Source organism: Bacteroidota bacterium (assembly GCA_018816945.1).
Taxonomy (GTDB): domain Bacteria; phylum Bacteroidota; class Bacteroidia; order Bacteroidales.
Window position 1 is genome coordinate 1 of sequence record JAHIVC010000096.1, and the last position, 46,693, is coordinate 46,693.

36 protein-coding genes are annotated in these 46,693 nt (G+C 37.3%); 18 read left to right on the top strand and 18 right to left on the bottom strand.

What is annotated here, in order from left to right:
• The first annotated feature begins 220 nt into the window (after positions 1-220).
• Positions 221-2,134, top strand: a complete 1,914-nt coding sequence (locus KKG99_13800; GenBank protein ID MBU1014068.1) for a DEAD/DEAH box helicase — start codon at positions 221-223, stop codon at positions 2,132-2,134.
• Positions 2,135-2,547: 413 nt separating this feature from the next.
• Here KKG99_13800 and KKG99_13805 read toward each other — a convergent pair whose 3' ends face one another.
• On the bottom strand, positions 2,548-3,126 hold the full coding sequence (locus KKG99_13805; GenBank protein MBU1014069.1) for a VTT domain-containing protein: 579 nt from the start codon (positions 3,124-3,126) through the stop codon (positions 2,548-2,550).
• A gap of 139 nt (positions 3,127-3,265) precedes the next feature.
• The gene (locus tag KKG99_13810) at positions 3,266-3,562 is read right to left on the bottom strand and encodes a hypothetical protein (protein MBU1014070.1); all 297 of its coding nucleotides are present in this window, start codon (positions 3,560-3,562) and stop codon (positions 3,266-3,268) included.
• Between the two features lie 607 nt (positions 3,563-4,169).
• Between KKG99_13810 and KKG99_13815 the strand changes: the two genes are divergently transcribed.
• The 9 genes from KKG99_13815 (at position 4,170) to KKG99_13855 (ending at position 15,270) form a co-directional block, all read left to right on the top strand.
• On the top strand, positions 4,170-4,847 hold the full coding sequence (locus tag KKG99_13815; protein ID MBU1014071.1) for a 4Fe-4S dicluster domain-containing protein: 678 nt from the start codon (positions 4,170-4,172) through the stop codon (positions 4,845-4,847).
• Positions 4,840-6,654 (top strand): aldehyde ferredoxin oxidoreductase family protein, encoded by a 1,815-nt coding sequence (locus KKG99_13820; GenBank protein ID MBU1014072.1) that lies wholly within the window; start codon positions 4,840-4,842, stop codon positions 6,652-6,654. Before KKG99_13815 ends, KKG99_13820 begins: the two co-directional genes overlap by 8 nt.
• Before the next feature lie 251 nt (positions 6,655-6,905).
• Positions 6,906-8,561, top strand: a complete 1,656-nt coding sequence (locus KKG99_13825) for a M28 family peptidase (protein ID MBU1014073.1) — start codon at positions 6,906-6,908, stop codon at positions 8,559-8,561.
• Between the two features lie 239 nt (positions 8,562-8,800).
• Positions 8,801-10,123 (top strand): MFS transporter, encoded by a 1,323-nt coding sequence (locus tag KKG99_13830; protein ID MBU1014074.1) that lies wholly within the window; start codon positions 8,801-8,803, stop codon positions 10,121-10,123.
• 180 nt (positions 10,124-10,303) lie between these two features.
• Entirely contained in the window at positions 10,304-11,299 is a 996-nt protein-coding gene (locus tag KKG99_13835; GenBank protein ID MBU1014075.1) for a DUF1028 domain-containing protein, read from the top strand.
• Positions 11,300-11,345: 46 nt separating this feature from the next.
• The gene (locus KKG99_13840) at positions 11,346-12,734 is read left to right on the top strand and encodes a Gfo/Idh/MocA family oxidoreductase (protein MBU1014076.1); all 1,389 of its coding nucleotides are present in this window, start codon (positions 11,346-11,348) and stop codon (positions 12,732-12,734) included.
• Positions 12,735-12,743: 9 nt separating this feature from the next.
• Positions 12,744-13,115, top strand: coding sequence for a VOC family protein (locus tag KKG99_13845; GenBank protein MBU1014077.1), 372 nt, complete (start codon positions 12,744-12,746; stop codon positions 13,113-13,115).
• Positions 13,116-13,157: 42 nt separating this feature from the next.
• The gene (locus KKG99_13850; GenBank protein MBU1014078.1) at positions 13,158-14,750 is read left to right on the top strand and encodes a C69 family dipeptidase; all 1,593 of its coding nucleotides are present in this window, start codon (positions 13,158-13,160) and stop codon (positions 14,748-14,750) included.
• A gap of 19 nt (positions 14,751-14,769) precedes the next feature.
• Positions 14,770-15,270, top strand: a complete 501-nt coding sequence (locus tag KKG99_13855) for a hypothetical protein (GenBank protein MBU1014079.1) — start codon at positions 14,770-14,772, stop codon at positions 15,268-15,270.
• Positions 15,271-15,309: 39 nt separating this feature from the next.
• On the opposite strand, the gene KKG99_13860 is transcribed toward KKG99_13855, so the two are convergent.
• The 16 genes from KKG99_13860 to KKG99_13935 form a co-directional block, all read right to left on the bottom strand.
• Positions 15,310-15,654: a TfoX/Sxy family protein gene (locus KKG99_13860; protein ID MBU1014080.1), complete on the bottom strand. Its 345-nt coding sequence runs from the start codon at positions 15,652-15,654 to the stop codon at positions 15,310-15,312.
• 53 nt (positions 15,655-15,707) lie between these two features.
• The gene (locus KKG99_13865) at positions 15,708-16,040 is read right to left on the bottom strand and encodes a hypothetical protein (protein MBU1014081.1); all 333 of its coding nucleotides are present in this window, start codon (positions 16,038-16,040) and stop codon (positions 15,708-15,710) included.
• A 58-nt stretch (positions 16,041-16,098) separates the two neighbouring features.
• Positions 16,099-18,981: a glycoside hydrolase family 2 gene (locus KKG99_13870; protein MBU1014082.1), complete on the bottom strand. Its 2,883-nt coding sequence runs from the start codon at positions 18,979-18,981 to the stop codon at positions 16,099-16,101.
• A gap of 26 nt (positions 18,982-19,007) precedes the next feature.
• Positions 19,008-20,495, bottom strand: coding sequence for a glycoside hydrolase (locus KKG99_13875; protein MBU1014083.1), 1,488 nt, complete (start codon positions 20,493-20,495; stop codon positions 19,008-19,010).
• 573 nt (positions 20,496-21,068) lie between these two features.
• Positions 21,069-21,620 carry a hypothetical protein gene (locus KKG99_13880; protein ID MBU1014084.1) on the bottom strand — a complete coding sequence of 184 codons (552 nt, stop codon included), beginning with the start codon at positions 21,618-21,620 and terminating at the stop codon, positions 21,069-21,071.
• A 512-nt stretch (positions 21,621-22,132) separates the two neighbouring features.
• Positions 22,133-23,179: a hypothetical protein gene (locus KKG99_13885; GenBank protein MBU1014085.1), complete on the bottom strand. Its 1,047-nt coding sequence runs from the start codon at positions 23,177-23,179 to the stop codon at positions 22,133-22,135.
• A 289-nt stretch (positions 23,180-23,468) separates the two neighbouring features.
• Positions 23,469-23,888, bottom strand: a complete 420-nt coding sequence (locus KKG99_13890; GenBank protein MBU1014086.1) for a hypothetical protein — start codon at positions 23,886-23,888, stop codon at positions 23,469-23,471.
• A gap of 34 nt (positions 23,889-23,922) precedes the next feature.
• The gene (locus KKG99_13895; protein MBU1014087.1) at positions 23,923-24,285 is read right to left on the bottom strand and encodes a hypothetical protein; all 363 of its coding nucleotides are present in this window, start codon (positions 24,283-24,285) and stop codon (positions 23,923-23,925) included.
• 345 nt (positions 24,286-24,630) lie between these two features.
• Complete coding sequence (locus KKG99_13900) at positions 24,631-27,804, bottom strand: UvrD-helicase domain-containing protein (GenBank protein ID MBU1014088.1); 3,174 nt, start codon at positions 27,802-27,804, stop codon at positions 24,631-24,633.
• A gap of 599 nt (positions 27,805-28,403) precedes the next feature.
• Positions 28,404-29,702 carry a hypothetical protein gene (locus KKG99_13905; protein ID MBU1014089.1) on the bottom strand — a complete coding sequence of 433 codons (1,299 nt, stop codon included), beginning with the start codon at positions 29,700-29,702 and terminating at the stop codon, positions 28,404-28,406.
• 270 nt (positions 29,703-29,972) lie between these two features.
• Complete coding sequence (locus KKG99_13910; protein ID MBU1014090.1) at positions 29,973-30,596, bottom strand: fibrobacter succinogenes major paralogous domain-containing protein; 624 nt, start codon at positions 30,594-30,596, stop codon at positions 29,973-29,975.
• A gap of 345 nt (positions 30,597-30,941) precedes the next feature.
• Positions 30,942-32,096 carry an adenylyltransferase/cytidyltransferase family protein gene (locus tag KKG99_13915; GenBank protein ID MBU1014091.1) on the bottom strand — a complete coding sequence of 385 codons (1,155 nt, stop codon included), beginning with the start codon at positions 32,094-32,096 and terminating at the stop codon, positions 30,942-30,944.
• A gap of 297 nt (positions 32,097-32,393) precedes the next feature.
• A complete protein-coding gene (fucP, locus tag KKG99_13920) occupies positions 32,394-33,686 on the bottom strand; it encodes an L-fucose:H+ symporter permease (GenBank protein MBU1014092.1) in 1,293 nt (430 codons plus the stop codon).
• 23 nt (positions 33,687-33,709) lie between these two features.
• Positions 33,710-34,138, bottom strand: coding sequence for an L-fucose mutarotase (gene fucU, locus KKG99_13925; GenBank protein MBU1014093.1), 429 nt, complete (start codon positions 34,136-34,138; stop codon positions 33,710-33,712).
• A gap of 344 nt (positions 34,139-34,482) precedes the next feature.
• Positions 34,483-37,740, bottom strand: a complete 3,258-nt coding sequence (locus tag KKG99_13930) for a peptidase S41 (GenBank protein ID MBU1014094.1) — start codon at positions 37,738-37,740, stop codon at positions 34,483-34,485.
• A 196-nt stretch (positions 37,741-37,936) separates the two neighbouring features.
• The gene (locus KKG99_13935) at positions 37,937-38,818 is read right to left on the bottom strand and encodes a MerR family transcriptional regulator (GenBank protein MBU1014095.1); all 882 of its coding nucleotides are present in this window, start codon (positions 38,816-38,818) and stop codon (positions 37,937-37,939) included.
• A gap of 173 nt (positions 38,819-38,991) precedes the next feature.
• On the opposite strand from KKG99_13935, the gene KKG99_13940 reads away from it, so the two are divergent.
• The 8 genes from KKG99_13940 to KKG99_13975 form a co-directional block, all read left to right on the top strand.
• Positions 38,992-39,894: a fasciclin domain-containing protein gene (locus KKG99_13940; protein MBU1014096.1), complete on the top strand. Its 903-nt coding sequence runs from the start codon at positions 38,992-38,994 to the stop codon at positions 39,892-39,894.
• Positions 39,895-40,000: 106 nt separating this feature from the next.
• Positions 40,001-41,416, top strand: coding sequence for an SDR family oxidoreductase (locus KKG99_13945; protein ID MBU1014097.1), 1,416 nt, complete (start codon positions 40,001-40,003; stop codon positions 41,414-41,416).
• A 7-nt stretch (positions 41,417-41,423) separates the two neighbouring features.
• Positions 41,424-41,888 (top strand): SRPBCC family protein, encoded by a 465-nt coding sequence (locus KKG99_13950; protein MBU1014098.1) that lies wholly within the window; start codon positions 41,424-41,426, stop codon positions 41,886-41,888.
• Between the two features lie 323 nt (positions 41,889-42,211).
• On the top strand, positions 42,212-42,670 hold the full coding sequence (locus tag KKG99_13955) for a peroxiredoxin (GenBank protein MBU1014099.1): 459 nt from the start codon (positions 42,212-42,214) through the stop codon (positions 42,668-42,670).
• A complete protein-coding gene (locus tag KKG99_13960; protein MBU1014100.1) occupies positions 42,670-43,215 on the top strand; it encodes a CIA30 family protein in 546 nt (181 codons plus the stop codon). Before KKG99_13955 ends, KKG99_13960 begins: the two co-directional genes overlap by 1 nt.
• A gap of 12 nt (positions 43,216-43,227) precedes the next feature.
• Positions 43,228-44,442: a DUF1295 domain-containing protein gene (locus KKG99_13965; GenBank protein ID MBU1014101.1), complete on the top strand. Its 1,215-nt coding sequence runs from the start codon at positions 43,228-43,230 to the stop codon at positions 44,440-44,442.
• 10 nt (positions 44,443-44,452) lie between these two features.
• Positions 44,453-44,788 carry a pyrimidine dimer DNA glycosylase/endonuclease V gene (locus KKG99_13970; protein ID MBU1014102.1) on the top strand — a complete coding sequence of 112 codons (336 nt, stop codon included), beginning with the start codon at positions 44,453-44,455 and terminating at the stop codon, positions 44,786-44,788.
• A gap of 36 nt (positions 44,789-44,824) precedes the next feature.
• Positions 44,825-46,693 (top strand): TonB-dependent receptor (locus tag KKG99_13975; protein ID MBU1014103.1); only part of this gene is annotated, 1,869 nt, incomplete at its 3' end.

Consider the following 46,693-nt stretch of genomic DNA (forward strand, 5'->3'; position numbering starts at 1 on the left):
CAGATAATACTTCTCGTACAACTCTTAATTTAAAACTTTCTTCATACATTATAAATCCTGTCATAAGTTTACTTTTTGTGTAAACCTATTTTAGGACAAGACAGGGTGACACCCTGAAGGGTGTCACCCTGTAATCACATCCATTTGACCATTATTAATTTATCCTCTCCCAAGTCATTAATTTTGTGTACTTTTGCAGCTCAAAATTTAAAATAATAATATGCTGACATTTAACGAATTGGGATTGTCGCCCAATTTACTCAAGGGCATCGACGCCCTCGGATTTACGAATCCAACCCCAATTCAGGAAAAAATAATACCTATCGTTTTCGAAACCGATAACGATATAGTAGGACTTGCTCAAACCGGCACGGGGAAAACTGCCGCATTCGGACTGCCTATCATCGAAGAGATTGACTTAAAAAACAAATCGGTGCAGTCCTTAATTTTAGCTCCTACACGCGAGCTTTGTATCCAAATTTCAAAAGATCTGGAAAATTATTCAAAATTCTTACCCGAAATAGAAATTGTACCTGTTTATGGCGGTGCAAGTATTGATCTGCAGGTTAGGGCACTTAAAAGAGGTGCTCAGATAGTTGTTGCTACTCCGGGTCGTATGCTTGATTTAATTAATCGTAAAGCTGCTAATCTCACCAATATAAAAATTGTTGTGCTCGACGAAGCCGACGAAATGCTGAACATGGGTTTTCGTGACGAATTAGATGGAATTCTGGAAAATACACCTAAAACAAAAAGAACCTTGCTGTTTTCGGCAACCATGCCCAATGAAGTTGCCCGTATCGCTAAAAACTACATGAACGAACCAATACAGATAACCGTTGGAAAACAAAATGCAGGCGCCGATAATGTACGTCACGTATATTACCAGGTACACGCGCGTAATCGTTATCTGGCCCTAAAACGTATTGCAGATATCAATCCTGATATTTATGGATTGGTTTTTTGCCGAACCCGAATGGAAACCAAGGAAGTTGCCGAAAAATTGATTAAAGACGGTTATAATGCCGATGCGCTGCATGGTGATCTTTCTCAAGCTCAGCGCGATCAGGTCATGGGACGTTTCAGGGAACGAACCTTACAAATGCTGGTTGCAACCGATGTTGCTGCCCGTGGAATAGATGTTAATGATATTACCCATGTATTGAATTATAATTTACCCGAAGAAAACGAAATATACACTCACAGAAGTGGACGAACAGGACGTGCAGGTAAATCAGGAGTCTCAATTGCCATTGTCAATTACCGTGAAATACATAAAATTCCTCACATCGAAAAACTAATTCAAAAGAAATTTGAAAGATTGCCGGTACCCAGCGGCCCTGAAATTTGCAACAAGCAACTCTTTAAATTAATTGACAAGATGGAAAATGTGGAAGTGGACGAGGTACAAATTGCCCCATTCATGGAAACCATTAATAAAAAACTGGAATGGTTAAGTAAAGAGCAGATTGTTCAACGATTTGTTTCACTTGAATTTACCCGTTTCCTCGAATACTATAAAAATGCACCCGATTTGAACGAGAAAGAAAATAGCAGAAGTGAGAGCCGAGGCAGCAGGGATGGTGGTGAGAGAAGATCAGGTGGAGAGCGAAGAGACAGGGGCGAACGTAGATCAGGCAGTGAAAGAAGAGAAGGAGGAGAAAGAAGATCAACCGGTGAGAGAAGAGAAGGTGGAGAAAGAAGGTCATTTCGTGAGCGGAAAGAAGGTACTGAAAGAAGATCAAGCATTGAAAGAAGAAAAGGTGCAGAAAGAAGAATTGGTAGTGATCGAAGAGACAGTCGAGATAAAAGGGATGAAGGTGGAAGTCGCGATCGATTCAAAAGCAAAAGCAAAGGTGGCTATTCCCGATTCTTCATTAATATCGGACGAAAAGATGGGATAGATCCTAAAAATATCATCGGCTTAATTAATGAGAATACTAAGGATCGTGATATTAAAGTAGGTGCCATCGACATCAAAGATAGCTTTTCATTTTTTGAAGTAGAAGAAAAGGCAAAAACAAAAATATTAAATTCTTTTCAAAACAGCAGATATAATGGCCGTCCTGTAAATGTTGAAGAAGCTGAAGAACTCGATCCAAGCAAACGTAAAAGAAAACGCAGTGAAGAATAAATGGTATTAACCCTCAGGGCAGAACCCTGAACCCTTGCTTTCGGAGTAGAACCCCGAGGAATTCAACCAAACTTCTCTTCCGCCGTAGCGAACGCGAAGGAGGATTAAAATTCGAAAATAAAACGTCGAATCCGTTTTTTTTCGAAGAATGATAGGTTTTTAAAATAGGCTAAACTTTAAAAAAGTTTAGCCTATTTTTGTTTTTTACATTATATTTGGGTTATACATGAATATCAAACATGAAAACAAACATTTTCTTCAATTCTCAAAAAAATAAGATCACCGGAATTACCATGTCAATTATCCTATTCATTTTATTATTGCTAAAGATAATTTTTTAGAGTTGCAATCAACTTTTGACAGATCCCTTTCTTTTTATGAATATTTATCTCTGATTTAGATCTTTTTTGCCCTTACAGGATTTTAAAAATAATTAAGGCATAAGCTATAAAACGAATAAATCTGAATAATGCCCATCCCAAATAACTCTTAAAACTGTAGTTTATCAGACCACTTGCCATGCTCACCAATGAATGTGGAATAGGCGTAATTGCTCCGATTACAATAAAAAAGCCACCCCATTTTCTAATTTTAATAATATGTTTCTCGATCTTCTGCTCGGTATAATTTTTAACCGAAGGAATTAGATATAGATATTTTCCTATAAAATAAGAGATGATTCCGGATAGATATGAAATAGTTGCCAAAATGAATATAAACAACCATGGTGTAGCCGACTTAGAACTCCAAGCAATAAAAATTTCAGGAGGCAACAATCCTAAAAGACTCTCAGAAAATAGAAAAACCGTAAAAATTATTTGAGGGGTATAGTTTGATACCAATGTATTTAGTAATACCTGAATATCGATAAAAAAATATTCAAGTGCTATGATAACCCCAACAAATATGAGAACAATCAAACCCGACTTATACGCAGTATCTTTTAAAAATTTATAAAATAGTGTTATTCGGTAATATCGATGCAAGGCCATCGCTTTTTGATATTTAGTCATTTTATAATAAGCTGTTAAAAATAATATTGATTAAATAGAATAATAGATAAGAATTTAAACTTGTTAAGTAATGCATGGATTTAAATCTGTGCAGATAACACTAAAAAAGTACAGAATTTTAACTAAATTTTGGCGGTTGCCAAACTATGCCTGAAGAATGATGAATTATTATAAATCTCTTTGTGATATATGACTGATACATTAATTCTGTAAAAGGGCAAATTCCTGAATTATTATTTATTTGATCATCATTTTCATTATCGATATCGGATTTAAACCCTGGATCCGGATTATCCGTAGTCTCCATCACTTCTATAAATGACAATGCTGTGTGATGGCTGATAAATGCAGCAGTACTGAAATAAATCAGCATTAAAAAAACGATCTTAAACAATAATATTTTATGAATTTTCATCTTGCCGTAAAAGTAATACAACATTTACGACTTAATGAAAATAAAATGTTAATTATTGTTATAAAAAAACTATTATTTTTGCCAACTTATACTCAGAAAATCATCACTAAATAGTTATAATGAATGGTGTTTACTGAAATTGCTTAAATTTGACAGTGATAATTCAAACCCAATTTCAAGAGATGTAATACTGCTATAATAATTTCTTTACTTTTTAGGGCACCCTATTTATTGCATTATAATTAGGTCACATGATTTAAATATCCAATGTGAAAACCAACATCTTCTTTAATGCCCAAAAAACTAAAATTACTGGACTAGTTTTAGTTGTTATCTTGATTCATATTTTGATCATTCGTTATATTCTTTTAAGAACCTTAGATATCCACCTATCGCTTTAAGTCTTAAGAAAAGTGTTGAAATATCGTTGTCGGATATTGAGCGATTGTATTTCAATTCCATAGAAACCGACTACCATCTATAAATTACGATATGTATTTTAATACATAACGTATTCATTATCAATTTATAATCATTACAAATTAAGTTCCTTCTTCTTCTTTTTTGAATATAATCAGTTACCTTTATATAGCTAAATTTTATATTCATGGAAGCTATTAATAGTAGAAGAGATTTTTTAAAAAATCTCGCCATTGGAGGTGGTGGAGTCGTCATTCTCGGACAGTATCATTTTCTCTTCGCCAACGAAGCTAAAAATGGTATCTTGAAAGCCATTATCGTTGATTTTGACAAATGTGCAGGATGTCAAACATGTGAAACAGTTTGCTCCGCTTTTCATCATCCTGTCGAAATTGACGGAGAAATGATAAACGGACTGGGAAACCCAAAACTGGCAAATATTCAGGTGTATCATTACAATCCGGATATGGACATCCCAAGTGTTTGTGCTAATTGCCCTGATTCACCATGCGTTGAGAATTGTCCATCAACCCCTAATATTAATGGAAATAAAGCCATATATCGGGATAAAATAACACAGGCAATTCGCACAAATCATGAAATATGCATAAGCTGTGGAACTTGTGCTGACACTTGTAAAAATCAGCGGACAGGAGTTATAAAGATGAATGCACTTACGAATCATCCTGAGCATATTTGCGATCACTGCGGGGGCGATCCTCAATGTGCAAAATACTGCCCATACGGTGCACTATCATTTCAAGAAGTTGATATAGAAAAAACTTACTTCGGTATGTCACCAACCCAAATTGCCGAAGAATTATTTAAACGTTATTATACTGCTCAGGAGGTTATACATGGATAAGATTTTTGGACAATACGGTGTAATTCTGGATATAAATCTAAGCACCAATAAAATAGATAAAACCCAAATTAGTAAAAACGATCTGAAAAATTATTTGGGTGGACGTGGTTTAGGAATGAAAATTCTTTGGGATCGAATCAAAAAACCCGGACTTGATCCTTTATCACCTGAAAACATCATCATGTTTATGCCGGGGCCATTTAGTGGATTGCCTATCCCCTCTTCATCGCGTACAACCATTGTCACAAAATCGCCACGAACTTCGCCCATCAATAAAAAACACAAACATTCTTCTACGATTTCATATGCAAATATGGGAGGTTTCTTCGGCCCCGAAGTGAAGTTTGCAGGTTACGACGGAATTGTAGTGACGGGAAAAGCAAATTCCCCTGTTTTTATCTTGATTGAAGATGATAAGGTTCAGATTAAAAGTGCTGAATCATATTGGGGTATGGGGACTGATAGCCTGGATAAAACCCTGATTGAAGAGTATGGTAAAAATTACCAGTCATGTTATATCGGTCAGGGTGGAGAAAATCTGGTTCCATATGCCAGTGTGTTAAATACGGCAGCCCGTGCAGCAGGACGCGGAGGCGTCGGAGCCGTTATGGGTTCAAAAAACCTGAAAGCCATCCTTGTCAAAGGAACCCAACAGCCAAATCTTGCCAAACATAAAATGTACCTCGATCTGCTTGAAAAAACCAGGACTGCTTTTCGTGAGGATGAAAATGGAGTAAACAGATGGCGTGCTGGTGGAACAGCAGATGCACTTGAAAGCTCTAGTAATAATGGCACCATGGCAGTAAAAAATTATCGCGAAGGTACCTTTAAAGAAATTGAAAAGATCAATACCAAGGCCGCCCGTACTCAAATATGGAAACGTGATTTTGCATGTTTCTCCTGTCAGTTGGCATGTAAAAAAAGTGGTTTTGCCAAAGGAGCTTATGGAGGTATTGTGCATGATGGTCCGGAATATGAAACCGGAACCATGCTTGGTGCCAATTTATTGATTTCAGATTTAGAAGGACTTAATAAGATGATTTTTATCTGTGATGATTATGGAATCGATATTATTACCGCAGGTTGCGTACTAGGATTTTTAATGGAATGCAGGGAAAAAGGCCTGATCGATCTTGACTTTTTAGATGGAGTGGATTTGACCTGGGGCAATGTGGATGCCTCCATTGAGATGATCCACAAAATAGTGAATAGAGATGGTGTTGGCAAATGGGCGGCTATGGGAGTAAAAGCATTAGCCAAACGTATCGGACAAGGTTCCGAAGAATTTGCGATTCACGTAAAGGGTCATGAGTTGGCTGCATGGAACGTAAACACCAATGCCAGTAGCATGATGATAACCTACGGAACTGCAAATCGTGGAGCGTGTCATTTAAATAGTTCTAGCCCGAGTCGACAAAATACGAATGCCTTGCGCGATTCATTAGGTGCATGCAGTTTTGCCGGAAGCTGGTATAAAGGCGATATCTCTTATCGCAAGTTTATAGAAGCCATAACCGGTGCCGAACAGAGTGATGATGAGTTTAATCTTATTGGGGAAAGGATATTTAACCTTGAAAAGATGTTTAATTTACGCGAAGGCTTTGATGATAAGGATGATCACTTACCCGAACGATTTTTCAAAGATGCGCATACTTATGGTAAAGGTGAAGGCAAATTAGCTACCCACGAGGATTTTACCAAATGGATTGAAGCTTATTATGCCGAACGTGGATGGGATATTAAAACCAGCAAACCAAAAACCGAAAAACTATCGCAGTTAGGATTGGAGTTTACACTTCAGAGCTAAATAAAAGTTCCTGAAATAAATTTAACCTGACAAATAACTTATCTCCTTTATTAGCAGGAATAATTAACTTTTTTTTAAAAGAGTAATCAAGACATAAAGTTATTTGACAACTTATCGGATAAAAAGCATAGAACATATATCCGATATAGAGTTAAGTCTAAACTAAGGTCTAATAAATATTCTATTCTTAAAAAAGTCATATCTTTATATCTCTATATTTTATATTAATCTATTATTCCGGAGGAATCATTATGTCTAAAAAAAATTATGCGTTCATTTTAATGATCATTTTTGTTATTGCAGGCTGTAGTAGTGAAAAAAAGGGAATCGAAAATTCTCTTGCAAGTATCACCATAGATGACATGAAGAATCATATTGCCACTCTCGCTTCTGACGACTTTATGGGTAGGGCACCTGCAAGCATTGGAGAAGAAAAAACCATTAATTATATGGCTGAAGAATTTAAAAAAATTGGATTAAAACCAGCCAATGGCAACAGTTATTTCCAGGAAGTTCCGCTAATAAAAATCACTGCTAATTCGCCCATGACCCTTGATATAAGTGGAGGAAAGCAAAATATGAACCTGACATTTTCAGATGATTTTATCGGTGGAACTCCTCAAATAAGTGAATTTGTTCAACTCGACAATTCTGAAATCATTTTTGTTGGTTATGGGATCAATGCACCTGAAAACAACTGGAACGATTATGAAGGACTTGATGTAAAAGGAAAAACAGTGCTGATGCTTGTTAATGATCCAGGATATGCAACTGAAGATAACAATCTGTTTGATGGCAAATCAATGACAATCTATGGTCGCTGGACCTATAAATTTGATGAAGCTGCCCGTCAGGGAGCAAGTGCTGCCATCATTATTCACGAAACGGGGGCAGCTGCCTATCCTTGGGCCGTAGTGCAAAATAGTTGGTCGGGGTCCCAATTATATCTTGAAGGCAACGATCTTTCCAAATCTGATCTTCAATTACAAAGCTGGATAACCACAGAAAATGCACAAAAACTATTCGAATCTGCAGGCATGGATTATAATCAAATGATTGCCTCTGCTGCAAAGCCCGGATTCAGACCAATCAAAATGAATTTGAATGCATCAGTTAGTTTCAAAAATAAGGTAGAATATACAAAATCAAACAATGTGGCTGCAATCTGGCCCGGAAATAAGCAAAGCGATGAATATATTATTTACACCGCTCATTGGGATCATTTTGGGGTAAACCCCGATTTTGAAGGTGATTCTATATTAAATGGTGCTGTTGATAACGCAACAGGAACGGCTTCTTTACTAAGCATTGCTGAAGCCTTTACAAAACTTTCTGATGTCCAGAACCGATCCATTCTTTTTCTGGCAGTTACCTGCGAGGAACAAGGACTGCTAGGCAGTAAATTTTATGCTGAAAATCCACTCTATCCCTTAAATAAAACAGCAGCCATAATCAATATAGATGCGCTCAATATTTTAGGAAGAACCAAAGATATGACCATTGTGGGTATGGGTAACTCAAAACTTGATGATTATGCAGTCGCAGTTTTAGAAAAAAATCAACGCTATGCTACTCCTGACCCCAAACCCGAACAAGGAAGTTATTTCCGTTCCGATCACTTCAGTTTTGCGAAAGTGGGCGTACCTTCTTTATACCTTTCAAAAGGAGTTGATGATGTTGAACATGGAAAAGAATGGGGACTCGAGGAATCAAGAAAATGGCTGATGGCCAATTATCATAAACCATCCGATAACTATGAACCGGAAATATGGAATTTTAATGGCATGATCGAAGATGTTAAAGTATATTTTGAAGTTGGTTATAACTTGAGTATGACCAATGAATTTCCTGAATGGAATGCTGCTTCTCCTTTTAAATCCCTTCGGGATAAAATGATGAAAAAATAATTTTAAATATCTGATTTAGAACTGTTAAAATCAGTGCTGAAAGATATTTAATTTAAAGTGTATGATAATCGAATTACTCAGAAATAATTTACATCCTAAAGATGAATTTTTCGATGCACGGAAGTGCAAAAAGTAATGTGTCAAACTAGCGAAACAGCTGCTCGGTGTCGACCAACGAATCTGTGGCATTTGTGTTTCTGTTTGCCCGATTGGGAAAAAAGAATCAAAGAATAATGATTATGCTTTCCGATAAACTAAATGGGATTAAAACTACATTTCGTTCACTCCGATACCGAAATTACCGGCTATTTTTTTATGGGCAAAGCATCTCGCTTATCGGAACTTGGATACAACGGATCACTACTCCCTGGCTGGTTTATGAATTGACAGGATCGGCATTTATGCTTGGTCTGGTTGGATTTGCCGGACAAATTCCTACTTTTTTAATTGCACCATTCGCAGGGGTTCTGACGGATCGGTGGAACCGCTATCATATTCTGATCATCACTCAAATTGCGGCCATGATTCAGGCGTTAATTTTGGCTATTCTTTACATTTCAGGAAGCATCGAGGTTTGGCACATTGTTGTTCTCAGTATATTTCTTGGAATTATCAATGCATTCGATATTCCATCCAGGCAGTCGTTTGTTATTGAGATGATCGAAAAAAAAGAAGACCTGGGAAATGCAATTGCCCTCAATTCATCGATGTTTAATGGTGCACGTTTATTGGGTCCGTCTATAGCAGGTATTTTAATCGCCTTTGCCGGCGAAGGTATTTGCTTTTTCCTGAACGCTTTCAGTTATATTTTTGTGATTGCATCACTGCTGATGATGAAGGTAGCTCCCAGAAAAGTAGAGTATGAGAATAAACGGGTCCTTAAACAATTTAAGGAAGGATTTGCCTACACTTTTGGGTTTGCCCCCATTAAATATATTATACTGCTGATTGCACTGGTTGGATTGATGGGAATGCCTTATACAGTGCTCATGCCTGTTTTTGCTAAAACCATACTTAATGGTGGATCACACACTTTTGGATTTTTAATGGGAGCTTCAGGCTTAGGTGCATTAACAGGAGCACTTTATCTGGCTTCCCGTAAAAATGTATTGGGACTTGACAAAATCATACCTATCGCTGCTGCAATTTTCGGTTTGGGACTCATTTTATTTGCTTTATCGACCTATTTCCTTCTATCCGCAGTTTTGATGGTGGTCATTGGATTGGGCATGATGCTTCAAATGGCCTCAAGCAATACCATTTTACAAACGATTGTTGACGATGATAAACGAGGCAGGGTACTCAGTTTTTATGCGATGGCATTTATGGGAACTGCTCCCTTCGGTAGCTTTTTAGCCGGTAGCTTAGCAGACAGTATCGGTGCTCCGGCTACTTTGGTAATCGGAGGTATTTCTTGTATTATCGGAGCTTATATTTTTGCCCGCAAACTCCCTGAACTTAAAGCGGTTGTGAGTCCGATTTATATCAATCTTGGTATTATCCCTGAAGGGTCATTGGGAGTTCAATCGGTGGTTGGATCAAATATTCCGGAAGAAAAATAAGATGAACTATTTTACCTTGCATCGAATAAATCAATCTTTCATAAAACAATCTCTAAGATTTAAGTTATGATTTAATATCCCAATTTAAAACAATTCCTAACTTTGGGTAAAAAACTCTTGCAGTCACACAGGTATAATAACTTTATAATAAATTAGAAGCCATTATTAAATTTAGTTATCATGAAAACTTCATACTTAAAAATTTTAGTTATTCATTCAGCCATACTCCTTCCACATCTAGGAGTTGCTCAAAATGTTTATAAAGAAAAATTCGCCCATACTTTTTCGATAGTGGCACGTGATAAAACAACCGGTGAGATGGCTGTTGGGGTCCAGAGTCATTGGTTTTCGGTTGGCACTTTGGTATCCTGGGGCAAATCAGGGGTGGGTGTTGTAGCAACTCAATCATTCGTCAACCCGGCTTTTGGACCTGAAGGCTTAAAATTGATGGAAGAAGGAAAAAATGCGAAAGATGCCCTGGTTACATTGATTGCAGGGGACGTAGGAAGAGAATTCCGGCAAGTGGCCTTACTTGATGCAAAAGGGGTTGTAAATGCTTTTACCGGAAAAAAATGTGTCGAATCTGCACATCATATCGTTGGAACCAATTTTTCAGTTCAAGCCAACATGATGCTGAACGATAAGATCGTACCGGCAATGGCTAAAGCTTTCGAAAAAAATAATGATTTGCCACTTGCCGAAAGGGTATTGAAAGTGCTACAGGCTGCGCAAGATGCGGGAGGCGATATCAGGGGAAAACAATCGGCAGTGATCTTGGTAGTAAATGGAGAAAAAACCGATAAACCCTGGCTTGATAAAAAAATTGATCTACGTGTGGACGACCACGAAACTCCATTGATCGAACTTGAGCGCCTTTTAAGGGTACACAGGGCTTATGAACACATGAACCGAGGCGATTTGGCGATAGAATTAAACGACATGAAAACGGCGCTTACAGAATATGAGGCTGCCGAAAAAATGTTCCCTGAAAACCTTGAAATGAAATACTGGAAAGCCATTGCCATGGCCAATAACAATCAACTCGATAAGGCACTTCCAATTTTCAAAGAAATATTCGCTAAAGATAAAAACTGGAGGGAAATGACCAAAAGACTGCCGAAAGCAGGTTTATTGAATTTATCTGAAAGTGACTTAAAAAAAATCATAGATTTATAGTAAATTTTAAAAAAGACAACCTGATTATCAAACAAACCATTAAATAATGAAAACGACATTAATCACATTAATTACCATTATCACCTTCTTATCAGTTTCCTGTAATTATCAAACCGATAAAAAAAGTAATGACTTATTTGAAGCCAGAGAATTGTTCCCTGAGCCAGCCAGACCAGCCGGGCAAACAGATGTTATTGAACTTAAATGCGATCCGATTGATACGGTTCGTATCGCGTTTATCGGATTAGGAATGAGGGGTTCAGGATCTGTAAAACGATTTACCTATCTCGATCATGTAAAAATAGTGGCTCTGTGTGATGTTGTACCTGAAAATGTTGAAAGAAGCCAACAAACTTTAAGGGATAAAGGTTGGCCGGAAGCTGATGGATATACCGGAGCTGAAGATTGGAAAAAGATTTGTGAAAGGGACGATATTGATTTGATTTATGTTTGTACGCATTGGGATTTACATACTCCCATTGCCGTTTATGCCATGGAACACGGCAAGCATGTGGCAACTGAAGTTCCGGCGGCACTTACCATCGAAGATTGCTGGAAACTGGTTGAAACTGCTGAAAGAACCCGTAAACACTGCATGCAGCTTGAAAATTGCAATTACGACTTTTTCGAAATTGCTACCCTTAATATGGCGCAACAAGGTTTATTCGGCGAAGTGGTCCATAGCGAAGGGGCTTATATTCACGACTTACGTTGGTTGAATTTTGACGACAGCACCGGTTACTGGGATATGTGGCGCTTGAAACATCTGGAAAAAACTGATGGCAACACTTACCCTACCCATGGATTGGGTCCGATCAGTCATATCATGAATATTCACCGTGGAGATAAAATGAATCACATCGTTTCCATGTCGAGCAACCAATTTGGCATGAGTATTTATGCTAAAGAAAAATTTGGCGAAGATTCGGATTATGCAAAAAGGACTTATAAAAAAGGTGATATCAACACTTCTCTTATCAAAACTGCCAAAGGAAAAACCATTATGTTGCAACATGATGTAACCAGCCCGAGACCCTATAGTCGTTTACATACAGTTAGCGGAACCAAAGGTTTCGCTCAAAAATATCCGGTTAAAGGAATAGCATTAGAACCCAATGCACATGCTTTCTTGCCTCCGGATAAACTGGATTCTCTTTTAAAAGTATATACACACCCGATTGTGGCTGATATTCAGGAAAAAGCAAAAGAAGTTGGTGGCCATGGAGGTATGGATTTTATTATGGATTATCGTTTAATTTATTGTTTAAAAAATGGACTTCCGCTTGATCAGGATGTTTACGATGCAGCTGAATGGTCGTCTATTATTGAACTTTCAAAAGTATCGGTTGAAAATCAGAGCATGCCTATTAAAATTCCTGATTTTACAAGAGGGGCCTGGAAAAAAGTGAATACGGTGACCTATTATAAAAATTAAATATTTAATATGCTGGGATTAAGAACCGTAATTTATAAAGTTGGCGACCTAAATAAGGCCAAACAATGGTATTCAAAAGCTTTTGAAACTATGCCATACTTTGATGAGCCATTTTATGTCGGGTTTAATATTGGTGGCTATGAACTCGGACTTTTACCTGAAGAGAAACCAACGACCGAAAAGAACGATAGTGTTCTGGCCTATTGGGGAGTTGATGAAATAGAAAAGGAATTTAACCGATTGATGGAATTGGGAGCGGTATCTCATGAAATACCGACCAATGTGGGTGGAGAATTGATGGTTGCTACATTAAAAGATCCTTGGGGAAATATTATTGGACTCATTTATAATCCTGAATTTAATTTAGGGAAGCAGATTTAACGACCTGTTTAACCATTACAAATCATAATAAACAAATACTTTATGACTACTCTATTTAAACTGAAACCCATCTTAAGATTAGCAACTGCTTCTCTTTTAACGTTAACCTTCTTAAATTTCGGCTATGCCCAAACAATCGAACCCGAATTTGGGAAAGAGACCGATAATTGTACCTCAATTCTGGTTGGCAAACTTGCTTCAGCCGATGGATCGACCATCACTTCTCATACCTGCGACAGCAGAACTGACAGGACCTGGGTAAACATCGTCCCGAATATGAAACATAAAAAAGGGGCCTTGACCAAGGTTTATGTTGACCCTAAACTTACAACAATGCCTGATCAATTGGATAGAAAAGTCAGCGTTGAAATTCCACAGGTTAACGAAACTTATGCATATTTTAATGCAGCTTACCCGATTATGAATGAACATCAGTTGGCAATTGGCGAATCTACCTTTGGAGGAAACAGAATGATGCAAAGCGATTCCGGTAAAATTGATTGCCCCGAATTGTATCGTTTGGCACTTGAAAGGGCTAAAACTGCGCGTGAAGCCATTCTTATCATAGATGAACTCACCAAAAAGTATGGTTATAACGACGTTGGCGAATGTTTTACTTTTGCCGATCCAAACGAAGTTTGGTATTTTGAGATAATCGGCCCCGGTAAAGACAAAGTTGGGGCAGTTTGGGCCGCTGTTCGAATTCCTGACGATCACATCAGTGTAAATGCAAACGCAAGCCGAATCCGAACACTTAACCTCAACGATCCTGATAATTATATGGCAAGTGATAATGTTTTTTCCACAGCCGTGGAACTTGGATTATGGAATCCTGAAAACGGACAGCCATTCGAATTCTGCTATGCTTACGCAAATAGAAACAGTATGGGATGTCGCCGCCGGGAATGGAGGGTACTCAGCCTTGTTGCTCCTTCACTCAAACTCGATGCAAATGCTGAAAACTATCCCCTTTCGGTTAAACCGGAAAAGAAATATTCAGCACAGGATGTGGTAAATATGTTTCGCGACTACTATCAGGATACCCCTTATGATATGAGCCGAACCATGCTAATGGTTGATAAAGAGGGAAAATCAGTAAAGAGCCCTATTGCAAACCCCTTTTTAACCACTGAACTTAAGCAACTCTTAAATATCCAAAACGAACGGACCATTGCCTGCATTCGTGCGACTTATGTTCAGGTCACCCAATCAAGAAGCTGGTTACCCAATGATATTGGGGGCGTTGTATGGTTCGGTTATGACAATCCTGCAGCCACCCCGCATACTCCCTTTTATATCGGGAACACGACCATGCCAGAATCTTATATGATCGATGCCAGAACAAAGTTTAATAAGGAATCGGCATGGTGGGCTTATCGGGTCGTTGCTCAATTAGCTTTGTTCAGATGGCAGGATATGATCGTGGATATTAGCCAGGTTTGGAATGAAATAGAGGATAAAGCGTTTACAAATCAGGCAAATGTTGAAGCGGAAGCACTGGCCCTTTATAAGAAAAATCCGAAAGCAGCAAAAGACTTTTTAACCAGGTATTCAAACGATATGGCCAATGATGCTGTGGGCAAGTATTGGCACCTTTACGAAGCACTCTGGACCAAATATACCCAGCGGTTTTAGTAAAAAAAATAATAGGTCGATGGGTTTTCTTAAATTTCTTAAAAATAATATTCTTCATTATGCATGCATGGTTGCGGTTGCAACCATGCTATCATGTATAAATAGTTCCACACAAACCAATAATGACGCCGAAAGCCTGAATAATTTTGACTGGCTGATCGGGAACTGGATCCGAACCAACGAAATGGAACCGAAGATTACGCATGAAAGATGGACAAAGGCTTCAAATACAGAATACATTGGAATGGGATTTACGCTTCAATCTTTGGATACCATTTTTAAAGAAGAAATCAGACTCGTAAAAATGGATAAGAAATGGATTTATGAAGTTTCGGGAGTGAATGATAGCCCTACCCTATTCGAACTAAGCACCATTTCTGAAAATAGCTTTGTTTGTGAAAACGATGAAAACGAATTCCCAAAGAAAATTAAATATACATTGCTAAGGGAAGAGTTAATTGCCATCATTTCTGATGAAAACACCGAAATTTCTTTTCATTTTAAGAGGTTATCACCTTAATCGATATTCGTGCTCAACCTGCTCGGGTAATTATTTAAATCAGTTATTCCCGGAAGTTTTCTTTTTCTTCTTTTTTGGTTTAGGCTCAGGAAGTTCTTTCACGGTAATCCTGACTAATTCGCTTAGCCATTCACGATCCTCAATTTTATCTTCGATTAAGAAACTCAATTTTGCTCCGGTATACGGTGGTGCCTCAACAACATTCCCAATAAATGCGCTTCCGGCTTCAGTTGGTTTTATAAATAGTTGATTGTCGCAGATAAGTGCAAAAATCTTCCCATCAGAATAAACTCCATATTCTCCGAACATTTTTTTAGCAGTGACTTCACCTGCATTTTCTATCTGATCCAAAACAAAGTCTACAAAATTTTGATCTGATGCCATATCATTTATTTTAAATTTTTTATTGAAGATTTTTAAATAAAGAAAGTGTTACCTTAATTAAAAAAGGTATGAAACAAAACCATCAACAATCCAATCATAAAAATAGTGGTAAAAATTTCTTTATTATATCGCGCCAGCCAATTGGGAAGGTAAATATCAAAATTGGCCTTTTGGGAATCAGAATATTTCCGGGCAACTACCGTAAGCGGGCACGACATTTTAAAAATTAGAAGTACCAAAGCTTCCAGAAAAACCGAGATTATGGCAATCCATGTCAGAAGGTTTATTTCATTGAAAAAACCACTATAAAAAACATAAAATATAACCGTAACAAAAAAAATCCAGATTAAGGTATGGATTGATTTAATGAGAACTAATTTATTCATCTGATTGGCACGTATTTTAGGATTATACTATTGCCTGAAAACAAGCAAAATTATTCATTTACGAATATAAAGTTACGGGGCCGATCAATCCCATTGGGTTGAGTGGCTGATTTTTTCGGGCAAGGTTGGTCCAATACTGTGCAATCGGATTATCGGTCAAAGATTTCATATAATTACCCATCTCTATAATTACTTTAATTTCAAAGTCGTTTATTCCCGTTTTTAAAAAACTTTTAATCGGATAAATACGGTTTCCATACCATCGTATACCGCAACTTTGTCCATTCACCTTTAATTCTGTAACTCCATAAGCTACTCCAATATTTATATAGTCAGGAATGGTCTGATCAATCTCAATCTGTTTCCTGTACACTACAGTTCCTGAAAAATGGGCGTATTCCGGTATTTCCTTCAGATCTTTGAGTAATTCCAGTCTGGTAGGGTCAACGAATTCTCCACGACAATGAATAAATTCAAGCTCCCAGGCACCTGTAACCTCTTTCTGGGTTTTGCCAGATACTGGCTTCTGACACCAATCATCTCCCCTGTTTTCCTTGTCAAATACGATGATGATCGATTCAGCAGGCCCAAGATTTAGTTCAAATTTTCCATCCTTACCGATTTTTATGCGATAACGCTCGCCACTTTCAGGGTCCCACACCCATCCGTGCCGATGACCGGTAATTTCTTTTGAAAATATAATACTTGTATGCTGCGCATTTTGCACATGACTGTTTGCAAAGAAGAAGATTTCCTTGCCATCATCACTCCGGTAACGATTCTGCATTAAAAACCGATCCGGTTTTTCAATTTTCAGATAATGCGGAATGGTATATTTGATCATTGCTTCACGATACCATTCCAGGAACCTATTATCTTCAGGCTTCTTCAGCAGAATAAACCTGTCGGAGAAAGCTTTTAACTTTTCAACCCAATCCAAAACTTCCCTGTCACGTTTTCTATAATTGCTTAATCCCAGTGATTTTTCAGGAAATTTTCCGATACAAAAAATCCTGCCACCCTCTGCGACAAAGTCGTACAACTTAGCAAGCGTTTCGGGATTCATACCTGAAATTTCTGCAAGAATAAGGGTTCCGAATTTTTTAGGGCCAAAGCAGAGCTTCCCATCTTCTAAAGTTGATTTATTAATGATGATCTCCGAGGTATAATCCGCAGCCCCACCGTTTTTATTTATAGATTCCCAAAGCAGCGAGGTATAAGGGATGTTGAGTCTTTCAGGAAATGGATCGGTTTGCACACCTTTTTCACCCCATAAATCATAATTGGCAGGAAGAATGGCGATATCGGTGTACATATCCGTATTTTGCAAAAGTGCAGATATCCTTGCTTTATAACTGTTCAGATACTTAAAGTAAGGCCACCAGTTATTTTTTTCATTATAATAGGAACCGTATTGAATCCATCCGGGGTAAGGTGCTTCCGGTGGCGAATAGTTAAATCCGTGCCAAAGGGAGTGGGTAATACCTGACATTATACTTTGATCGGAACCCGTTTTTAATCGCTCCAGTGAGGTATTGAACACCAGATATGTATTCGTCATCTCTTCGCAGCTAACCACTCTGGTTCCTTTCAGGTGAGCGGCTGATGAAATATATTTATTAATCATCGTATAGGCCCTTCCCCGACGGTAATCATCGTCGGGCATTTCTTCGCCCACACGGTGCTTAAGCCAGTTTGTGGTCCAGGACTCCCCTTCGGGAATATCGTAATCAATGCTGGTTTCGAGAGGAAAAAAGCCCCGGCCATAAGCCTGAGCCCTTGATTTAACATTTTGTTCCCTGCACCATTCGAGGTAGGTTTGTGTAAATCGTTCATCAAGCAGTTCTGCTTTTGTCAGTTCAAAGTCAAAACGGACACGGTAAATTTTCCCGGTAAAATCTGATGTTTTAGCCGCACCATATTTCTCATCAATCACTGCGCCCAACCTGCCAACTTTAAACATGATAAAAGGAAGCCAGTCCATAATATCATACCCACGGCGTTTTGCAAATTCAGCTGCGAAGTCGGAAGTCCAGTTGCACCCTTCCAGTTCCATTGAATCGGTAAAAAATGCACGGAGGTGATTTGAAAGCGGACCTGTTTTTTCCTGAATGGTATCCGACATGTGGTCGAGGTACTTTCTCACTGCCGTCTTATCCATGTGATTAAGTATCGGACCCGCAGCACCCGGCGCTCCATTGATGACACTTGCGAAGGAGCTGACTTTTACAAGCGCATAAAATACATGTTTGCCTGCCGGTACCTCAACACGGATGTGTTCATCATTTCGCTTGTGCGAAAGTTCAATTATCTGATCCAGAGCACTCATAGGATCAGGAACCATCTTGAGCGAAAGAATTTCAAAAGTACGCTCATGACAGGGCACGGTTACACCGGGATCAACCTTTTTGAAAATATCGGATCGTAAAATTTCGTAATGAGCAGGACCTTCAATATTTTCAGCATGAATGATCACAACTTCTGCACGCTCATCCAGACTGAGTGTTTCAGCTCCGAAAGGCCAGCCTGATCCAACAATCAGATCGCAGGTCATTCCCAAATGTTTGGCCTCGTCAAAAGTTACCTGTAACATTTCAATCCATTCGTCGCTTAACCAGGTAAGGGAGGGAATCCCCAGATCGTCACCTTCTATGCGCGATTGAAACGCTATCGGATTTATCTCAACACCGCCAATTCCGGCTTCTTTTAACAGGTGTAATTCCCTGATCAGCTCATTTTTTTCTATTTTATTTCCATTCCACCACCATCGTACGAAAGGCTGGTATTGTGAACCCGGATTTTTGAAGAGTTCGTACAAATCAACCTGATCATCCTGGCTTTTTTCAATAAATGGTGTACTTGCAAAAACAGGCAATCTGTTAGCAACCAATGCTCCACCTATATATAAAGCACTCTGAACGATAAATTTTCTCCGCTTCATGAATGGGAAGTTTAAGCCCGTTTTGACTACTTGCTAATATTCACTTTTGTTGAATTATAGGAATAAACCGGATCTTTTTTCTTTCCGGGTTCCGTAACTTTAAGTGAGGTAAATGTAGCATCCTGTACATCATCGAGTACAATGGCTGTTCTGTATTCAGCTTTATCCGCAACGAGCGTAACATGATCGAATATGATATGATCGGCATGCCTGATGTAGAATCCCCATGCAGGAAGCTCTTTAAACATCGAAAATTCAGGATAACTTGCAGCCATCTCGGGTACTTTATCCAATTCGTCCAGACCCAGTTTTGCATAATTAGGATCACTTCCGCCAGGATAATGAATCTCAATGTTCCGTAAAGTGACATTTGTAATATTCACATCCTCAGCCCCTACGATGGAGGCAGGTGAAATATTTCTGGGAAGATCTTCAACCGGGCCTTCATAACTGTATCCTGCATCGGCTTTGGTTGCGGGAACAGTTGCATATACATTTGAGATGCTGATATTGTTCATTCTCCCTTTCTTTCCGGCAACCCGCTCCCCTATGCGAAGAAAAATGACATTACCGGTATTGATCGATCTTAAGCTGTCGACTACAATATCTTCAACAAAACCCCCATCTACCGCCGCAAATGTAATCGCTGACCTATAAGTGTCATAAACTAAATTATTGATGATTTTAATATTTTTAAAACCACCTCTTGAGGCGGTGCCAAATTTGATCCCATTGGCACTGGTACGCACTACATTATTGTAGATATATACATTTTGACACACAAAATCGGCACTGTGCGATTTAAGGCAAATGCCGTCGTCGGCAGCATCAAAGTAACTGTTTCTGACGATGACACTATCGCAATCGACGATATCCACCCCATCATTGTTCCAGTATGATTTACTATCGACTGTAATTCCATCGATGAGCAGATTTTTACATTGGTCGTATTGTTGATTCCAGCAACCCGGATCTTTGAGAATGATTCCCTGAATCGTCACGTTTTTGCATCCTTTGAAGTAAATATTTTGTGGACGGATGCTTTCTCTGGGCCGATCGTAAATCAAATTCTGAGGATCTTTAATAATTCCTTTATGCACCATCGCAAGGATATTGTTTGCCACCTTGTATCCCTGTCCATCGATCACCCCTTTTCCTGTAATCGCAATATTTTCCTGATCATGAGCAAAGATAAGTGCCTGCCACGATCCTATTTTTTCATAATCGAACGGATTAGTCGAACCTACAAGGATTGCACCCTCTTCAAGATGAAGGGTTACATTCGATTTTAGATGAATGGTACCGGTAAGATATCTGCCGACATACAACATTAATCGCCCCCCTCCTTTATGATGGATATAGTCAATTGCGGCCTGAATTGAGTTTGTGTTCAGGGTGGTTCCGTTCGACTCGATCCCAAAAAGTGAAGCTTTATAGTCCTGTGCCTGCAGAAACACAGAAATGGATAGCAGCATCGCTATCAGGACGAATTTTGATGTTTTAAATTTTTCCATAATTTTCGCTTGATTAAAAATTCAATAAGTTGGATGAAACGCCTTGTTTGGGGCAACTAAATTTAGAAAATATTAATGGGTTTTCAAAACAAACTTTTGTGGGTCGATGGTCCCGAATTTTCGTGGCCACCGAGTGGGGGAATAAGACTTCTCTATAGTGCTAAAAGGATTTCCCTGCAGGGGCTGGATTATTTTTTTTACTGTTCTTTTTCAATACTTCGACTAAATGCTCAGTATCAAAGCCAAACCAAAAACATGAAAAAACGATGCTCCCTACACACATACCCAACACTCGCCCGCCGTTTTTTCTGGCCTACGCTTTTTTTCTTTATATTTAAAACACGTGAAGCGGAATTTGTAATTCCGCTTCAACCATTTAAAATATCCACTCCTACCTATTACAATATTGAATTAAAAACTTGCCTGCTGCAGGCAGGTTCAATAATTAAGAAAGCGCCATTACAAATGACGCTTAGCTTACTCTTTTATATTCCGCCTAACTGGGCTGCGCCAATGAATAACCTGCTCGTCCCGCCATTTGCCAGATTGCGTATAATTGGTAACAGTATTTATTTAATAATCCATTTCCTGACCATTAATTTTCGCTTTATCAAGCTTCTTTATCTGATGCAAACATTCCCCACATTGTTCCTGAACAAATCCAACATTCGGCGCCAACCAAATACTATGTTCTTCATCAACCAATCCCGGAACATCATAAAAAAATTGAAAACAGTTAATGAACTTTGTATCATTAACAATAATGGTATCAGTTTTACTAACTAATTTAACCTTATAGGAATTATAATTCCAGGTATCGTTAATATTTGCAGATAAGTTAAATTTTACCGATTCATTATCTTCATATTCAATCACATAAACTTTATCATTCTCAATCCGATAATAGGATGTGTCATCCTGGTATTGAATCGAATAATAAATTTTGTCCCCAATATTTTTTGTCCCAACGACTTCCTTTTTTGTTAAATAATCGAGTTGCCAGTAATTACCAATCTCAAGAGGTAAATAAATATTTGTCAATGAAATAGCATCCTTATTTTTCTCACAGGATACTATAAAAATCAATGCAATTGCAAATAGCAATATCGTTTTTACTAATCTCATAATTTTAAGTGTTTATACATATCACTAATAGATGCTAAACCCTCATCATTGGTTGCTTGCAGGATTCATAATTTATCAACTTTTAAACTATTAGGGTCTCTTGGGAATGCTAACACGACGGTTCTGAAGTTTAAATGCTGCCGAGCGGGGGAATGAGACTTCTCTAAATTATAAATGAGAGAAGTCAAAATCAGAAACGAGAGAAGTGTAAAATAAATTAAGACTTGTGTTATTTTTATCTGGCGTGCATTTGCCTTTCTGCCCAAGCGACAGTGCGGCTCACCCATGCTGCAATTTGTTTCTGCACCAAGACTTATGTTTGGTGGACATACGATGCCGGTTTGGCTATGAAACGTGGCGGATTTTCCGCGAGCTTCGCAGTCCGGCAGGACGAGAAGCTAGAAGGAAGATCCCACGTTTCAGCCGAGTAAAAACCCGCCATGTTTTATGAGCCGTTGTTATGGGCTGGTTTTTAATATTTCAAGGATATTTTAATAAAATAAAGCATTTGATTATTTTATGCGTTTAAATTCCTTCCCATAAATTCCTGCGGTTGATATGGTACTACCTTCAGTCCAAATTTTTCCATTTTTATCAATTAATTTGTTGGGAGGTGTTCCAATAACTAAATGGTCATCTTCTTGGTAATAATTAATAGCAATACCCGAACCTCCACCTCCCAATTTAGAGGAAAATATATACATAAGGCTGAGAGATAAACCGTCACTTGAATTATTTAAACTTAAAGTTGCTTTATCTCCATCTCTTAATACACCAGGGAAGTAATCACCTTCAATTGTATATTCGCCATTATTTTGAGAAATTTTTAACGTTGAATTATCTGTGATTGATATCCAAGAACCAACTAATTTATTTAAATCGAATGATTCAAAATTTTTAATTCTATTAGGTCTGAAAGGGATTAAATTTGTTTCAGTTAAACCTTTTGAGTCGGTTAATGATTGACCTTTTTTTTGATTAGATTGTTGTATATTCTCTGATATTGCTGCTTTCTTTGCATTAGTTGACATTTGTTCTAATCGCCAGCCATCGTTGTATTTGACAAATGTTGCTGTTACATTATTGGTTTTTCCAATGCTTATATCATAATAAATTTCACCTGCGGGAGTTATTTCAATAATTTTTTCAGAATATTCAACTTCAGCAGTATTTAGCATGGGAATTTCTTTTATTCCTAATATTTTGTCAAAATCTACTTTTGCAATTGCCATTATGATAAATTGATTATTTATTTTTCCTATTTGGTATTGACTTCCAAATTCGGTTAATTGTCCGTAGCACCCGTAACCTCTTGTTCCCGGAGGTATATAATTATATGTTGCTAATCCTCTTGCAGAAAGAAGTTTCAACTCATTTGGAACAGACGGGCTTAGACTAAAATCATTTAGCTGGATAGTTGAAGTAGCATATCTTGTATATTCATTCTTAAGTAATTTTTTTGCCTTAGAATTTGAAAGCTTATCATTATTGCAACTACCCAAGAATAAAAATATTATAAGAGTAACCAATTGAATCAGATACATTTTTTGATTTTTCATATGATTTAAGTATTAATTCTTCCTACTCTTATGGCTTTTCGGTTTCGCCCCGTTTTGTAATTGGTCTCTGGACTCCAAATCATTAAAGAAATGTTTCTCATATTTTAGTGTGTCAACCTTTCTTAAAGGTTGAATTTTTTAAAACTTGCCCATAACGGTTTAGGCTATGAAACGTGGCAAAATTTCGGAGCGCTTTACTTTCCGCCGGAAAGTGAAGTGTGAACGAATTGCCCACGTTTCTGCCGAGTAAGAATTTGCCATGTTTTATAGCCGTTGTTAGGCACAGTTTTTATATTAATTCTGCAATCAATTTTTCACAACCTCTAATTAAATCTTCAACTTCATCTTTAGTAGGTTCTCTTTCTTTAGCATGAACGCAAAGATTTCTGATATCTCCTAATCGCTGAATCAATCTCCAAGTTGTTAAGTCAATCGATTCTTGTTTCTTTAATTCTTCATTGAAATCAACAATTGTTGGGTTTGGTTTTCTGAATTTTAGATTGTGATTTTTGCAAACTTTTTTCAAATGACTTTCTAGAGTTACACCAGCAAGTGCACCTGCGACCCTAATATGTTTCTTTTTTAGTATATCTTTTGCTGTTTCCAATTCATTTTCGAATAGTTCAGATTGTAATATTCCTTCGATGTCTGCAAGTTTTGAGTCAATAATGTCCAAACATGAATTAAGTATTTCAATTTGCTGTTCCATTTTTGAAGAGAAAGCATTAAATGGATTTACAACTTCAGTTTTTTTCCCAACCTTTCGTAATATTTAATCCTAAAAAATAATCAGATATTGTATAAGTCAAATATGAAATCTCTTTAATATTTCTCTTTTCAATGATATATAGTTTTTGAAATTCATCAACTCTATCTGGCAACAATTGTCTAAGTGTGGGTAATGATTTTGAATACCATTTATGATAGGCTGTCTTTGTTGTTATAAGTTTTTTCTTAAATAAGATAAAATCTTCCAACTTTTTTAAATGTTCAACATCCTTACTTGATAGTTTTTTTTCTATCAGTGCTTCATTGTAATACAAATATCTTCCAAATTGAATCAATTCAATTAGTTCATTTTTTATTGAGCTTTTTTTGTCATTCATTGGAACGTTTTTTTAAATTGTGCCTAACGGTTGACAATATGAAATGGTTGGGTTTTCGGAGCGCGTTCGTATCCACCGTTGGAAAAAGTTGATGCGAGAACCAAACGCTCGTAAACCACTGAACTCCAACTGTTTTATATTGTGTGTTGTACGCTGGCCGTTATTGTTTTCTAATCTATTTGTCTCATTTTTAACGCACTGTCTCTCAGTCTGTGCGCTGGAGAGGGACGGGCTTGAAGGCTCTTTTGGCATTTTTGGATTGAGGGCAAGCCTTGCGGGAATGCCAAATGTGCCTGAAAGCGCAGGGAAGGTGCGGGCTGATATGTATAAATATCTATTTGTCATCTAATTATTTAATGGAAAAATTTCTCTAAAATAAGTCTCGCTATTAATATCTATTATTTTATCCCTGCATTTTACTAAATCTGTATTTGAAATATTTAAGATTTTATTATTTAATTCATCTATAAGTTGTGCATTTTTAGAAACTTTGTTTTTTCTAGAATCAATCTCGGATAAAGTAATCTGCTCAATTTCATTCTCAAGATTTTCAACGATTTTTTGTGATGTTTCGATGCGTTTTAGACGTTGATTTATAAAATAGCTTTTAAATATCGGTGTTTTGACCTTTAAAGGTTTTCCTTTAAGTTCAGGATATTTATTTTGTAATTGTTCAACTTTTCTTTTTTGAAGTACACCAATCAAGTTCTTATTTATTTGAAGTTCTTCACCCTTCAGCTCAGGATAATTATTTAATATAGACTCAATTTCTTTATTTAAGTGTTCAATTTTGCCAAGTATCAGTTTTTCATCCTGTTTTGCTTGTGAAAGAAGATTATTTAATTGTATAGTGGAGGATTTTAAAAATTCTGGATTCCTAATAAGTTCTGTTAAAAAAGCAGAGTGCTTATCAGTAGTTGTTGTGATTAAAATGTTTTTTATAGCTCTTGTGACACCTACATAACAAACGCGTCTTTCTTCCTCTAACTGGTTCTCACTTTGTGGATTATCATATTGAGACAAATTAAAATATACGACATTTGTAAATTCTTTGCCTTTTGTTGAGTGTATTGTTGTTAATTGTACTTCATTATTGTTTATTTCAGTAGTGACATTTCGTTCATAGGGCTCGTTTATCGAGTTATAGATTTGTGAGTAAAAATCAGATATTGAATTAAATAGCTTTGAGACAGACACTATAACTTCAAGCAAAATATCATCACCTGCTTTTTCAATCTCATTAACAACGAGTGATTGGTCTTTGTAATATGCTTTGAAATTAAAAGTGTCGAAAATTGCTGTTACTAATTTCTCAGGTGTATCTAAAGAAATACCAACCTTTGATTTAATTGCAATAATTTGTTCAATAAAATTTCTGACATTATCCTTCCTCCATTGTTCATGAGGTATTTCATGTAGATTTATAAACGTATCCCAATTTGTTGCATGTGATATTAATTCATTAGTAAAATATTTATTCGGTCTTTTTAGAATTCGCTCAAAATTTTCATTTGTAGCATCGTTTGGATGCAATAAAACAGTTAAATAAGCATATAAATCTTTCCCGGGATTTTTTGCAAATAGTCGATAGTTATTAATTGGAGTATGAGGTATGTTATAACTATCTAAAAGCATTGCTATCGGAAATTGAAATTCATGAAACCTATATAATACTGCAAATTCTTTCCAATTTATTTTTAACTTTTCTTTTTGTTCTCTAATCCAATCAACTGCTTTAACAGCCTGTTCATATAGATTGTCCGCTATTTCAATTTGAAATTCTCCAATTTCGGCATTAAGTTTTGGATTGATGTCTTTTGGAACTCTACTTTTATTATTTTGAATTAACCAACTTGAATGTTTTACTACCTTTTTGGTACAACGATAATTGGTAGATAATGTATAATCTTTCGAATTCACATACCGCTGAGGAAAATTTAATATGTGTGAAATTTTTGCTCCACGCCAACCATAAATCATTTGGTCATCATCCCCAACAATGAAAAGATTATTATTGGGTAAAGATAAAATCTCCATTAAAAGAAGCTGTGCTTCGTTCAAATCCTGAAATTCATCAACTAAAATATATTGAAATCTATTTTGAAGACTATTCCTTGCTATTCTGTTATCTAGCAGAATTCGCAAGGATAAATAAATCATGTCATCGAAATTGAAAAAATTATGATTCTTTTGAATTTCTAAATACTTGTAGAAGATGTCATCGAAGGCAATTATATTATCATCAAGTTCCACACTAATATCATGCACTGGGATGAGTTCCATCTTTGCTTTTCTAAGTGCTTCAAGCATCTTATCAATGGTGTCATTTACTTTATAGCCAGGCACATTAATAAACGGCGTATAAGCTTGTCTAATAAAATTTCTAGTATCTAAAATTTCTCTTTCACCATTGAATTGCCATCTTAAATAATCTCTAATCAACTCAAATCCAAAAGAATGAAATGTCCTGATTGATACTCCGGCTTCACTTAGTTTCTTTGATATAATTATGCCTCTTTTATCCAACCTTTCAGACATTTCATCAGCAGCTTTTTTATTAAATGCCAAAGCAAGAATTTTATTTTCATCAATTCCTTCATTTATTAAATGAGAAATACGATTTACTAATGTTTTTGTCTTTCCAGAGCCAGCAGGAGCCAAAACTCTGCTTGGCCCTGTGATATGAGTTAAGGCCATTTTTTGGCTATCGTCCAGATTACTATCAATTGATTTTGCATTTCTTGTAATTGGAACATTTAAAGATTGCTCAATTTTTTCAAGACAATTAGAAGGAGAATTAAATATTTCAGAACCAGTTAGCCTTAAAATACGAATTCCGAATTTTTGTAATTCCTTATCTCTTTCGAAATCCTTATTAGGATTGTGGTATTCACGTCCATCACATTCAACAATTAATTTTTTATCTCCCCTTTCAACTAGAAAATCAACATAATGTCGGCCTAATTTTACTTGTGCTTTATATGAAATATTATTTTCCTCTAACAATTTCTTAGTAATTAATTCAATTGGAGTATAATTAATGTCAACATCTAATGAGTTTGAAATTGAATTATAAGTAATATTGACCTGACTCAACAAGGAATAAATTTGCTCAATAAACAATAGTCTAAGAATCTCTTTAGAATCTGTGTGTATTAAACTACTATTTATTTGAATGTTGGCATACTCATTTTTATCAATGGATGTAAAAAAAGCTATGGGGATATTTTTATAGTAAACTGGATATATTAATTTGTTAACGATTTCCTCAACAACTGTTTTGAATGTATCAATATCCAAATCCTGAAAAAAAACAAAGAACTCAAAATTAATTACATTAATATCAGGAATTTGAGACCCTCTGCTTATGTCGGAAGATTTTATAAATAACTTAGTAATACCAACGCTATCAAGTGATTCGCTGAACTCTCCAACCTGATTTGAAACAGCATTATAAAATGAAATTCCCTTTTTACGGTTTAAAAAGTATTCTATCCTATTGAAATAATTAGCAAACATTATAAATCAGATTTTCTATAAAAGTAAATTAATCAAGTTAGAAATCAGCGTGCGTTGGCAGGAAAAACAAGTGTGTGGAAGCGAAGGGACGGTAGTGGGAAGGGCTGGAACACTCTTGTTTTTGTGCATCGGCATATTCTTTTTTTTCTTTTAATCAGTCGTTAATCTGGTTGCAGTGTCGTTTTTTCGGCTTGCGTACAACTTTTATATAAAGTCCATAAACTGTTCTTTATCCACCCAAATAAGGATGTATCAGTCCGGTATTGTTGTTCTATATATTTTATCGATTCGTTAAAACCGATCAAAATTTCAATATTTTGGGGAGTAAAAATTCCTGATCTCTCGCTTGTATCTTTAGCAGGCAGAATTTCTGAGATAAATGTAATAAAAAATTCGTTACGAATTTTTGCTTTTGGCTATTAGCTATTGGCTTTTAGTAAAAAAACATTAACCAACGGCTAACAGCCAACAGCTAACAGCCAACAGCTAACAGCCAACAGCTAACAGCTAACTGTAATAATTTCGCTTACACTTTCTATGTAAAATATCATCAGTTCATCCTCATTCTGGATTGCAGGTCAAATCTGAACCATATAGGTTTAATCCGGATATTCGTATTTAAACACCCCTCTGCCAAAAGTTAAGATCCAAATATTGCCTTTTGAATCTTCGAAAAAATCATTGGCCCATAATTTAGGCAAATCAGGTTTTTCCCAGGTATTACCGTCATAAACGGATACACCACCACTTTGCCAGGTAGAAGCTGCACCAATCCAAATATTTCCTTTGCTATCTTCAACAATGCTTCTTACAAAATTATGCGTCAGTCCGTTATTTTTGTCTATTGTACTCCATTTGCCATGATCGTTAAGTACCAATCCTCCTGATGTTCCGATCCAAACACGTCCTTTACTGTCGGTTGTAATTATTGAAATATATTTTCCGGGTAACTGATCCTTATCGGTATAATTCTTCCAGGTACTTCCATCAAATACATTCACTGCCTTATTAGTGGCCACCCAAATATTCCCATCCATATCTTCCATGAGGTGGTCGATGCTTTTTCCCAATACCCCGTCGTCTTCTTTAAAGGCGGTCCAACTAGTCCCGTCAAATTTCATTAAGCCTCCGGCTTTTCCTTCTATAGATGAACCAAACCATAAATTCCCATTTCTATCCTTCAATATCATTTTAATGAATTTACAAATGGTTTTTGAAAACAGGCCATCTTTCTCGCCGTACGAAATCAAATTCGATCCATCAAAGTGGAATATAAAATCTTCCTTTGGGTCCCCTGATGAAAACCAGATATTATCTTTCCCTTCGACATAAAAATAACTGATTGGTGAGAAATTAACTCCACCCAATTGGGTAATGGGATTCCATGATTGCCCATCATAGTCAATCAAAAAAAAGCCCATCTTACTTTTTCTGACAACCCCTCCAATCCAGATTTCACCCTCAACATTGGTTATTTGGCTCCAAAGGTATTCCGACGAAATTTTATTCATAAACGAAACGATTTTATTCCCATCGTATCTACCCCAGCCATTTCCTCTCTTAGCTAAGGCTTCCAAAAGTTCGCCGGCCAGAACGGCAAAGGAATTAGGTGGTTCTGTTGTAAACCAGATAATTCCATTTTTATCTATAAAAAGTTTGGTTACGGTGTTTAATGGTAATCCTTCATCTTTAGTGAAGGTTTCAAATCTCACACCGTCAAATTTGTTGAGGCCTTTGTCAGTAGAAAACCAGATGTTTCCCTGTTGGTCTTCCAAACATTCCCTGACCCAGGTGGAAGCTAAACCATCCTCTTTACCAAAATTGATCCATTTTCCTTGTCCAAACGACAAGCTTGAACTGCAAATGAGCATGAATGAAATTAGTTTAAGTGCTTTCATAACAATAAATTTTAAGGGTTTAAAACTTTATTCATGAGCGAACGCTTTATTTTATATTTCAATGATCAGTTTGAATGAGGCTATGCTTTCGTTTAATGGTAGTTTATGTAAATTGAAAATGTAATTTTTTTCTCGGGCTCGAACCCGCCTAAGTTTTATAACTTTTGTTCCCCTGCGTATGTTGGTGAAACAATTTAATAGATGATGCCAATCTCCAAATCCCTTCTCTGATTTGAGAGTAATACTAAATTTAATTGATAAATAAGTACATTAGTTCTTGACGCAACGAACACTAAGCCCGACTTTATCAAAACTCATTTTGCCGATGTACTGTAGTAATTTTGTACTTTTTGAGGACAGATCCATATACCTCATGCCAGGCTCAAGGCCTCCATATTCCCATGTAGAAGTCCACCACTGCCCGTGCTTCCCAATGTAGTGAAATCCATTATTTTGGTTGCGCAAGCCACCGGGAAGAGCCGAAAAGCCGGTTTCATCGGTAGCTCCTTTATTCGGGCTTTCCCAATGTGCAGTACCCTCTTCTTTTAGTTTTCCTCCTGCAATTGATTTACCGCCCAAATATTCTCTTAATGTTAACCACTCCTTTTCGCTTGGTAAATGCCAACCTGAAGGACAAGCTTTTGTGGCTGTTTCCCAATCATACAACCTGCCATAAATACTTGCATTAGATGGATCTTTTTTATAAACCCAACTGCCGGAATTTGTTTCGTAATTAAGGTTCTCCGCCATCCAAATCTGAGTTCCAATTTTAACGGTTTTATACTCTTTACCGTCCCGGGTATCGATCATCGTATCTGTTTGTGCAAAAGTACCTGCACAAATACTGAATGCCGCTATTAGCGTTGCAACAATAAACTTCATATGATTTTTCATCTTCAGAAAATTTTAAGTGTTCGTGATATTTTTTTCATCAATCGGGTAATTAGCATTTAAGTTCATGTATTTACACAATACATGCTATATAGGGAACTATCGCTAAGGGTTTTATGTTTTATATCTTTTCTCAATTTCTTAAAATTGAGTTAAATTCAATGCTTATTGGGGAAGCAAAAATCCTGAACCTTTCGCGTGTATCTTTAGCAGGCAGAATTTCTGAGATAAATGTAATTAAAAAATCGATACGAATTTTTGCTTTTAGCTATTAGCTATTGGCTTTTAGTAAAAAAAATTAACCAACGGCTAAGAGCTAACAGCTAACAGCTAACAGCCAACAGCCAATCACATTCCCAGTTCTTTGCGCCTGATTTTTATTTGCATGCATCCCGGTATGGGTTGTTCGGTTAAAAGTATGAGATAGCCGCCACCGCCTGCACCGGCCAATTTCCAGGCCAGGGCTTTGTCTTTATAATGATCAATAATCTCCTTTATTTTATCGTCCATCATGGCCGGAAACATGGTGGTTTGTGCCTTGAAAGAATTCAAAAAGGCTTCGGCAAATTTTTCTAAATTTTTGGTTTTAACAGCTTCCCATGCTTTTTCGGAGGCATCGGCCAATGCCTGAACATTTTCTTTGTTAATATAGGTTTCCTTAAGCAAATCGAGCCCCTGCTTTCGGGGCCAAAGCAGTACCATATTCAGGTGCTTTTCTAACCAAAACAAAATACTCTCGTCATGAATTTCCTCGAACTTTACGGGCCAGTAAGCATGATCGTAATAATGGCGAACCAAGCCGGGCATGCAAATCCCGATCGCATCCTGAGCACCGGAAATCAATTCGGAACCCGGCGTATTTTCATATTTAAAAAGGATTTCGGCCAACTTTTCAGGCTTATCGATGGGCAGGTTATGCGGCCATAATTTTTTCGCTGCATTTCGGGTTGATGTGGCCATTCCGCAACGCTCGTTATATTCGACTATGGGCTCCAATGATAAGGTAATGGCCCATCCCGGGTGGTATTTCGAAACATAGGGCTGGTCGATCCAGGTACCTGCAATGTCAATCCGGTAAGGCAAGTTGCAGTTATCCGACGAACGGATAGCGGTGGTCGATCGGGCAGGCAATCCCGCATCGGGAATCCGCTCCAACACTTTTAATTCAATTCCAAGTTCTCTGCAAAATTTTGCTTTGAGCGGAGAAAATCCGTCTTCATTCACCACTATATAATCGGGCTTCAGGTTCCGCACATTTTCTTCGAAGTCCATCATTCCCGAACCCTTATTGATAAAGGCTTCTTTAACATATTTTACAGCCCTGATCATGTACAGGCGCTCCTGCTCACTGTTAACGGTGTCGCGCCCCTTCAATTCGCGAATGGTTTGATCGGACCCGATCCCGACATACACTTCTCCGAATTTTGCTGCTTCCTTAAAAAAAGCGACATGCCCGCTATGGAGCATATCGTAACATCCGGAAACAAATACTTTCTTACTCATGATTCTTGTTCTATTTAAGCTTAATCAAATCAATGCAGACGTAACATTAAGCATGCTAAGTGGCAAATAAAAAAATTCTTAAAGTTGACTATCCCCGTGGCAGAGCCATGCGGTACTTGCCTGACCTGCCAGTCCGGCAGGCTGGCGACCAAGCAGGTTTCGTTAACTTTATTTCAGCTTATGGCTGAAATACGAATTTTTATTATTTTACCCCTCTGTCAGTCTATCGACTGACATCTCCCCTGATATTCAGGGGAGATTATACTGAAATCCCGAAGCAGAGCTTCGGGGAATTATTTATATTAAGCGTTTTTTGTACGATCGGTATCCATAAACCGTAATAACACAGAAGCTGATCAATGGCAATACGAAGGAGGCATTCACTGCAGGTAAAAAGCCAACACGCCCCAAATCGATAATTGCCCCTTGCAGTGGTGGCATCAATGCTCCGCCAACAATGGCCATGACCAATCCTGCTGAACCCATGGTGACGTCATTTCCAACAGTTCCCAGAGCTATTCCATAAATGGTTGGGAACATTAAGGACATGAACGCAGAAGTTGCAATCAGAAAATACAATCCGATCATGCCTTCAATCAAAATGGTACACGAAATCGTGATCATTCCGGCAATGGCAAACCACATCAGCAGTTTTCGTGCATTGATGTATTTCATTAAAAAGGTGCTCACAAATCTTCCGATCAGAAAAGCAAACATGGCCGCGATATTGTAGTTTTGAGCTGTTGCTTTATCGATGCCCAGATTTTCGGCATATTGGATAATAAAGGTCCAACACATGATTTGAGCCGCCACATAAAATACCTGAGCAATCACACCTTCGCGATACAAACTGTTCGTCAAAAGCCTTTTTATGGAACCCTTTACATCCACTTTATTTACCTGACCCGATTGGGGCATTTTGATCATGGCAATAACCACAAACATGATGATAACTACCAGTCCCAATGCCACATAGGGATTACGGATGATCATTAAGTCGTTGGTACGAATGGCAGCTTTGGTCGTTTCATCCAAAGTTGAGAAAATCAATTCGCCTGCGGCATTTCGTTGTTTATCAGATACCAATCCTGCAAGGATCAATTTTGAGGCGACAAACATTCCCAGTAATGAACCCATGGGATTGAATGCTTGTGCGAGGTTCAGCCGTTGGGTGGCTGTTTCTTTTGCACCCAGTGACAAAATAAATGGGTTTGCGGTTGTTTCCAGAAATGCCAATCCGAATGTAAGAATGTAGAGCGATCCTAAAAAGATCCCAAACATTTGAAATTGAGCGGCGGGCCAGAACAATAATGCACCTATGGCATAAAGTGCCAATCCCAGCAGGATTCCTTTTTTATATGAATATTTTTGAATGAACAAGGCTGCAGGGATCGCCATGGTTGCATAACCTCCATAAAAAGCGAGCTGAATGAGTGAAGCCTTGAAATTCGATATTTCCATGATCGTTCGAAATGCAGCAACCATCGGGTTGGTAATATCATTGGCGAAACCCCAGAGTGCAAATAAACTGGTGATCAATATAAACGGAAAAAGGTTTTTTTGGTCGACAATTTTAATTTTCGAATGCATAAATTCTTTTTGAAAGTCAGCGCTTAGGTGATAACCCCTTTTTTAAGTATGATATTTCCATATTTTGCGGTTTCGCCTGTCATCACGATCGCAAAAGCACCCTTTGATCTTTCATAGAATTTAAATCTTTCAAGTCGTTCAATTAAAGGTACCGTTTTACAAAAAGGAGCAATGCTTTTTAAATAGGATGCTTCAACCTTTAAATCGAGTTTATCACCCTCACCCGGATTCATCATAATAAGCGGATAGTGAACATAATTGTCCAATTCGAATAAAGGCATGATCGCTTTCAGCAGGTCGGCTATTTTCAGGCCATCCGCCCGGATAACATTTTTGTTCAGGCTTTTGCCCGGATAGTGTGCATCGGCTAATACGATTTCATCGCCATGCCCCATGCTGGCTAATGTTTTTAATAATTTGGGGCTGATTAATGGAGATATTCCTTTGAGCATGGGTCTTTGGTTTTAAATGAATGTGTTTGTGAGGAATAAAGATAGGGAAAATTTCAATGTGCTGATGTGATAATTTGATGATGTGCCGATGTAATGATGTGATGATGTGAATGTTTAGCTCTTTGTTTCATGTTTCATTGTTTCATTCTTTCACTGTTTCATTGCTAAAGGTTCAGATGTTCAAAAGTTCAGAAGTTCAGATAAAATTCATACAAACTATAAATTGAAAATCGAAAATTGACAATTGACAATCGAAAATCAAAAAAAGCGCCCCTTTCGGAAGCGCTTCATTCATAATTCAATTATTCAACCTTAAACAATCAACAATTATCCTTTAAAAATCATCATTTCTTAACCGTTTTCAGTAGGTCTTCAATGGCTGCTTCAAGCTGTTGGTCGCGGCCTTTGTCGATTACACCAGGCATATTTTTCACCATAATCTCAGGAACGGTTTGGTCATTTTCCATCCATCGGCCCTTGCTGTTTTTTGCACTCAAAGGGATTGAACCCCATCGAACGGTTCCGTTCTGGAGCATTTCCCAACCGGCAAAACTACAAGTTCCGGGAACAGGCATGCCCACCAGTTTTCCAATACCAAGTTCCTGATAAGCACATGCAAAACAGCTTCCGTCACTATAGTTCGATTCGTTTACCATGGCCAGTGAAGGTTTGGTCCATCTCCAACCCGGTTCATAACCAATGGAGCGACTTTCGATGGCATAATCGATAAATTTTTTGCCTGTAAAAAACATGGCCAGATCAGAAACGAGATCGCCACCACCATTGTTACGGGTATCAACGATCAGGGCATCACGGTCGTGATATTTACCCATCACTTTTTCGTAAGCATCGCGATAAGGTCCATCGCTCATGCCAGGAATGTGCACATAGGCCAGTTTTCCACCACTCATGCGATCCACTTCATCGGCATTCATTTTAATCCAACGCTCATAAAGCAAGGTACTTTCCTGACGCACAGAGATCGGTTTTACAGTAATATTCTGACGGGTTTTAGTTAGAGGGTCGAAAACAGTAATAGAAGTGAATTCGCCGGCTTTACGGTTCAGTAATTTGGCAAAATCAATATTGGCATTGATGTTTTCACCGCCAATTTGTTCAATGATCATTCCTTTGCTCACCTTGATACTTTCTTTATCGAGTGGCCCTTTTTTAATAATCTCAGTTATTTTGATTCCATCGCCTTGATAGGTATAATCAATAAAAACGCCCAAAGCAGCTGTTTGATCACCATTCGGATCAGTAAAACCATATCTTGCGCCTGAATGTGAAACGTTCAACTCTCCCAACATTTCTGACAGGAGTTCCGCAAACTCAAAATCATTTCCAATTGAAGGTAGTTTTGATTCGTATGCTGTCCTTAGTTTATCCCAAGGTGCTCCATGATAATCGGAAATGTAGAACATGGTTTTGTTGCGTTTCCAAACATGATCGAACATGTGTTGACGTTCGGCGACCAGATCAACAGTCAGTTCACCATTAATCGTAACCGGAGTGGTTTTTTTCCCTTTCACATCAACTTTTGAAATCTTACCGTCGGCCAATAAAAACAGGTTTTTCATCTCTTTATCCCAGGTTAACCTACCCGAACGTGCGCCTAATTTGATCAACATTTCGGTTTCCTTGGTGCGTAAATCTGTACTCCACAAATTAACACCTCTTTCGAAAGTTGCCAAATAATAAAGTGTTTCGCCATCTTCGGAGAGAACGGCATCGCTTAAGGCCGAAGAATGTATTGTCAAACGGGCCTTACGGTCTGTTAAACCATCAAAGTCGATCTTTACAAGGGTCGAATCCTTTTTGGGTTCGGCAGCCTTCTTGTCATCCGCTTTTTTATCATTCACTTTCTTAGCATCGGCTTCGGGTTTTGGTTTTTCAGGCTTTTTGCTCATTTCTTTCCAAAGGGCATATTCGTCTTTGGTCATATTGAATTTATCCCATGCATCCTGGGTTAAAAACATGGTGTACACATCCTGTTGCCTTGAACCGCTGTTTGCCTGAGAGCGCAATCCATTGCGATCGCTGAACCACAGCAATTGTTTGCCGCCATTTACCCATTTTGGCGACTGATCGCCATAACCACTTTCGGTTAAATTGACCATCTTTTGTTTGCCATCTGCCGCCAATAATACCACTTCCTGATTCGCCAGAACCGGGGTATATTCTACAAATAACCATTTACTATCGGGGCTCCATTCAAAAAATTGCCCTCCATCCTGCATGTAATAAAGCTCATCCTTAGTAAGCAGTGTGCGGCTTTGTTTCGAAGCAAGGTTATAAACTTTTAAGAATACTTTATTCTCGATGAAAGCTATTTCTTTTCCATCCGGAGAATATTTTGGCTGATAATTTTCATTTTCATTGCAAATCAAAGCTTCTTCTTTCAACAGTGTTGCAGCATAGAAATAAGGTTCTTTATCATCAACTTTTTTTGTTTGATAAATACCCCAGTTTGCATCCCGTTCACTTGCATAAATCAAAGATTTTCCGTCAGACGAAAAACTTACAAAACGTTCCTGGGCAGGGGTTCTTGTGATTCGTTTGGTAAATTTTGCTTCTACGGATGATACAAAAACCTCACCACGAACGATGTAGGCTACTTCTTTGCCATTTGGCGAAACTGCCATTTCACTCACATTACCACTGATCGGAATGATCAGTTCATTATTTATTTTAGCTTCGGTTCGAACATTGACAACTAATTTATTTGCCTCACCATCTTCGGTTTGAGTATACAGATCCCCATGCTGGGTATAGCTCAAAAGCCCATTGTCGGAAATGCTCAAATAACGTACAGGGTGAAAATCAAAACGGGTGATTTGCTGTTTTTGCTGAGGGTTATCCAGATTTAACTTATGAACATTGAAGGTTCCACTCTCTTCGCTTAAATAATAGATGCTTTTTTCGTCCGGGCTATAAACCGGGTTTCTGTCTTCACCATTGAAAGAAGTGATCATGGTATGCTGATCCGTTGCTTTGTCGTACTTCCAAAGATCACGTGTTACCGATGAAGTATGATGTTTACGGAAAGTATTTTCCCCTCCAGGTTTATCATGATAGATCATCTGTTTTCCGTTTTTACTAATCTGAATATCTTCAGCCGGAATAGTCCAGAGTTGATCAACCCTTCCGCCGATAACTGCTACCTGGTAAACTTCAGGCTGGGCTCCTGTCGGAAATTGGCGATGCTCAGCGATATCCATGCGTTGCCCACCGAATACGATATTCTTATCGTCCAAAGTAAAAGTATAGGGGAATTCATCATTTGAATGATAAGTGAGTCGTGTAGGTTCGCCCCCTTTCGCATCCATCATAAAAATATCAAAATTGCCGTAACGATTAGAGGCAAAGCTGATTTTGCTACCATCATTGCTCCAAACGGGCATAAAATCCTGTGCCCCGTGAAATGTTAAAGCTTTAGCATCGCCTCCGGCAACCGGAACGGTGTAAAGGTCACCTTTATAGGTAAATGCAATCTGCGTTCCGTCGGGAGAAATTGCGGAATAACGAATCCATTGCGCATTTTCCTGCGCAAATAAACCACTAAAACAAAGTACAAAAATCAGGATGAAATAATTTCTCATATTTTGGAAATATTAAAAGGTTACTAATTAAATCAGAGAATTACAGATCGACAAAATTCGATCGGTTGTAAATTTAGCATTTTATTTTAATCACATTGGTTGAATCTCATTCAAGAAATGAGAGAAATGGATGAAGTAGGTTATTTCTCATTTCAAACAACACTTTATATTTACAAAACAAAGAGTCACTCCTATTTTATATGCGTTTCCAATTCTGCAGATAACTGATAAACTCATCGGGATTCGAAATGAAAACAAAATCAGGAGCTGCCATCTCAGGATGGAAGTTTGTTGAATTGCCTGAAACCAATAATGGAACGGAACTTTCATTGATGATTGAATAAAAAGAGTGAATCAGCTTATTCGCTCTTGGGGTAATAAGCATGGTCATTAATAAATCCGGATTTGCAATATGGATAGCATCCTTTATATTGTTGACAGGGACTTTCTGCCCCAGATAATAAACCCTCCAACCCAAATCTTTGGCAATAAACGAAGATAGCAGCAATCCAATTTCATGGTCCTCGCCCTCGGGCAGGAAAAATAAAATTTTGGGTGCCTGTACCGCAGGAATTGGAATCATTTCAATAGCAGAAATGAGCTTTTGGCGAATTAAATTCGAAATAAAATGCTCCTGAGCCGGGATTGCCTTTTCGGCCCCCCATAAAATCCCGATGTGGTTTAAAAATGGATAGATCAAATCTTTCACTGCATTTAATAATCCACTTCGTGTGACACGTCTTGTAAAAATCTGATCAAATTCACGCTCATCCATCTTAAGCATGCTCATGGTTAAAGCATTTATTTCATCTTTATTATCTGATGAAGCTTGCGACATGACCAGTATTACCTGATTGTTAATCTCATCAACCGACATCGTATCGATCTGTGAAATCCGATAACCATTCCTTGAAAGTATATCTATATTTAATAGCAATCTTAATTGTGCATCTGAATAATACCGAATGTTGGAATCTGTTCGATCTGGTTTTAGGAAATGATATCGACGTTCCCAAATTCGCAAGGTGTGTGCTTTAATTCCGGTCAGATTTTCGACCTCGGTCATTGAATATTTCATTTTGTTTAGCTTTTAAGATAACAAATATAAACAATTATTAATTTCAAACAACAAGAATATCAGCTAAATAGTTCATATTTTCATTTTATTGTTTAACTTTTATTATTTTTTACTTGGACATTACAAATATTTTTACTTATATTTGTCGAACTTTAAACTTAAAATTATTAGACATGAAAAAATTATTTGTATATTTAATGGTATTTAGTTTGTCAACCACATTAATGGCAAACAAGAATGAAGTAAATTCTGAAATGAACAAAACTTCAAAAACAATTGTAGAGCTCGCAGTAGAAAATGGATTCAACTCATTAGCAGTCGCATTAACAAAAGCAGACCTGATTGAACCACTTAACTCAAAAGGTTCATTTACAGTATTTGCTCCAACAGATGCAGCTTTTGCAAATCTTTTAGCAGCAGTAGGTCAAAAAAGTCTTGATGATGTTCCGGTATCTGTGCTAAAACAAATTTTACTTTACCATGTAATCCAGGGTGAAGTCACTTCATCCCAGATTAAAGATGGTAACGCTAACACTTTAGAAGGAACAAGCATTAAATTAACAACTGCCGGTGGAATAAAAGTGAACGGGGTAAGTGTTGTTAGTCCTTTTGATGTGAAAGCTTCCAATGGCGTTATTCACACTGTTGATCAGGTATTAGTTCCTGCTTCGATCGCGCAATTTGTGAATACTGTTTTAGAACCTGCATTTTTCAACAAGAGTTTTTCAACTTTAGTTGGGGCAGTAGTAAAGGCCGATGTAGTTTCAGTACTGCTAAACACTCCGAATCTAACTATTTTTGCTCCTGATAATGCAGCATTTCTAGCTTCAGGAATTGATCCGGTGAATATTGATGCGAAAACTTTAGCCTCAGTACTCACCTATCATGTGGTTGGAGCAAAAGTGCTAAGTTCAGGTATTCCGAAAGAAGCAGCAACTGTCAATGGTCAGAAATTATTCTTTTCCTCAAAATCTTCCGGTAGTTATATTAATGAAAAAACGAAAATAACTGCTGTTGATATTGAGTCTGGAAGTGGCGTAGTACACGTTATTGACCATGTTTTATTACCAAAATAATACTTGAAAGCGATTGAATTAATGGATGTGTTTTTAATCGGTGGCACGAAGGTGTCACCGATTTCATAATAAAAAAACACTTACCTTGTATAAAATATTTTAAACTATGAAAATTCTTTTAACAGGAGCTACCGGTTATATAGGCAAGAGGTTACTACCTGAACTTTTAGGTAATAATCATGAAGTTGTTTGCTGTGTGCGGGACAAAAACCGTTTTAATCCACCGGCATCCATGTTAAATATGATTCATATCATAGAAGTTGACTTTCTGGATAAGGATACTTTAAAGAATATTCCGAAAGACATCGATGCTGCCTATTATTTAATGCATTCTATGTCTATCTCAAAAAATTATGAGGTACTGGAAAGCAAATCTGCCATAAATTTCAGGGAAGCAATTAATAAAACTGCCGCAAAACAGGTTATTTATCTAAGTGGCATCGTCAATGAGAAATCACTGTCCAAACATTTGTCCTCCCGAAAAGCAGTAGAGGAAGAATTATTCAAAGGGACTTATCATTTAACGACTTTGAGAGCAGGGATCATTATCGGATCAGGTAGTGCATCTTTCGAGATTATCCGCGATTTGGTTGAAAAGCTGCCGATCATGATTACCCCTAAATGGCTTAACACAAAGTGTCAGCCGATTGGCGTTCAGGATGTAATTAGTTTTCTTTCAAAAACATTATTGAATGAAAATACCTTCGATCAAAGCTTTGACATAGGTGGCCCGGATGTGATTTCTTACAAAGAAATGTTGCTTGGATATGCCAAAGTAAGAGGCCTTAAAAGAAAGATATTCATTGTTCCGGTGATGACTCCAAAACTATCTTCCTACTGGCTTTATTTTGTTACCTCCACTTCCTATAAACTGGCGACAGCATTGGTGAGCAGTATGAAAATCGAAGTGATATGCAGAAATAATGATTTGAACAAAATTCTAAATATTACCCCAGTATCTTATTATGAAGCTCTGGAAAAAACCTTATTGGTTATTGATAGTCATCAAACTATTTCGAGCTGGAAAGATTCATTGATCAGTGGTAGGTTTAATCTTAATTTGTCAGAATTTATTAAAGTTCCGACTCATGGTTGCCTAATCGATCAAAGAAGCCGGCCAATAACCGATTTCATAAAATGCACTGATAAGCTAATGCAAATAGGAGGCGAGAAAGGCTGGTATTATGCTGACTGGTTATGGAAAATCAGGGGTTTCATTGATAAAATATTTGGAGGAGTTGGACTAAGAAGAGGCAGAACACATGATGATGAACTATTTGCAGGCGAAGCCGTTGATTTTTGGAGAGTATTGTATGCGAATAGAAATGAAGGACGATTATTACTTTTTGCTGAAATGAAAATTCCGGGTGAAGCATGGCTTGAATTTAAGATTACCAATGATGTTTTATGGCAAACGGCTACTTTCAGGCCTAAAGGAATCATGGGCCGGTTATATTGGTATTCATTATTACCAATTCATAACATGATATTTAAAGGGATGGTTAAACGAATTGCTCAATAACAATATGATGGCTATTTACCAATTTTATAAAGAACAAAAAATCCCGACGGGCATCGATCAGATTTGGGATTTTATATCCGCACCGGAAAATCTGAAGCGGATAACTCCTGATTACATGGGCTTTGATATCAATTCCAGCCAACTTAGTAATAAGATGTATGCCGGAATGATGATCAGTTATACAGTGAAACCGATTTTTGGTATAAAAATGAATTGGGTGACAGAAATTACGCAAGTACAGGAAAAAGCATTCTTTATTGATGAACAAAGAGTTGGCCCCTATAAAATCTGGCACCATGAGCATCGGATTTCTGAAATTGATGGAGGTGTTTTGATGACTGACCTCATTACCTATAAACCACCTTTTGGCTTTCTCGGTAAACTTGCTAATCGCCTGGTGATTAAGGAAAAGTTGAATGAGATTTTTGTTTATAGGGAAAATGCACTGATTGAAATATTCGGTACATATTAGTTAGTTGACGTATTAAATGATTTTAAATTATCATGATCATTAAAGAAAATATTTGGATAATTCTATTTATTATATGGGGACTTCCACTCACCATATACAGAAGCAAGTTTCGTAAAATCGTTTATGAAACAGACAGTTGGTTGATCAATATTAAACCAATATTTGGAAAAGAAATAAAAGCGTTATTTGGGACGATTTATCCAAACAATAAAGCGTATATGAAATTTAGAAATTTTTACCGGATTTACCTGATCATTTATTTAGTTCTTTTTGGAACATACCTTGGATTTGGTAAAAACAATTTACAATCAAACAAACAGGAAATGAAAAAAATTGAAATAGGAAATCAGTTGCCACCTTTTACGCTGATGGATCAGGATGGAAAAATATTTAATATTGAAACCGTATTGGGCAAAAAGAATTTGGTAATTTATTTTTATCCCAAAGATGACAGCCCGGGCTGTACCAAAGAAGCCTGTTATTTTCAGGATCAGTTTGAAGTCTTTAAACAAGCGGATGCTGAAGTAATTGGAATTAGCGGTCAATCGGTAGAAAGCCATAAGAAATTCGCAGAAAAATACAATCTAACTTACACCTTGCTTAGCGATGAAGGTAACAAACTCAGAAAGCAGTTTGGAGTTCCTACTAATTTCCTGGGTTTATTGCCGGGTCGAGTGACCTATATCATCGACAAAACAGGAAAAGTAGTCTATATTTTTAATTCACAAATTCAGGCTACGAAACATGTGGATGAAGCACTAAGAATTATTCAAAACTTATAATGAAACAAATAATCATATTAGTTTTATTGATGACAACAATGAATGAAACTGCATATAAAATAGATTTTGGAAAGAATTTAGACGGGAAGAATTGGGTTGTTGTTAATGATGGTGTAATGGGCGGGAAATCTGAATCAACTGTTCAGCTTTTATCAAATAGCATCCTGTTTAAAGGGAATATTTCACTCCGAAATAACGGTGGTTTTGCTTCGCTCCGAAATGAAGGCGATAAGTTAGATATTACCCAATACAAAACGGTCACCATAAAATTTAAAACGAATACCAACAGAAAATTTTCATTCAGACTATCCAACTCCGACTGGTTTTACAAACCGTTCTTTAAACATGAATTTGGTTCTTCGACTCCCGACTGGGAAACGGCCACATTACCATTGACTGATTTTAAAGAATTTACCATTGAAGGTGAAACGGGAAATAAACTCACCTCAGTTAATATGAAGAAAGAAATGAGAATTGGGATCATTTTATACGACAAACAAGAAGGCTCTTTTGAAATTGAAATCGACTATATAGCATTTAACTAAAAAATATATAAAATGGACAATCTCCTTATTACATTCGTCATTGCCCTGGGAATTAACCTGATCATGTTTATTCCGGCTTATCTTTTTAACACAGACAAGCTGACTGATATTTCATACTCGGTAACTTTTGTGGTGGTGGCAATTTTTGGTTTGATCCAAAGCAGTTTGAATTTGCCTCATATTTTATTGTTTTTGATGATTTTTATATGGGCGTTCAGATTAGGAACCTACCTTCTTTTGCGCATTCGAAAGATTGGTAAAGACAATCGCTTCGACAGCATGCGTAAAAGCATCATAAAATTTGGAAGTTTCTGGGTATTGCAAGGGATTACCGTATTTGTAGTCCTTATTCCAAGCATTTACTTTTTTAATACGAGTCTTGAACAACTTAGTTTCCTATCCTATTCCGGATTACTGATCTGGTTAGTTGGTTTAATTATTGAAGCTACAGGTGATTATCAAAAAACGATTTTTATAAACAATCCAAACAATAAAGGTAAGTGGGTGAACACCGGTTTATGGAAATATTCGCGCCACCCGAATTATTTGGGAGAAATACTTGTTTGGATCGGGGTATATCTTTTTATTTTACCTGCGCTAAATAATGGGCAAGCTTTGATTGGATTAATCAGTCCGGTTTTTATAACCACGCTGCTTTTATTTGTGAGCGGAATTCCTTTACTCGAAAAATCAGCCGATAAAAAGTGGGGCACTGATCATGATTATACATTGTATAAAAATAACACAGGTATATTGCTCCCAAAAAACACCTTCCCCCTCCTTCTCTCGGTAGGGCTTACCTTACTTATAGGGATGATTGGGGGATTAGTCACAGCAACAAGTGTTGGGAACTGGTTCGTTGAATTGAGCAAACCGAGTTGGAACCCTCCTGGCTGGATCTTTGGACCTGTATGGACAAGTCTTTATATTTTAATGGGTATTGCCAGCTATTTAATTTGGAAACAAAGGTCAAAAAAACCGATAAAAATAGCCATGGGGTTTTATGGAGTGCAATTGTTACTGAATATGCTTTGGTCAATCCTCTTTTTTGGTTTACAAAATCCTCAACTGGCATTTTTTGAAATTATTATACTGTTAATCATGATTATATTGACAACGTTACAGTTCCTTAAAGTTGACAAAAGGGCAGCAATACTAATGATTCCATACATCGCCTGGGTGAGTTTTGCAACCATATTAAATTTTTCGATATGGCAACTTAATTAAATTAAAAAGTATGAGAATTCGGGACATCGATCCAAAACAACTTTGCAGAAAGCATTTGTTTGGCGAACATAGGGAAATACATGGACTTTGGAGTATCCTCATTAAACATAAAGGTGTTGGAGGCTACGCAAGGCATCCTGAAACTTTGCGTTGGATTGGAAAACAAGGTACCTCAAATCACCGTCACGACTTGTTGGTGAATGAAATGATCAGTCGTGGCTATCAACATCAATCTCCGCTTATCGGAAAAATTGCAAAAGATGAAGGAAAACAATCTATTTTTATAAACAACATAAATGAACAAAAAGAATTACTCAATAATAAACCTTGCGAATGCCTATTATAAACTAAACAATCTTCTTGAAATTCAATTTTTTACAATATGAAATCGAAATCATACTATATAGCTTTATTAATATTCTTACTGTCAAGCAACTTGTTTGCCCAAACAGGACTAATCAAAGGACGCGTATTTAATAGCATCAATAACGAATCCATTCCGTTTGCAAATATTGTGATCGATAGCACCTTACGAGGAACAACTTCGGATATGGATGGTAATTATCGGATAGAAAACCTGAAACCGGGTTCCTATAATGTTTTGGTAAGCTATATTGGTTTCAAAAAAGCGATCTATTACGAAATAATGGTGAACTCCACAAAACCGACCATACTTGACATTTCTTTGATTGAAGAATCATCTGAACTCAGCGAAATCGAAATTAAAGCGGCTCCATTTATCAAAAAGGAAGAAAGTCCGGTGAGTTTGCGTAGCATCAGTGCTACAGAAATTTATCGGAATCCCGGTGGGAACAGGGATATTTCAAAAGTAATACAGATTTTACCCGGCGTAGCTTCAACCGTTTCTTTTCGTAATGATATCATTATCCGTGGTGGTGCGCCCAACGAAAATCGTTTTTATTTGGATGGGATCGAAGTCCCGAACATCAACCACTTTGCCACACAGGGATCATCAGGAGGACCTGTTGGGATGATCAATGTAAATTTTATCAGGGAGGTTGATTTTTACTCAGGCGCATTTCCTGCAAATCGCGGCAACGCCCTCAGTTCAGTGATTGAATTTAAGCAAATCAACGGTAACGACGAAAAGTTGACCGGTAATTTCATGCTGGGTTCGAGCGATTTTGGATTGACGCTGGACGGTCCTTTAGGGGAAAAATCGACTTTCATTTTTTCGGCAAGAAGATCGTACCTGCAATTTTTATTTAAGGCTTTGGGACTTCCTTTTCTGCCAACATATAACGATTTTCAATATAAACAGGTTTATAAAATCAATAACAAAAATCAAATTACATTAATCGGTCTTGCTGCCATTGATGACTTCAAGCTGAATACCGAAGTAAATGATGGAATTACGGATATTGATATCCTGGATAGAAATAACTATATTTTGGGTGTTCTGCCTGTCAACTCGCAATGGAATTACGCTATCGGTGCCAACTGGACCCATTTTTCCGATCACAGCTTCCAAAACCTGATATTTAGTAGAAATCACTTAAATAATAAAACTATAAAATATCAGGATAATGTTGAGCAGCCCAATTTACTTTTGCTTGATTATAATTCGCAGGAAATAGAGAATAAAGTCAGGTTTGAGAGTACAAAAAGAAAAGCCGGTTGGAAATGGAACATTGGTGTCAGTTTTGAAGATGTGCGCTATACCAATTCAACATATAATAAAAAGGAACTTAACGGATCAATTGCGATTATTGATTTTGAATCAGAATTGCGAATCAATAAATTCTCGGCATTTACTCAGATAAGTAAGGCTTTTGCAAAAGACAAGCTGAGTCTGTCATTAGGTATAAGAACCGATTTCAATAATTACTCCGATCAGATGAACAATCCATTTGATCAACTTTCGCCCCGATTTTCAGCTTCTTATTCGATCAATAAAAAATTGAATGCGAATTTTAATATAGGACGTTATTATCAACTTCCGGCCTACACCGTAATGGGTTATCGCGATCAATTGAATAATCTGGTGAATAAAGATAATGGCGTTACCTATATTAGGGCCGATCATGTTGTTGGTGGTTTTGACTATAATCCAACCCAGTATTCTAAAATCAGCATTGAAGGCTTTTACAAAAAATACAATAATTATCCCTTCCTTTTGGCTGATAGCATTTCACTCGCTAACTTAGGTGGAGAATATGGTGTAATTGGTAATGAGGCCGTGAGTTCAAGCTCTGATGGGAAAAGCTATGGTCTGGAAATATTGATGCAA

Bases quoted from the DNA above. Each gene is read 5' to 3' on its own strand.
- KKG99_13890 (MBU1014086.1), bottom strand. From the start codon at position 23,888: ATGGAACAGCAAATTGAAATACTTAATTCATGTTTGGACATTATTGAC.
- KKG99_13815 (MBU1014071.1), top strand. From the start codon at position 4,170: ATGGAAGCTATTAATAGTAGAAGAGATTTTTTAAAAAATCTCGCCATT.
- KKG99_13800 (MBU1014068.1), top strand. From the start codon at position 221: ATGCTGACATTTAACGAATTGGGATTGTCGCCCAATTTACTCAAGGGC.
- KKG99_13950 (MBU1014098.1), top strand. From the start codon at position 41,424: ATGGCTATTTACCAATTTTATAAAGAACAAAAAATCCCGACGGGCATC.
- KKG99_13820 (MBU1014072.1), top strand. From the start codon at position 4,840: ATGGATAAGATTTTTGGACAATACGGTGTAATTCTGGATATAAATCTA.
- KKG99_13825 (MBU1014073.1), top strand. From the start codon at position 6,906: ATGTCTAAAAAAAATTATGCGTTCATTTTAATGATCATTTTTGTTATT.
- KKG99_13910 (MBU1014090.1), bottom strand. From the start codon at position 30,596: ATGAAAAATCATATGAAGTTTATTGTTGCAACGCTAATAGCGGCATTC.
- KKG99_13860 (MBU1014080.1), bottom strand. From the start codon at position 15,654: ATGGCATCAGATCAAAATTTTGTAGACTTTGTTTTGGATCAGATAGAA.
- KKG99_13900 (MBU1014088.1), bottom strand. From the start codon at position 27,804: ATGTTTGCTAATTATTTCAATAGGATAGAATACTTTTTAAACCGTAAA.
- KKG99_13885 (MBU1014085.1), bottom strand. From the start codon at position 23,179: ATGAAAAATCAAAAAATGTATCTGATTCAATTGGTTACTCTTATAATA.
- KKG99_13870 (MBU1014082.1), bottom strand. From the start codon at position 18,981: ATGAAGCGGAGAAAATTTATCGTTCAGAGTGCTTTATATATAGGTGGA.
- KKG99_13945 (MBU1014097.1), top strand. From the start codon at position 40,001: ATGAAAATTCTTTTAACAGGAGCTACCGGTTATATAGGCAAGAGGTTA.
- KKG99_13840 (MBU1014076.1), top strand. From the start codon at position 11,346: ATGAAAACGACATTAATCACATTAATTACCATTATCACCTTCTTATCA.
- KKG99_13965 (MBU1014101.1), top strand. From the start codon at position 43,228: ATGGACAATCTCCTTATTACATTCGTCATTGCCCTGGGAATTAACCTG.
- KKG99_13915 (MBU1014091.1), bottom strand. From the start codon at position 32,096: ATGAGTAAGAAAGTATTTGTTTCCGGATGTTACGATATGCTCCATAGC.
- KKG99_13865 (MBU1014081.1), bottom strand. From the start codon at position 16,040: ATGAATAAATTAGTTCTCATTAAATCAATCCATACCTTAATCTGGATT.
- KKG99_13960 (MBU1014100.1), top strand. From the start codon at position 42,670: ATGAAACAAATAATCATATTAGTTTTATTGATGACAACAATGAATGAA.
- KKG99_13880 (MBU1014084.1), bottom strand. From the start codon at position 21,620: ATGAGATTAGTAAAAACGATATTGCTATTTGCAATTGCATTGATTTTT.
- KKG99_13855 (MBU1014079.1), top strand. From the start codon at position 14,770: ATGGGTTTTCTTAAATTTCTTAAAAATAATATTCTTCATTATGCATGC.
- KKG99_13940 (MBU1014096.1), top strand. From the start codon at position 38,992: ATGAAAAAATTATTTGTATATTTAATGGTATTTAGTTTGTCAACCACA.
- KKG99_13955 (MBU1014099.1), top strand. From the start codon at position 42,212: ATGAAAAAAATTGAAATAGGAAATCAGTTGCCACCTTTTACGCTGATG.
- KKG99_13895 (MBU1014087.1), bottom strand. From the start codon at position 24,285: ATGAATGACAAAAAAAGCTCAATAAAAAATGAACTAATTGAATTGATT.
- fucP (MBU1014092.1), bottom strand. From the start codon at position 33,686: ATGCATTCGAAAATTAAAATTGTCGACCAAAAAAACCTTTTTCCGTTT.
- fucU (MBU1014093.1), bottom strand. From the start codon at position 34,138: ATGCTCAAAGGAATATCTCCATTAATCAGCCCCAAATTATTAAAAACA.
- KKG99_13970 (MBU1014102.1), top strand. From the start codon at position 44,453: ATGAGAATTCGGGACATCGATCCAAAACAACTTTGCAGAAAGCATTTG.
- KKG99_13930 (MBU1014094.1), bottom strand. From the start codon at position 37,740: ATGAGAAATTATTTCATCCTGATTTTTGTACTTTGTTTTAGTGGTTTA.
- KKG99_13875 (MBU1014083.1), bottom strand. From the start codon at position 20,495: ATGGAAAAATTTAAAACATCAAAATTCGTCCTGATAGCGATGCTGCTA.
- KKG99_13805 (MBU1014069.1), bottom strand. From the start codon at position 3,126: ATGGCCTTGCATCGATATTACCGAATAACACTATTTTATAAATTTTTA.
- KKG99_13905 (MBU1014089.1), bottom strand. From the start codon at position 29,702: ATGAAAGCACTTAAACTAATTTCATTCATGCTCATTTGCAGTTCAAGC.
- KKG99_13830 (MBU1014074.1), top strand. From the start codon at position 8,801: ATGCTTTCCGATAAACTAAATGGGATTAAAACTACATTTCGTTCACTC.
- KKG99_13810 (MBU1014070.1), bottom strand. From the start codon at position 3,562: ATGAAAATTCATAAAATATTATTGTTTAAGATCGTTTTTTTAATGCTG.
- KKG99_13935 (MBU1014095.1), bottom strand. From the start codon at position 38,818: ATGAAATATTCAATGACCGAGGTCGAAAATCTGACCGGAATTAAAGCA.
- KKG99_13845 (MBU1014077.1), top strand. From the start codon at position 12,744: ATGCTGGGATTAAGAACCGTAATTTATAAAGTTGGCGACCTAAATAAG.
- KKG99_13835 (MBU1014075.1), top strand. From the start codon at position 10,304: ATGAAAACTTCATACTTAAAAATTTTAGTTATTCATTCAGCCATACTC.
- KKG99_13850 (MBU1014078.1), top strand. From the start codon at position 13,158: ATGACTACTCTATTTAAACTGAAACCCATCTTAAGATTAGCAACTGCT.